At 36.6% G+C, this 57,671-nt stretch carries 51 protein-coding genes and 4 pseudogenes (2 of these 55 only partly in view); 14 read left to right on the forward strand and 41 right to left on the reverse strand.

Annotated features, from left to right (window positions below; all coding sequences use genetic code 11):
* The 4 genes in view from HPB14_RS03900 to rpmE are tightly spaced (at most 24 nt apart) and all read right to left on the reverse strand, a layout consistent with a single transcriptional unit that may run on beyond the window.
* Positions 1 to 178, reverse strand: the 5' portion of a protein-coding gene (locus tag HPB14_RS03900) for a hypothetical protein (RefSeq protein ID WP_000437325.1). The gene continues 797 nt to the left of window position 1, outside the view; 178 of the gene's 975 nt are visible here — the first part of the coding sequence; its start codon is at positions 176 to 178; the stop codon falls past the left edge of the window.
* 12 nt (positions 179 to 190) lie between these two features.
* A complete protein-coding gene (rlmB, locus tag HPB14_RS03905) occupies positions 191 to 874 on the reverse strand; it encodes a 23S rRNA (guanosine(2251)-2'-O)-methyltransferase RlmB (RefSeq protein WP_001149454.1) in 684 nt (227 codons plus the stop codon).
* Between the two features lie 12 nt (positions 875 to 886).
* Complete coding sequence (gene rsmI / locus HPB14_RS03910) at positions 887 to 1,750, reverse strand: 16S rRNA (cytidine(1402)-2'-O)-methyltransferase (RefSeq protein ID WP_000965337.1); 864 nt, start codon at positions 1,748 to 1,750, stop codon at positions 887 to 889.
* Between the two features lie 24 nt (positions 1,751 to 1,774).
* A complete protein-coding gene (gene rpmE, locus HPB14_RS03915; RefSeq protein ID WP_000715278.1) occupies positions 1,775 to 1,978 on the reverse strand; it encodes a 50S ribosomal protein L31 in 204 nt (67 codons plus the stop codon).
* Positions 1,979 to 2,242: 264 nt separating this feature from the next.
* Between rpmE and rho the strand changes: the two genes are divergently transcribed.
* Both rho and murI read left to right on the forward strand, forming a co-directional pair.
* Complete coding sequence (gene rho, locus HPB14_RS03920) at positions 2,243 to 3,559, forward strand: transcription termination factor Rho (protein ID WP_001004709.1); 1,317 nt, start codon at positions 2,243 to 2,245, stop codon at positions 3,557 to 3,559.
* Positions 3,560 to 3,596: 37 nt separating this feature from the next.
* On the forward strand, positions 3,597 to 4,364 hold the full coding sequence (gene murI, locus HPB14_RS03925; protein ID WP_000690345.1) for a glutamate racemase: 768 nt from the start codon (positions 3,597 to 3,599) through the stop codon (positions 4,362 to 4,364).
* Between the two features lie 145 nt (positions 4,365 to 4,509).
* Here the strand turns inward: murI and HPB14_RS07925 are convergent, their stop codons facing one another.
* Entirely contained in the window at positions 4,510 to 4,884 is a 375-nt protein-coding gene (locus HPB14_RS07925; protein ID WP_181372395.1) for a C-terminal helicase domain-containing protein, read from the reverse strand.
* Between the two features lie 270 nt (positions 4,885 to 5,154).
* Positions 5,155 to 8,901, reverse strand: a pseudogene (gene cagA / locus HPB14_RS03935) (type IV secretion system oncogenic effector CagA).
* Between the two features lie 393 nt (positions 8,902 to 9,294).
* Here cagA and HPB14_RS03940 point away from each other — a divergent pair.
* Positions 9,295 to 9,485, forward strand: a pseudogene (locus tag HPB14_RS03940) (urease-enhancing factor).
* Positions 9,486 to 9,756: 271 nt separating this feature from the next.
* Here HPB14_RS03940 and HPB14_RS07740 read toward each other — a convergent pair.
* From HPB14_RS07740 to HPB14_RS03995, 10 genes are all read right to left on the reverse strand, one after another.
* A complete protein-coding gene (locus HPB14_RS07740; protein ID WP_000936547.1) occupies positions 9,757 to 11,562 on the reverse strand; it encodes a C-terminal helicase domain-containing protein in 1,806 nt (601 codons plus the stop codon).
* Positions 11,562 to 12,035, reverse strand: a complete 474-nt coding sequence (locus HPB14_RS03955) for a hypothetical protein (RefSeq protein ID WP_000843950.1) — start codon at positions 12,033 to 12,035, stop codon at positions 11,562 to 11,564. Before HPB14_RS03955 ends, HPB14_RS07740 begins: the two co-directional genes overlap by 1 nt.
* Position 12,036: 1 nt before the next feature.
* On the reverse strand, positions 12,037 to 12,606 hold the full coding sequence (locus HPB14_RS03960; RefSeq protein ID WP_049789603.1) for a hypothetical protein: 570 nt from the start codon (positions 12,604 to 12,606) through the stop codon (positions 12,037 to 12,039).
* A gap of 285 nt (positions 12,607 to 12,891) precedes the next feature.
* A complete protein-coding gene (locus HPB14_RS07930; RefSeq protein ID WP_080011975.1) occupies positions 12,892 to 13,239 on the reverse strand; it encodes a hypothetical protein in 348 nt (115 codons plus the stop codon).
* Between the two features lie 184 nt (positions 13,240 to 13,423).
* The gene (gene csd6, locus HPB14_RS03970; RefSeq protein ID WP_000757127.1) at positions 13,424 to 14,416 is read right to left on the reverse strand and encodes a cell shape-determining L,D-carboxypeptidase Csd6; all 993 of its coding nucleotides are present in this window, start codon (positions 14,414 to 14,416) and stop codon (positions 13,424 to 13,426) included.
* The gene (era, locus tag HPB14_RS03975; protein WP_000849788.1) at positions 14,413 to 15,318 is read right to left on the reverse strand and encodes a GTPase Era; all 906 of its coding nucleotides are present in this window, start codon (positions 15,316 to 15,318) and stop codon (positions 14,413 to 14,415) included. Before era ends, csd6 begins: the two co-directional genes overlap by 4 nt.
* Positions 15,318 to 16,649, reverse strand: a complete 1,332-nt coding sequence (hslU, locus tag HPB14_RS03980; protein WP_000040763.1) for an HslU--HslV peptidase ATPase subunit — start codon at positions 16,647 to 16,649, stop codon at positions 15,318 to 15,320. Before hslU ends, era begins: the two co-directional genes overlap by 1 nt.
* Positions 16,649 to 17,191, reverse strand: a complete 543-nt coding sequence (hslV, locus tag HPB14_RS03985) for an ATP-dependent protease subunit HslV (protein ID WP_000461017.1) — start codon at positions 17,189 to 17,191, stop codon at positions 16,649 to 16,651. Before hslV ends, hslU begins: the two co-directional genes overlap by 1 nt.
* Before the next feature lie 3 nt (positions 17,192 to 17,194).
* Complete coding sequence (rplI, locus tag HPB14_RS03990) at positions 17,195 to 17,644, reverse strand: 50S ribosomal protein L9 (RefSeq protein ID WP_014658479.1); 450 nt, start codon at positions 17,642 to 17,644, stop codon at positions 17,195 to 17,197.
* 62 nt (positions 17,645 to 17,706) lie between these two features.
* A complete protein-coding gene (locus HPB14_RS03995) occupies positions 17,707 to 19,821 on the reverse strand; it encodes a DUF262 and DUF1524 domain-containing protein (protein ID WP_000338931.1) in 2,115 nt (704 codons plus the stop codon).
* Between the two features lie 136 nt (positions 19,822 to 19,957).
* Between HPB14_RS03995 and glnA the strand changes: the two genes are divergently transcribed.
* Positions 19,958 to 21,403, forward strand: a complete 1,446-nt coding sequence (glnA, locus tag HPB14_RS04000; protein ID WP_000637113.1) for a type I glutamate--ammonia ligase — start codon at positions 19,958 to 19,960, stop codon at positions 21,401 to 21,403.
* Between the two features lie 230 nt (positions 21,404 to 21,633).
* Here glnA and HPB14_RS04005 read toward each other — a convergent pair whose 3' ends face one another.
* Positions 21,634 to 22,488 carry an HP0519 family Sel1-like repeat protein gene (locus HPB14_RS04005; protein ID WP_000471697.1) on the reverse strand — a complete coding sequence of 285 codons (855 nt, stop codon included), beginning with the start codon at positions 22,486 to 22,488 and terminating at the stop codon, positions 21,634 to 21,636.
* Positions 22,489 to 22,499: 11 nt separating this feature from the next.
* Positions 22,500 to 22,646, reverse strand: a complete 147-nt coding sequence (locus HPB14_RS08270) for a hypothetical protein (protein WP_195182597.1) — start codon at positions 22,644 to 22,646, stop codon at positions 22,500 to 22,502.
* A gap of 185 nt (positions 22,647 to 22,831) precedes the next feature.
* On the opposite strand from HPB14_RS08270, the gene cag1 reads away from it, so the two are divergent.
* The 5 genes from cag1 to HPB14_RS08545 all read left to right on the forward strand — a co-directional run bounded on the left by cag1 (position 22,832) and on the right by HPB14_RS08545 (position 26,370).
* Positions 22,832 to 23,179, forward strand: a complete 348-nt coding sequence (gene cag1, locus HPB14_RS04015) for a cag pathogenicity island protein Cag1 (RefSeq protein ID WP_000785764.1) — start codon at positions 22,832 to 22,834, stop codon at positions 23,177 to 23,179.
* 30 nt (positions 23,180 to 23,209) lie between these two features.
* A complete protein-coding gene (locus HPB14_RS04020; protein WP_229018034.1) occupies positions 23,210 to 23,941 on the forward strand; it encodes a DNA topoisomerase in 732 nt (243 codons plus the stop codon).
* Positions 23,941 to 25,386: a type IV secretion system outer membrane cap subunit Cag3 gene (cag3, locus tag HPB14_RS04025; protein ID WP_000488764.1), complete on the forward strand. Its 1,446-nt coding sequence runs from the start codon at positions 23,941 to 23,943 to the stop codon at positions 25,384 to 25,386. Before HPB14_RS04020 ends, cag3 begins: the two co-directional genes overlap by 1 nt.
* A 9-nt stretch (positions 25,387 to 25,395) precedes the next feature.
* Positions 25,396 to 25,905, forward strand: a complete 510-nt coding sequence (cag4, locus tag HPB14_RS04030; protein WP_014658482.1) for a VirB1 family T4SS lytic transglycosylase Cag4 — start codon at positions 25,396 to 25,398, stop codon at positions 25,903 to 25,905.
* A 339-nt stretch (positions 25,906 to 26,244) separates the two neighbouring features.
* Positions 26,245 to 26,370 (forward strand): hypothetical protein, encoded by a 126-nt coding sequence (locus tag HPB14_RS08545; RefSeq protein WP_001293461.1) that lies wholly within the window; start codon positions 26,245 to 26,247, stop codon positions 26,368 to 26,370.
* Between the two features lie 9 nt (positions 26,371 to 26,379).
* Here HPB14_RS08545 and cag5 read toward each other — a convergent pair whose 3' ends face one another.
* The 7 genes and pseudogenes from cag5 to cagV form a co-directional block, all read right to left on the reverse strand.
* Positions 26,380 to 28,626, reverse strand: coding sequence for a VirD4 family type IV secretion system ATPase Cag5 (gene cag5, locus HPB14_RS04035; protein ID WP_000389330.1), 2,247 nt, complete (start codon positions 28,624 to 28,626; stop codon positions 26,380 to 26,382).
* A gap of 8 nt (positions 28,627 to 28,634) precedes the next feature.
* Complete coding sequence (gene virB11, locus HPB14_RS04040; RefSeq protein ID WP_000133865.1) at positions 28,635 to 29,627, reverse strand: cag pathogenicity island type IV secretion system ATPase VirB11; 993 nt, start codon at positions 29,625 to 29,627, stop codon at positions 28,635 to 28,637.
* A 4-nt stretch (positions 29,628 to 29,631) separates the two neighbouring features.
* Complete coding sequence (cagZ, locus tag HPB14_RS04045) at positions 29,632 to 30,231, reverse strand: cag pathogenicity island translocation protein CagZ (RefSeq protein WP_000418811.1); 600 nt, start codon at positions 30,229 to 30,231, stop codon at positions 29,632 to 29,634.
* Positions 30,232 to 30,367: 136 nt separating this feature from the next.
* A pseudogene (locus HPB14_RS04050) lies at positions 30,368 to 34,535 on the reverse strand (TraB/TrbI/VirB10 family type IV secretion system protein).
* Positions 34,536 to 34,549: 14 nt separating this feature from the next.
* A complete protein-coding gene (gene cagX, locus HPB14_RS04055; protein ID WP_000433965.1) occupies positions 34,550 to 36,118 on the reverse strand; it encodes a type IV secretion system apparatus protein CagX in 1,569 nt (522 codons plus the stop codon).
* 51 nt (positions 36,119 to 36,169) lie between these two features.
* Positions 36,170 to 37,777, reverse strand: coding sequence for a cag pathogenicity island VirB6 family T4SS protein CagW (gene cagW, locus HPB14_RS04060; RefSeq protein ID WP_014658483.1), 1,608 nt, complete (start codon positions 37,775 to 37,777; stop codon positions 36,170 to 36,172).
* A 4-nt stretch (positions 37,778 to 37,781) separates the two neighbouring features.
* Entirely contained in the window at positions 37,782 to 38,540 is a 759-nt protein-coding gene (gene cagV / locus HPB14_RS04065) for a cag pathogenicity island type IV secretion system protein CagV (RefSeq protein ID WP_000900801.1), read from the reverse strand.
* 379 nt (positions 38,541 to 38,919) lie between these two features.
* Here cagV and cagU point away from each other — a divergent pair, with 379 nt between their 5' ends.
* Both cagU and cagT read left to right on the forward strand, forming a co-directional pair.
* Positions 38,920 to 39,576: a cag pathogenicity island translocation protein CagU gene (gene cagU, locus HPB14_RS04070; protein ID WP_001000474.1), complete on the forward strand. Its 657-nt coding sequence runs from the start codon at positions 38,920 to 38,922 to the stop codon at positions 39,574 to 39,576.
* A 35-nt stretch (positions 39,577 to 39,611) separates the two neighbouring features.
* Positions 39,612 to 40,454 carry a type IV secretion system apparatus protein CagT gene (gene cagT, locus HPB14_RS04075; RefSeq protein WP_000776481.1) on the forward strand — a complete coding sequence of 281 codons (843 nt, stop codon included), beginning with the start codon at positions 39,612 to 39,614 and terminating at the stop codon, positions 40,452 to 40,454.
* 199 nt (positions 40,455 to 40,653) lie between these two features.
* Here cagT and cagS read toward each other — a convergent pair whose 3' ends face one another.
* The 4 genes from cagS to cagP form a co-directional block, all read right to left on the reverse strand.
* Complete coding sequence (gene cagS / locus HPB14_RS04080) at positions 40,654 to 41,253, reverse strand: cag pathogenicity island protein CagS (protein WP_000069539.1); 600 nt, start codon at positions 41,251 to 41,253, stop codon at positions 40,654 to 40,656.
* 439 nt (positions 41,254 to 41,692) lie between these two features.
* Entirely contained in the window at positions 41,693 to 42,073 is a 381-nt protein-coding gene (gene cagQ / locus HPB14_RS04085; RefSeq protein ID WP_080011977.1) for a cag pathogenicity island type IV secretion system protein CagQ, read from the reverse strand.
* The gene (locus HPB14_RS08410; RefSeq protein ID WP_000466851.1) at positions 42,010 to 42,189 is read right to left on the reverse strand and encodes a hypothetical protein; all 180 of its coding nucleotides are present in this window, start codon (positions 42,187 to 42,189) and stop codon (positions 42,010 to 42,012) included. Before HPB14_RS08410 ends, cagQ begins: the two co-directional genes overlap by 64 nt.
* 310 nt (positions 42,190 to 42,499) lie before the next feature.
* Positions 42,500 to 42,844 (reverse strand): cag pathogenicity island protein CagP, encoded by a 345-nt coding sequence (gene cagP, locus HPB14_RS04095; RefSeq protein WP_001958601.1) that lies wholly within the window; start codon positions 42,842 to 42,844, stop codon positions 42,500 to 42,502.
* A 426-nt stretch (positions 42,845 to 43,270) separates the two neighbouring features.
* Here cagP and cagM point away from each other — a divergent pair, with 426 nt between their 5' ends.
* Both cagM and cagN read left to right on the forward strand, forming a co-directional pair.
* A complete protein-coding gene (gene cagM, locus HPB14_RS04100) occupies positions 43,271 to 44,401 on the forward strand; it encodes a type IV secretion system apparatus protein CagM (RefSeq protein WP_000879921.1) in 1,131 nt (376 codons plus the stop codon).
* A 14-nt stretch (positions 44,402 to 44,415) separates the two neighbouring features.
* The gene (cagN, locus tag HPB14_RS04105) at positions 44,416 to 45,336 is read left to right on the forward strand and encodes a cag pathogenicity island type IV secretion system protein CagN (RefSeq protein ID WP_000835532.1); all 921 of its coding nucleotides are present in this window, start codon (positions 44,416 to 44,418) and stop codon (positions 45,334 to 45,336) included.
* 80 nt (positions 45,337 to 45,416) lie between these two features.
* Here the strand turns inward: cagN and cagL are convergent, their stop codons facing one another.
* The 3 genes from cagL to HPB14_RS04120 are packed head-to-tail and all read right to left on the reverse strand — an operon-like array spanning position 45,417 to position 48,227.
* Positions 45,417 to 46,130: a cag pathogenicity island VirB5 family T4SS-associated adhesin CagL gene (gene cagL / locus HPB14_RS04110; RefSeq protein ID WP_000855248.1), complete on the reverse strand. Its 714-nt coding sequence runs from the start codon at positions 46,128 to 46,130 to the stop codon at positions 45,417 to 45,419.
* Positions 46,127 to 47,272 carry a cag pathogenicity island type IV secretion system translocation protein CagI gene (gene cagI / locus HPB14_RS04115; RefSeq protein ID WP_014658484.1) on the reverse strand — a complete coding sequence of 382 codons (1,146 nt, stop codon included), beginning with the start codon at positions 47,270 to 47,272 and terminating at the stop codon, positions 46,127 to 46,129. The genes cagL and cagI overlap by 4 nt, the downstream gene beginning before the upstream one ends.
* A 10-nt stretch (positions 47,273 to 47,282) precedes the next feature.
* On the reverse strand, positions 47,283 to 48,227 hold the full coding sequence (locus HPB14_RS04120; protein WP_001911541.1) for a hypothetical protein: 945 nt from the start codon (positions 48,225 to 48,227) through the stop codon (positions 47,283 to 47,285).
* Here HPB14_RS04120 and HPB14_RS08415 point away from each other — a divergent pair.
* A complete protein-coding gene (locus HPB14_RS08415) occupies positions 48,214 to 48,411 on the forward strand; it encodes a hypothetical protein (protein ID WP_000562356.1) in 198 nt (65 codons plus the stop codon). The two genes, HPB14_RS04120 and HPB14_RS08415, sit on opposite strands and share 14 nt — an antisense overlap.
* Here the strand turns inward: HPB14_RS08415 and cagG are convergent, their stop codons facing one another.
* The 9 genes and pseudogenes from cagG to pgbA form a co-directional block, all read right to left on the reverse strand.
* The gene (gene cagG / locus HPB14_RS04130) at positions 48,412 to 48,840 is read right to left on the reverse strand and encodes a cag pathogenicity island type IV secretion system translocation protein CagG (protein ID WP_000855900.1); all 429 of its coding nucleotides are present in this window, start codon (positions 48,838 to 48,840) and stop codon (positions 48,412 to 48,414) included.
* Positions 48,841 to 48,894: 54 nt separating this feature from the next.
* On the reverse strand, positions 48,895 to 49,701 hold the full coding sequence (gene cagF / locus HPB14_RS04135) for a type IV secretion system chaperone CagF (protein WP_000814257.1): 807 nt from the start codon (positions 49,699 to 49,701) through the stop codon (positions 48,895 to 48,897).
* 1 nt (position 49,702) lies between these two features.
* Positions 49,703 to 52,654 (reverse strand): cag pathogenicity island type IV secretion system ATPase CagE, encoded by a 2,952-nt coding sequence (gene cagE, locus HPB14_RS04140; RefSeq protein WP_000495949.1) that lies wholly within the window; start codon positions 52,652 to 52,654, stop codon positions 49,703 to 49,705.
* Between the two features lie 8 nt (positions 52,655 to 52,662).
* Positions 52,663 to 53,285: pseudogene (gene cagD / locus HPB14_RS04145) on the reverse strand (cag pathogenicity island type IV secretion system protein CagD).
* A gap of 1 nt (position 53,286) precedes the next feature.
* Positions 53,287 to 53,634: a cag pathogenicity island type IV secretion system protein CagC gene (cagC, locus tag HPB14_RS04150; protein WP_000668099.1), complete on the reverse strand. Its 348-nt coding sequence runs from the start codon at positions 53,632 to 53,634 to the stop codon at positions 53,287 to 53,289.
* Positions 53,635 to 53,788: 154 nt separating this feature from the next.
* Positions 53,789 to 54,016 carry a cag pathogenicity island protein B gene (gene cagB / locus HPB14_RS04155; protein ID WP_000428889.1) on the reverse strand — a complete coding sequence of 76 codons (228 nt, stop codon included), beginning with the start codon at positions 54,014 to 54,016 and terminating at the stop codon, positions 53,789 to 53,791.
* Positions 54,017 to 54,495: 479 nt separating this feature from the next.
* Entirely contained in the window at positions 54,496 to 55,260 is a 765-nt protein-coding gene (gene dapB, locus HPB14_RS04160) for a 4-hydroxy-tetrahydrodipicolinate reductase (RefSeq protein ID WP_000690488.1), read from the reverse strand.
* Positions 55,261 to 55,282: 22 nt separating this feature from the next.
* Positions 55,283 to 56,662 carry a glycolate oxidase subunit GlcD gene (glcD, locus tag HPB14_RS04165; RefSeq protein ID WP_014658487.1) on the reverse strand — a complete coding sequence of 460 codons (1,380 nt, stop codon included), beginning with the start codon at positions 56,660 to 56,662 and terminating at the stop codon, positions 55,283 to 55,285.
* 1 nt (position 56,663) lies between these two features.
* Positions 56,664 to 57,671, reverse strand: partial view of a plasminogen-binding protein PgbA gene (gene pgbA, locus HPB14_RS04170; RefSeq protein ID WP_041199487.1) — the 3' portion only. 345 nt of this gene lie beyond the right edge of the window; 1,008 of the gene's 1,353 nt are visible here — the last part of the coding sequence; its start codon lies beyond the right edge, outside the window; it ends in the stop codon at positions 56,664 to 56,666.

A 57,671-nucleotide genomic window follows, 5' to 3' on the forward strand; every position in this document is an offset into this window, starting at 1 on the left:
TAGAAGTGATTTTAGTCGTCTTGCAAATTTCTGCCACTCCAACTTCTTTTAGAATCTGCAAATTTTTATCTAAAGTCTTAAGCGATAATTCTTCTAATGCCGCGCCAGAAATATCTTTAGAAACGTTTTGAACATCAGAAAGATCTAAATTTTCTAAACTTTTTTTATTCTGTTCCATTCAATTGACCACCTAGTTGATTTTATCCATTAAGATCCCTGCTGCCACGCTCACATTGAGCGAATCAAAATCCCTTCGCATTTTTACGCTCAATACCATATCCATTTTAGCAAGGATTTTTTTAGACAACCCCTCATGTTCGCTCCCCAAAAAAAGAGCGCATTTTTTTAAGGACAGATTTTCTGCTTGGCTAGAGCCTTGCATGCTCGCGCCCAAACATAAAAACCCGCTCGTTTTCAATTCATTGATTAAATCCAGCGTGTTAGGCATAACGCTAAAAGGCAAATCATACATAAGTCCCAAGCTGGATCGCACAATCCCCTCATAAGCCAATTCTTTAGCAAAATCTAAAATAACGCCATCCATTCCTAAGCAATACGCGCTCCTAAAAATACCTCCAATATTCCCCACATCCGTAATCCCGCAAAGCACCAAAAGTTTTTGAGCTTTTTTAATTTCTTTTAAAGAAACGGCTAAAGGCAGTTCTACTTTAGCTAAAACTCCTTGATGATTGCCCCCCTTAGCCAAGCTTTGCGCTTTTTTATTATCCACTTTGATGATATTAGGGCATGCTTTTTTGAGCGCGAAAAAAAGCTTTTTGTCTATTTCTTTAGAAAGATAGATTTCTTGCAATTTTTCTTTGTGAGAGTTTAGAAGGTGCGTAATCACCTGCTTGCCATAAACCACTGCTTGCATGCTAAACCCCTTTTATTGATTTTTTTCTTCTAACAAACGCTGGAAATAAAGATCTTTAGCGTTTTTTTGTGTCATAGCGGCTTCCATTTTAGCCTTAATTTTAGGAGGTAAATCCAACTCCAACAACGCCGATAGCCCCATGCAAGGCTCTATTTTTTTCTCGTTCAAAAGCACTAAAACCCACTCCCCTTGGATATTATTTTTTTGCAACCGCTCTATGATTTGAGAAACCTCTCCTAAATAATATTGCTGGTGGAGTTTGGTAAGCTCCTTAGCCGCAAACAAATGCATGCCTTGAGCTAAATCGTTTAAATCCCTTAAAGTCTCCAACAATCGGTGCGGGCTTTCATAAAAAACCACCGGGGTTTTTTCTTCTAAATACGCTAAAGCGTTTAAAATTTTAATAATCCTAAAACGCCTTTCCTTGCTCTTATGAGGTAAAAAGCCGGCGTAAAAAAACCGCCCTTCTAAAAACCCGCTCGCGCAAAACACCGTAGTGAGCGCATTAGCCCCGGGCAAAACATCGTATTGGAGGTTGTGTTTTAAAGCGTAAGCGACTAAACTCATGCCCGGATCACTCAAACTAGGCATGCCCGCATCGCTCATCACAGCGATTTCTTTGTCAAAAAAAGAAAGATCTATTTGGTTTAAAAATTCCTGATCGTTGTGCGAATGGAAGGCGATAAACTCCCTTTTTTTAGTAGCGATATTAGGGAAAGAATGGCTAATAATAGGGTTTTGTGCAAGCAAGTGCAACAACCTCTTACTCACCCTTGTATCCTCGCACAAAAAAACCTCGCAACGCTCTAAAACTTCTAAAGTGCGTAGCGTGATGTCAGCGAGATTACCTATAGGAGTGGGCAAAAAATACAGCACAAAAAGCCACGCTTTTTAAAAGAGTTACTTCAAGTTGTAGCGTTGCTTGAATTTCTCTACTCTCCCTGCAGTGTCAGCGATCTTATCGCTACCGGTATAGAAAGGGTGGCAAAAGCTAGAAATATCAATACGCATTTCAGGTTTGGTGCTTAAAACTTCAATTTCTTTCCCGCTCGTTACGCAAGTAACTTTGCATGGGATATATTCGGGGTGAATGCCTTTTTTCATCAAGTATCCTTTATTCTTAAATTTAAACTTAAAATTATAGCATAAGTAACAATAAATTAAAACCACTCTAAAGTTAAAATAAAATTTGACTTTGTTAAAAAAATTATGATAGCATAACAAAGCATTACGAAATTTAACGCTTGTGGCATGCACCACTTATTAGCATCTTTTGATTACACTAATTCTTTAAGAATGCTTTAGCTTTTTGTACTTTTATCTTAATTGAAACAACTAGAAACCTCTTTTTAATTAAAAGGAAATTTAATGAACGAAAACGCACCTACGCACAAAAGTTCGCACAAGGTCAAAACCCACACGCCAGTGAGCGGTTATCACATTGAAGATTTACGCACCTACCCTACTGAAAAGCTTTTAGAAATCGCTAACAAGCTCAAAGTGGAAAACCCCCAAGAATTCAAACGACAAGACTTGATGTTTGAAATTTTAAAAACCCAAGTCACGCAAGGCGGATACATTCTTTTTACCGGGATTTTAGAAATCATGCCTGATGGCTATGGCTTTTTAAGAGGGTTTGACGGGAGTTTTTCAGACGGGCATAACGACACATATGTTAGCCCTTCTCAAATCAGGCGTTTTGCTTTAAGGAATGGCGATATTGTTACCGGTCAAGTGCGATCCCCCAAAGACCAGGAAAAATACTACGCCCTTTTAAAAATAGAAGCCATCAATTATTTGCCTTCAGATGAGATTAAAAACCGCCCTTTGTTTGACAATCTAACCCCCCTATTCCCTGATGAACAAATCAAATTAGAATACGAACCCACTAAAGTTACCGGCAGGATGCTGGATTTATTCAGCCCTGTGGGGAAAGGTCAAAGGGCTTTGATCGTTGCGCCACCAAGGACTGGGAAAACGGAGCTGATGAAAGAGCTCGCCCAAGGCATCACTTCTAACCACCCTGAAGTGGAGCTGATTATCCTTTTAGTGGATGAGCGCCCTGAAGAAGTTACAGACATGCAACGAAGCGTTAAAGGTCAAGTTTTTAGCTCCACTTTTGATTTGCCAGCCAATAATCACATAAGGATCGCTGAATTGGTTTTAGAAAGGGCTAAAAGGCGAGTGGAAATGGGTAAAGATGTGGTGGTTTTATTGGATTCTATCACCCGTTTAGCAAGGGCGTATAACGCCGTAACGCCCTCAAGCGGTAAGGTTTTAAGTGGGGGTGTGGATGCGAACGCCTTGCACAGGCCCAAGCGCTTTTTTGGGGCCGCAAGGAATATTGAAGAAGGTGGGAGCTTGACGATTATCGCTACGGCGTTGATTGAAACGGGATCTAGAATGGATGAGGTGATTTTTGAAGAATTTAAAGGCACCGGGAATAGCGAAATCGTTTTAGCGAGGAATATTGCGGATAGGCGCATTTACCCGGCCTTTGATATTTTAAAATCCGGCACACGAAAAGACAATATCTTGCTTGGCAAAGACCGCTTGACTAAAGTGTGGGTTTTAAGGAATGTGATGCAACAAATGGACGACATAGAAGCCTTAAGCTTTGTGTATTCTAAAATGCAACAAACTAAGGACAATGAAGAATTTTTAAATTTAATGAATGAAAAATAAAATCCCTAATTAATCCCATTAAATTAAAAATAGTGTCATGAAAATAGGCGTTTTTGATAGCGGTGTGGGAGGGTTTAGCGTTTTAAAAAGCCTCTTAAAAGCGCAACTATTTGATGAAATCATCTATTATGGCGATAGCGCTAGAGTGCCTTATGGCACTAAAGACCCCACCACGATCAAGCAATTTGGCTTAGAGGCTTTGGATTTTTTCAAACCGCACCAGATTAAATTATTGATTGTAGCATGCAACACAGCAAGCGCTCTAGCTTTAGAAGAGATGCAAAAGCATTCCAAAATCCCTATTGTGGGCGTGATTGAGCCAAGCATTTTAGCGATCAAGCGGCAAGTGGAGAATAAAAACGCCCCTATTTTGGTGCTAGGGACAAAAGCGACGATTCAATCCAACGCCTATGACAACGCCCTGAAACAACAAGGCTATTTGAACGTTTCGCATTTAGCCACTTCTCTTTTTGTGCCTTTGATTGAAGAAAGTATTTTAGAGGGTGAATTGTTAGAAACTTGCATGCGTTATTATTTCACTCCCTTAAAGATTTTACCTGAAGTGATTATTTTAGGTTGCACGCATTTTCCCTTAATCGCTCAAAAAATTGAGGGCTATTTTATGGGGCATTTTGCCCTTCCAACGCCCCCTCTACTCATCCATTCTGGCGATGCTATTGTTGAATATTTGCAGCAAAAATACGCCCTTAAAAAAAATACACACGCATTCCCTAAAGTGGAATTTCATGCGAGCGGCGATGTGATCTGGCTAGAAAAACAAGCTAAAGAATGGCTCAAATTGTAACGCTAATAAAATAACTCAATTCCAAAAAAGGGCTATAGCTCACATTATAAAGGGTATTGTGTTGATTATAAAAAGCGCTTTAGAGAGATTTACGAAAGTGTTTTGAAGCGGATAATATCTAATGGCTATCTTTGGAAAAGATTACCTATCTGCAGACTTGCAAAATAGCGCTAAAGATATTCTTCTCATCGCTTCGCAAATTCTCAAAGAAAGACTTTTTACCCACAAAAATGAGATTTTCTTTTGCCCTAGAAATAGCTACATTCAAGCGTTTAGAATCTAGCAAGAAAGAAAGATTACCATAAGTTTTCACGGTGGAATAAATGATAATATCTGCCTCCTCGCCTTGAAAGGCATCCACAGTGTCTATTTTGATCTCATCAAAATTCTTGAAGCCGCATTTTTCCACTTCTGATCGCAAGCGTCTTTTTTGGGCATTATAAGGTGTGATAATTCCTATGGTTTTTCTGATTTTTCTTTGGTTAAGAGCGCGATTGATTTGCTCTAAAAGCTCTATGATTTTTTGAACTTGAGCTTTGTTATAGCTACTTGTTTTTTCTAGTTGATGCTCTCTTTATAACCCTTAATTAATTCCGCACTATAGCACGAACCCACTAGCACAATCAAATTTAATTTTAAGCAAAGGGTTAAGTTTTTTTGGGTTAGGAAACATCTTTGCAGGCTTTAAAGAACAAAACCTTTCGTTAGTGTCTGTTGGGATATTTTAAGTTAAAAAACCCCTCGCTTTTAGCAAGGGGTGGTTTTTGCGTTTTTGGTGTTCCTTAATCCTTTAAGATTTTTGGAAACCACCTTTTGTATTAACATTTTTGATTCCATGCTCCGCATTTTCCCTCTCCAAGCAGTAATATCCTGTAGAAAATGCATTGGCTAAAAATTGCGTAAAGCCAGACTTAACGTCTTTTACAGCATTGTTCAACTTGGTGGAAAACTTGAACGAATCAGAATAATCTTTCATATTCTTCTGGTTGAAGCCAATTTTATCATACTCTGACAAAGGAACGCTTCCCACATTATGTGCAACTATCTTATCATTCACGAGCTTGAGCCACTCAGGGTTTTTTTGCGTTAGCATACCGGTCGCTTTTTCATTGATTGCTCCATTTTGGATATTGCTATTAATGCGTGTGTGGCTATTAGTAGCGTAATTGTCTAGTTTCGCTGACAAACTAGCAGGTACTTTTTTTGCACTTTCAACCCATAGATTCACAGTATTGTGTTTTGCAGAATCTTTGAGCTTGTCTATCGTTTGCTCTAGATTGCCAAAAAAACCTGCTTTAGCTTCTGATACCGCTTGATTGAGATTGTCAATTTTCTGAGCCAATTTTTGCTCCCTTGAAATCCCTACCTTACTGAGATCATCAACTTTATCATGCCTTTTCAAAGGGAAAGGTCCGCCAAGATCATCAATCGTAGCATAAATGGGTTCAGGGCTAACTGATCGCCCTACCTTACTGAGATCATCAACTTTATCATGCCTTTTCAAAGGGAAAGGTCCGCCAAGATCATCAATCGTAGCATAAATGGGTTCAGGGCTAACTGATCGCCCTACCTTACTGAGATCATCAACTTTATCATGCCTTTTCAAAGGGAAAGGTCCGCCGAGATCATCAATCGTAGCATAAATGGGTTCAGGGCTAACTGATCGCCCTACCTTACTGAGATCATCAACTTTATCATGCCTTTTCAAAGGGAAGCCCGCTGCTTGCCCTACACCACCCAAACCACTTGCTATTCGATTGAGTCGGTCAATTTTTGCATTTACCTTTTTAGCAACTTGAGCGTAAATGGATTCTTCAGGGCTAGCTACTTGTCCTGCTTTCTTTTTATTAACTTTAGCATAAATGGGTTCGTTTTTGAGTCCATTATTGTTATTGTTATTGAAATTTCCAAGTTTTGCATTCAACTCTTTCTTGATGTCCGAAAAGTTTTTAGAAAGAGTTGTGGCTTCTGCTTTAGATAACCCATTACCGACTAGGGTTCCATTCACACCATCCTTAACGGATTGGTATAGTGCAGAATTTTTTCCAGTATTGAAATCTTCATTTTTTTGAGCTTGTTGAGCCAATTGCTCCTTTGAGAAGTTTTTGAGATCGGCTAACGCTTGCTCTACCCCACTGAAATCACCCGTTGCTTTAGCCACTGATACCGCTTGATTGAGATCATCAACTTTATCCGTTATCTTTTGATTGATGATCACATCTTTAACGGAATTTTCAAGGTCGCTTTTTGCTTGCGTTACCTTGCTGAGATCCTTATTTTTGCCATTTTTGAAGTCATTCAAAGCTGCATTAAGGTTTTCAACTTTTGAAATCCATTCTGGATTGATACCTAAATCTTTCACCGAGCCTTTAAGGGCTTTTAGCGTTTCTTCTGCCTTGTTGAAATCCTTATTTTTGCCATTTTTGAATTCATCAAAAGATTTACTAAAGTCTTTCAAATCCTTGTTGATATTTTCAAGTTTATCAGACAATTCCCTTTTGATGCCTTTAAGATTCTGAGCGTAAGCGATTGCTCTTGCATCCCTACTAGCCTCTTTATTGATCAACGCAAAAATCTCATCTTTTTGGCTGTTAGCTTGAGCTTTTGCTTCCATTTTATTTTTGTTGCCGCTTTTGCTCTCCAATTTTTTCTCTACTTCTTTCTCTAAATGCTCTCGTTTCCTTAGAGATTTTTCAAGATCTTTCTGAGCTTTTTTCACTTCATCATAGTTGCCTGTGTTTTTAGCGTCAGCTACAGCTTTATTGAAGTTTAAAGCTTTTCCAACCAATTCTTTGTTGCTGCTCAAAAAGTCTTTGATGAGCTTATTAACATCTTGTAGGGACAATCCTTTAGCGACTAGTTTATCCTCTAAATTCCGCCTTACGAAACTAGTGATAGCGAGATTATTTAAATCAGGCAAATTAAAGACAGCTACCTTGCTAAAGCCTGCGTCTAAATGGGAAACGCCATTCGTAGCGCCTACACCCTTATTGGGATTCTTGGAGGCGTTGGTGTATTTGAAATTAGAATAATCAACAAACATCACGCCATCATGTTTTAGGTTACCTTGGAGAGTGACATTTTTCTCCCTATCTAAAGCTTTATCTGCTTTTTTCCCATAATCTTTGAGAGTGTAGCTCAAATCCCCCTTATTAAACTCAGTAATTAAAGCTGAATGTTTTGGGTCTTTTTTAGAAACAAAAGCAATACGATCATTCCCTAGGGCGTCTAAATAAGGCTTAGAGTCTTTTTGAAAATCCTTAATCTCATTTCGGAATTTTTCTTTCTCTTTCTCGCTCAAGTTGTCTAATTTAGCATTGTTTTGTGCAAGAAATTCCATGAAATCTATTTTGTTTTGGATCTCTTCTTGACTCAATGCTCGTTGTGAGCCTGTGAGTTGGTCTTCTTTGTAGAGATAAAAACTAGGGTTGTTAATCCCTTTCTCACCACCTGCTATGACTAAGCCACTGCCGTTTTTCATATGCACATTAATTATTGTAGCCACATTGTTACCTTGTTGGTCTTTATAACCAACGGTGGCGTTCTAATCGTGCTTGGCTCCAAAACCACCATTGCCCGCATACAATAATGAAACTTTTTCAGGTTCTATGCCATTATGACTCCCCATTAACACAGAAGACAGAGCGTTATTGTGAATCAATAATTGGTTGAACTTGTAATTGGGATCAATGTCAGCGACTCCCTCAACATCTAACATTTCCATATCGCCAAGAGTGAATTTAGAAAAATTACCCCTTTCATCAAGCAAATCCCTAGATTCAGGCGGTAAGCCTTGTATGTCGGTGGTGGTAGTGGCTATATCTGGTTGGACATGGGGAACTGGTTCTTGATTGATTGCTTCTTTGACATCAGAAGATTGTTTTTTGTCAAATATGAATGATAAAAAAATATCCAACCAATCCCCACCAGTAGGCCCTCCATTTTTTTCTGCTTCTTGCCTTTCTTTCAAAGATTCATCAAACACGCCCATGAACTTTTGATCCGTTCGGATTTGATTCCCTATGATAATTCCTGCAAAAGATTGTTTGGCAGATTTCAAAAACTCTGCTTTTTCTTTGTCATCAGGGATAGGGGGTTGTATGGTATGTTCCATAAAATTTCGGATCGATCGGGTGTTGATTTTAGACGGATCGTTTTGATGGGACACCCAACTTGTGAAAATTTGGTAACGCTGATCCCCAAATTTCTGAAAGCTCTTTGTGGAAGATTCCACATCAATGAGATTGTCTTTGTTGATTAAATCATTGATCTTATTGATAAAGTCTGAAAAATACTGATTCTTTTTGGTAGGATTTTTGATCGCTTTATTGGAGTATTCTTCCCTTAATTGCGAGATTCCATCAAAAGCTTGCCTGTTATCCCTATCATTCTTATCAACGATTGGTTTTTGATCAGGATCAAATGAAGCGACAGCGTTATCAAGCTTAAGAAAAGCTACCTGAAGATTATTAATAAATTGCTGCGGGTTAAAAGCCGCTTCGGTTTGTGGTTGTTGGTCAATAGTTTCGTTAGTCATTGTTTCTCCTTACTATACCTAGTTTCATACCTATCGGTATCTTATTGGTATCAAAGACTGCTAAAAACCGCTACACACTTTGAGTAGTCAGTTCATGTCTTTGAACATTGTCATTATACCACAATATTTAGAACAAGGTGTAACAAGTCTACTATAATTTTAATTCAAGAAGTCTAACTAAAATAAAAGGAGAAATTTTAGTTAGGGCTTTATTATAGCAAAAATTATCAAGGATTACAAAGGGTAGCGTTTATGGTTTGGATTTAGGGCGTTATTTTAGTTGTTTTGAGTTTCATTTATTTTTTGTTTAATAATAAGTCCTACAATTGCAAGCATATAATTTAAAGTGTTTAGGTTATTCAATCAAAAAATTTTAAAACAAAAGGACATAAAATGAAAACCATTAGAAATGGCGTGGTAGTTGGCGTGTCTTTGCTCGGCAGGTTGTGCGAGCGTTGAGACTCGCTTTGACGCTCTGCGTGTCGCTTGCATTAAAGGTGCTCTTATAGAAAAAGAATTATGCTACACGCCTTAAGGACTTTGGAAACCCTTATTTTACTAATCAAACCGATACCAGGCTCTAAGGGTTTCTTCTTAAAAAATATTTTGGCTCTTTTGGCTCATGTTGGTTGAGCCAAGCATTTCAAGATATTTCAAAATAAAGAAAAATTAAAATAAAGTCAATCCAACTCAAGCTCTCATCTAGGATCTTTGAGTATTTTAAAAGTCATGCGATGGATTGGTAGATTATAAAGTTATGGCTCACCATAAAGTAAAGCATTCAAAAAATAAGTTTGCAATTTAGGAGCGTTTTGAAGCGGATAATATCTAATGGCTATCTTTGGAAAAGATTACCTATCTACAGACTTGCAAAATAGCGCTAAAGATATTCTTCTCATCGCTTCGCAAATTCTCAAAGAAAGACTTTTTACCCACAAAAATGAGATTTTCTTTTGCCCTAGAAATAGCTACATTCAAGCGTTTAGAATCTAGCAAGAAAGAAAGATTACCATAAGTTTTCACGGTGGAATAAATGATAATATCTGCCTCCTCGCCTTGAAAGGCATCCACAGTGTCTATTTTGATCTCATCAAAATTCTTGAAGCCGCATTTTTCCACTTCTGATCGCAAGCGTCTTTTTTGGGCATTATAAGGTGTGATAATTCCTATGGTTTTTCTGATTTTTCTTTGGTTAAGAGCGCGATTGATTTGCTCTAAAAGCTCTATGATTTTTTGAACTTGAGCTTTGTTATAGCTACTTGTTTTTTCTAGTTGATGCTCTCTTTCAACATTAATCCAACGGATAATATTCTTAGGATCGTAAAATTGCGAGGTATTTTTGATTGCTCCATTCTTTTGATAATCTAACACGGAATAATTAAGATTGAAGTCATTAAAAATATAAGCATATTTTAAAATTTGAGATCCCAGTCGGTCATTAAAGAGCATAATCACATCCATGTGTTTGGGTTCTGGCTCTTTTTCAGCAATGAATACATTTTTTTCATAATTTGTTACCCACACCTTGAGAGTATCCCTTGGTGTGTACTTTTTATGTTTAAATTCCTTGTATTCAATGGGTAGTGAAAGTTGTATCCCATGAAACAAACACTTGGTCATTTTCCAATCAATTGCATCTTCATACCTAGGCGACACTTCAAAAACGCTCTCTTCTAAAATGTGTTTATAGAGCAAACCTTTACACAAGCTAGCTTTGAAAAATCTGTTGTCTTCTTTATTTTGCCGTGTGATTAAAATATAAAATTCCTCTTGAGAGTTATAAGAATCCCATAACTTTTTTTCATGTTCTCCAGATTCCAAACTTAGGCGTTGCCCATAAATATTGCTTTTTTCATCTTTATCATGCGCATAGATTTCACTTTTATTGACACAAGCAAGTTTTCCAACATAAAGAAAGTCTTGAGGCAAGAGATAGTTTGGCTCCATAGTTTGGATATGCTTTAAAATTTCATCTATGTCACATTCTTTTTTCTTTATCCAATTTTGGGTTTTAGCGATAAAATCTTTGGCTTTTCTGATATTGTCCTTATTGCGATCCATTCGTTCTTGCATCTTATCTGCATTGTCTGGATTGTTGGATTGAGATTCATCACGCCATTCTTCAAATTGTTCTAATGCCTCTTGATGTTTCTTAATATCCTTTTCATTCTCTTTGACCTTTTGCTTTAATTTTTTAATCTCACCCAAATCACTTTTAAGGCGCTTTTCTTTCTCTTGTAATTGAGTTTTTAAGCGAGACAAATAATCTAAATAAGCTAAAGTGCGGCGTTGCACGTCTTCAAAGCGGTTGTAATATATTTGCAGTGCATGTTTTTGCTGTATGGGTAGAGATTTCATTTCTTGTTGGATTTGCTCTAGAACAGCCTCTAATTGCGTAGGTGTCTCTTTATTTTCTTGTTGTAATCTTTCAATTTCTTGCAAATAGCGTTGGATAATATTGAGACAATGGTCTGCAATCTTTAGGGTTTGTTGGTGTTTGTGGCGTTTTTTAGCCTGTTGCACTTTGTACGTGTAGTCCTTAATATCTTTTTTGAGCGTGTTTTGGCGTTCTTTTTCTTTTTCGGTTTCAACATCAAAAAAAAACGCTAACGCTCCAAAACCAACTGCTAGGATAGCCCCACCCACAATAAAGGGTAGCATTAATTCACCTTAGATGTTAATGCAAGCAAAGCTTGTTGGTAATGAATCAGTTGAGCATGCAATTCATCCACCTTTTGGTGTTCCCCATGTTTGCAGATTAAAAATTGATTCAGCGAATCAATCTTATTGATGATGCCTTGCATTATTTCTAAAAGCTTCATGTCTTTTTCATGCCCATTGGAGAGTCTGAGCATTTCTTGTTCATGCATCTTATTGAGTGCTGTTATATCTCTTTGGAATTCAGCGAGCTTTTTTCTCAATCTGTTGATTGAAGCTATCATCTCTTGATTTGATTGTATTTCTACTTGTTTAGTCTTTTCTTGCTCTTTGCTAATTTCTTTCTGGGCATTGATCGCTGATGAAATCAAGTCTTTAGAAGCAGTTACCAACTTTAACATATCTGATAAAGAGAGATTGTCAAGAAAACCCCCTTTAGAGTTTCCTTTTGGTGTGGGTAAATTAACGCTTTTCATATTAACTTCCTATAAAGTTTAAAGACGCTTGGCAATGTGTTGTGAGCGCTTCATGGTATTGTTGGCGCAAGGCTACAATTCTTTGGGCATTGTCATAAGGGAATTTTTTCTCGTATTCATCTAAATGCTCCTTGATGCATTTTAAAACCATAAAGCTGTTTTCATAAGCTAATTTAAGCAGATGCATTTTATCCGCATTCTTGCGTATTCTAGCATCTATCTTTTCTAAGTCTTGGGCAAGCTGTAATCTGAGCTTCTGTTTGTCTAATCTTAATTCTATCAAAAGATTTTCATATTGTTTTCTTAAAGTATTGCATATTATTTCTAATTGTTTGGTCTGCTCTTTAGCGGCACGATATTGGCCATAAGAATGGATCATATCAGCCAAACTAATCACCACATCCACACAGACTAAGACCGGACTCACTTTAGCAATTCCTTTTGCTCCATAGCGTATGGCACTATAGATGATTTTTGTGTTGCGCACACCATGTGCAAAATGCCCATTGTTTTTAAAGAGATCGATACTTATCGTAGTTGCTTGCAGAGTGTTTCTATCTCTATAAAACACTCTTGCTCCCCATGGATTGCACGGATATATGTTTTCCCTTCGATCTTTGCATGCGTTAGTGCCTTTGGATTGATTTTAAAAACTAAAAACCGCTCTACTTCCTTTGGTTCTAAACGCATCCTAATCTCATCTGAAACATCTTTGAAATCTTTCGTATTATCATAAGCACAATACCTGATCAATATCCTTGCGCACATTATAAAGCTCCTCAAATTCTTGTAGGCTTAAATCTTCTCCTGCGATGAGCCACCCACGAGAACAATCTGTTAGATCTTGGCGTTCACGCTATCTTTTTATTTTTTCTCTCACTGCATTTTCTAAAAATACCACCCGATTTGCGCGATTAAATTTGTTGATTTCATCGTGTAATTTTAAAATATTGCGCCCATAAGCGCTGATCTTGTGTTTTTCATTGACAAAACCCCGCTTTACTAAAAAATCTAGGTGTTTTTGAATGGTCATAGAATCAATCTCTGTAACTTGCGATAATTTATTAAGATTTAATCCATCTCCAAAAGCATGCAAGCAAAATAGAGTGAATTCCCCTATATATTCAATTCTTTCCAAACAAAGACTTAACTTATATCCATAATATGGAATACTCACATCTACAAAACTAATACCATGCTTCACTCTCACAACTCCTAAAATCCTCTCTTCATAATTCTTAATTAATATTTCTTAATCATTTGTTATTTTTAAAGCTTCATTCTCTTTTTCACTTTGTAAAGTTGCACGATTATTTCTAATGCCAATGACTTTGGCTTCCATTACTTTGTCTTTTATCGTGGCCTTGACTTTAGTGTCTATCTCTAGCTTATTTTTCCATTATAATAGACGCTTGATTGTTTTCAATCTCTATATAAAGTTCTTTTTGAGAATTAGAGCTATAAGAGAGTTTGTTATGCTGGTAGGCTTTGTAATCTTGGTCAAACGCCACATAAAACAAGCGTTTGTTTTGAGAGTTGGGGTAGGGGATCACATTGATAGAAGAAAAAGCGATATTCTTTTTTTCGTTTTTTGCAAACACCCTTTTTTTATACTCTTTAAAAGCGTTGAATTTCATGCCGTCATAGCGAGTGAAATTGGGGTTATAAAAACGCATGTAGCGTTCAAAATCGCCCCTAGCCCAGGCTTCTTTCCATTGGAAAAGGGAACTTAAAATCATGCTCAATTCCTCTTTAGTGCTAGGGAAAAACTTGTCTTCATAGGTGATAAGGAACGCTTTTTCGCCTTTTAACACTTTGTCATAAGAGCTTAAAATAGGATTTTCAATCGCAATACAGCCCTTGGTGTTCAATTCATTCCGATCGCCATTTAAAGGCATTCCATGCACCCAAATGCCATGCCCAGTGCGTTTTTTCAAAGTGTCATACAAATTAGGGTAATTCGTTACAAAAGCCAAAACGCCATAATATTGATCCAAACGCTCTAATTTCTGCGTGATACGATACACTCCAATAGGCGTGGCCAAATCACCCTCTAAAGTTTTATCGCCCTTTTTAGAGCCTACAAGGGCTTTAGAGCTGTTGATTTTTTTAAGCATGTTATTTTCTATCTCATAAAACTCCAAACTGGGCTTGGATTTATCCGCTACAAATAAAAACTGCTTGTTTTGATAATAGCCAAAATCCGTGTCCTTGTTTTGAAGCTCTTCTGCCCAAAAAGATTTATCCGCTAAATAAGAATCCAATTTTTGACCCACCACTTCCAAGCCTTGTTTTTGATAAAGGTGCATAATTTCTAACAAACGATCACTAGCATTCAATCCCACAAACCCCATTAACAGAGCCGGTAATACCTTTTTCAATCCATACCCCTTTTATGGATATAGCCCAGTTTTTGCAAGCTCTTTTCTTCCTTACTCCATGATTTTTGAGCGATCACTTGCAAGTTTAAAAAAACCTTTTTTTCGCCCACTTCTTGCATTTTCAATCTAGCGCTAGTCCCGATGCGTTTGATATTCACCCCGTTTTTGCCTATTACGATTTTTTTTTGGCTTTCTTTTTCTACGATAATATGTGCATACACCTTGTCTATGCGTTCTTCTTCTATAAATTTATCAATCATCACATCGCTTTCATAAGGGATTTCATCGCTCAAAAAATCAAACAAACTCTCCCTAATAATTTCCTTATAAATATCGCGCATTTTTTCATCGCTCATCAAATCCTTTTCAAAAAGCCATGCACTAGGGCTTAAATGCTTGCTGATGCATTCTAAAAGCGCGTTTAAATTTTGAGATTTTTTTGCGCTCAAAGGCACTAGATCTACAAATTGCGAAGCGTATTTTTGATACTCTTGTAATTTTTGCAAAACTTGCTTATGCGTGGCCATATCAATCTTACTCAAAGCCAAGATATGGGGTTTTTGGCACAAATTTAAAAACTCTTCATACCCTTTTAAATCATCATGCACAGAAGCTAAAAAAACGCACAATTCGGCATCGCCCATCGCTTTTAAAGCCTGTGAGAGCATGCACTGGTTGAGTAATTTTTCTTGATGATGGAGCCCTGGTGTGTCTAAAAAAATGATTTGGCTCTCATACCCTTCTTTATCTTTAAAAGGCACGATGCATTTCATCAATTTTCTGGTCGCATTAGCCTTATGCGAAACGAGAGCTAAATGAGCGTTTAATAAAGTGTTTAAAAGAGTGCTTTTTCCAGCGTTTGGTTTGCCTATAAGAGCTACAAAGCCCGCCTTAGTTTTCATTATAAAATATACTTCACTAAATTTTCATCAGCCACTAAATCCTCTAGCTTGGATTGAACCAACTCTTTAGTGATAGTAACCTTTTGCCCAGAATAATCTTCCGCTTCAAAACTAATGTCTTCTAGCACTTTTTCAATGGTGGTGTGCAACCTTCTAGCGCCTATATCTTCGCTTTTTTGATTGGCGTTATAAGAAAGTTTGGCTAACTCTTTGATCGCATCGTCTTCAAACGCAATTCCTACGCCTTCAACTTGTAAAAGGGCTTGGTATTGCTTGATGATAGAGTTTTTAGTTTGGGTTAAAATCATATACATGATTTCTTCGGTTAAATTCTCTAACTCCACCCTTAAAGGGAAACGCCCCTGCAATTCAGGGATCAAATCGCTCGGTTTAGAAAGATGAAAAGCCCCTGCTGCAATGAATAAAATATGCTCTGTTTTAATAGAACCATACTTCGTATTCACCACACTCCCCTCTACAATCGGCAACAAATCCCTTTGAACCCCCTCTTTACTGGGATCTTGACGGCTTCCTTCTTTAGAGCTTACAGCGATCTTATCAATTTCATCAATAAAAATCACCCCTGAACTTTCCGCGCGCTTCAAACCCTCCATTTTAATGGCTTCGCTGTCTAAAAGCGTGTCGCTAATTTCTGCTTTTAGGGCTTCTTTAGCCTCTTTAACGCTTAAAGTTTTTTTGACTTTATCCTGTTCTTTATGGAAAACCTTAATCAAGTTTTCTTGAACCCTTAAAATTTCAGGCGGCACATTAGAATCAATCTCTATACTTTTTTTACGCACTTCAATTTCAATTTCTCTACTATCCAACTCGCCTTGTGCGATTCTTTGTTGCATTTTTAAAAGGCTGTTAGCGTATTCTTGTTTTTTTTCTTCGCTCACGCCATTAGGCAAGGGGGGTAGGAGTTTTTTAGCGATTTTTTCTATAACCGCTTCTTCAATCTTGTCTTTTAATTTTTCTTTATGCTCATTTTCCACTAAAAGCACGCTGTTATTGACCAAATCCCTTACCATAGACTCCACATCACGCCCCACAAAACCCACTTCTGTGTATTTGCTCGCTTCCACTTTCACAAAGGGGAGTTCCATGATTTTTGCTATTCTTCTTGCGATTTCAGTTTTACCTACACCAGTAGAACCAATCATTAAAATGTTTTTAGGCGTGATTTCTTCTTGTAAGGATTTTTCCAGTTGCAAACGCCTGTAACGATTCCTAAAAGCGATAGCGATAGACTTTTTAGCTTCCTTTTGCCCAATGATGTATTCATCTAAATAAGCGACAATTTCTCTTGGGGTCATATTCAATTTAGACATTAAAGCTCCAAAATTTTAATATTCGTGTTGGTGTAAATGCAAAGATCCCCTGCGATTTTTAAGGACTCTTCTACAAGTTTTCTAGGCTCTAAATGAGCGAAATGATCTAAAGCCCTAGCCGCGCTTAAGGCGTAATTCCCCCCACTCCCAATAGCAGCGATCTTATTGTCTTCAGCCTCTAAAACATCGCCCGTGCCGCTCAAAATGAAAATGTGATCTAAATTTAAAACGATCATCATCGCTTCTAGTCGGCGTAAATACTTGTCCTTGCGCCATTCTTTGCTGAAATCCACCACGCTTTTAAACAAATCCCCTTTTTTGCTCTCTAAAATGCGTTCAAACATATCAAACAAACTAAAAGCGTCCGCGGTGCTACCGGCAAACCCGCTTAAAACCTGGTTGTGATACAAGCTTCTGATTTTTGTCGCATTGGCTTTGACTACGCAATTACCCAAAGTTACCTGCCCATCGCCTCCAATGAGCGCGAACTTTTTATTATCAAATTCCCCTCTATAGCCTAGAATCGTCGTCGCTTCAAACATTTTTTACTCAGCCACCACATCAATTTTAAACGCACCCGCAATCCCCGATCCAAGCTTGACTTCAATCTCATAAATCCCTGTGCTTTTAATCGGGTGTTTGAGCTCAATGTCTTTTTTATCTAAATCCAAACTCGCATGCTGTTCTTTCAAACGCTCCGTGATTTCTTCCTTAGTGATCGCTCCAAATAAAGAGCCGTTCGCGCCGACTTTTTTATGGATAGTCAGCGTGATGGTTTGTAAGGTTTCTACCATTTGCAATTTTTGTGCCTTTTCTAGGGCTTCTTTTTCCGCTTTCTTTTTAACTTCGGCTTTGTATTTATTGATCACTTCGTTAGTGGCGAGTTTGGCTTTTTGGTTAGCGATTAAAAAGTTATTCCCATAGCCATCTTTAACCTCGCACACTTCACCCGCTTTGCCTAAATTTTTCACATCTTCTAGTAATAGAACTTTCATTATATCCCCTTTAAGTTTCAAGTAATTTGTAATTATACTCTTTATTTTAATAAGTTGGGTTTTTATTGCCTGTTCTTACCATCCATCTGTTTTTCTAAAACTTGTTTGATCAACCCCAAACAATAAGGGATATTCTCTTTTGTTTCTAACTTCACTTCCATGTCTCCAAAGCATGGACAACCGATATTAGAAACATTTCTGATCTTTAGTTTTTCCTCTATTTCATCTTGTAACTCAGAAAAATCCATATTTAAAATCAGATTTAATTCATATTTTAAGGGAACAATACTCACAAAAATGGTGCCATGCTTATAGGTTATGTAATGTTTCATAAAATTTTCAGTTATCCTTTCATCAAGAGCTTTAATCTCTTTGCTTAAAATATCAAATAATTCCCTTGAATCAGGGCCAAAGTTATAAGAGCTTAAATCATAAACCTTTTTTTCTTTCTTGGGTTTATACTTCTCTAATGTTTCTGCATCTAGCTTGGGGTAAGTCCAAATCTTTAAAGCCCAATCCACTAAATCATTAGCTCTTTTTTTAATCTGTTCTTCGCCAAAAGATTCCAAATCTTTTAAACTTTGATTGAGTCTCAACGGGCTTTGTTTGAAGCCCTTCTCCATATCTCTTTTTTCTTGGAAAGATTTGTTACTATACTCTTGGTTATAACCGGTTAGAGTGAGATTCCCTATTGTGTGGAGGTATTTATCGTGTATCGCTTGAAAATTTTCACCCAAATCCCTTTCCCATTCTTCCTCGAGTGTTTGAGGCATGATGTGCTCAATAGTGCATTCTTGAGTATTGACCGGCTCTTCTGTGCCAAAATTTTCTAACCTTTCAAGAAAGTATCTAGTTTTCTTTTTCTTTGTTTTATCTCGACCATAAAGTTCTTTCGTAATAAAAGAATCTTTAAATTCAAAATCGTTTGGAAATTTTTGATTCCCTGTTAGCGACCCAAAATGCTCCTCCACGCTTTTAAGGTATTGCTTTTTATCAATCTTTTTTGTAAAAGAGGGAAAGAATTTATTGAGTCCGTTGGAAGGAATACCGCACACCGCCCTTCTGCAAATATAGCTCTCTATTAAATAGATAATAGGGATAAAATCCTGCTTGGATAAAACGCCATCCTTATAATCGCTATAAAGCTCTAATAATAGCGGATATACCACATCCATTTCCAAATCTACAAGAAAACTTAAAGCCTTGTTTAAATCTTTATTGTCTTCTTTTTTGAATGCAATCTGGCAAAAATACCCGCAATATTTTTGCAAATCTTTCAATAAATCCTCTATTTCTATCCCCTCTTTTTGCTGATAATCCTTGAAAGCTTCATAAACTCTTTTCTCAATGGGAATCTTTCCTGTTTTGATCGTGAGGTAATGCCGGACAAATTTATTAAACAAATCCTCTCTCTTACTCTGTTTCTCACTCTGTTTAAAATTCTCCTCCATAGCCCTCCAATATTGATTATAAAAGTCTTCCTGTTTTTTAACCTCCGTTTCCATTATGATATAGTTTCTGATCAGATCCGTTTGCGTGAGTTCGATACCTTTTGAGTTCATGCTCTCAAAAATAAGTTGAGGATCATCTTTTTCTTTCTTTAAAGCAATCCAAACTATCATGAGTTTTTCTAATCCTTTAAAAATCGTTTCTAGTTTGTCGGTGTTTTTACGGATCCATTTTTCAAATAATTTAAAATTTTCCACTATTTTTAACGAAGGCTCGCTCGGTTTTCTTCTGTCTTTATCAATCAAAGACAGCAAGGTGTCTTTATCAGACTCTGATAAGATGAGTCTGAATTTCTTATCGCCGTCCTTATCGCTGTTGATAAGATAGCTCTCTACTTTTTTACGCGAAAATTTTTCCAAAATTTCAACTTCTTCGCTTGAGCGATTCCTCAAAGCGATGAGTAAAAGCGTGATAGTGGTGAGCCTTTGTTGGCCGTCAATGATGAGTAATGGGCTAGAGTGCGTATTATCATCTCGCACATACAAAATAGAACCGATAAAATGCCCGTTCATCTTATCATTATTTCCGCCAATTTTTATAATATCATCCCATAATTGTTCGCATTGTTCCTTTTTCCAACTATACAACCTCTGATAGATAGGAATGACAAATTGATTGTTTTGATTTTCTTCAAAAAATTTTAATAGTGTGGTGGCTTTTGCGTCCATAATACACTCCTTGATTTAGCGGATTTTACCGCATGTGTCTTAATCAAACTTGATGCAGATTCTACTTTTTTTACCCTATAAATGCTATAATCACCCCTATCAATCAAACTCAATTCATAACAATTAAAGGTGGTTAATGATAGTAAGAACTCAAAATAGTGAAAGCAAGATCAAAGAATTTTTTGAATTTTGCAAAGAAAATGAAGTGGAATTTGTGGATTTTAGATTCAGCGATATTAAAGGCACTTGGAACCATATCGCTTATTCTTTTGGGGCTTTAACGCATGACATGTTTAAAGAAGGGATCCCTTTTGATGCGAGCTCTTTTAAAGGCTGGCAAGGCATTGAACACTCGGATATGATTTTAACCCCCGATTTGGTGCGTTATTTCATTGACCCTTTTAGCGCAGATGTGAGCGCGGTCGTGTTTTGCGATGTGTATGATGTGTATAAAAACCAGCCTTATGAAAAATGCCCTAGAAGTATCGCTAAAAAAGCCTTAAAACATTTAAGAGATTTGGGCTTAGGCGATGTGGCTTATTTCGGTGCGGAGAATGAATTTTTTATCTTTGATTCCATTAAGATTAAAGACGCTTCCAATTCCCAATACTACGAAGTGGATAGCGAAGAAGGCGAATGGAATAGGGATAAAAGCTTTGAAAACGGCGTCAATTTTGGGCATAGACCGGGCAAGCAAGGAGGCTATATGCCTGTGCCGCCAACGGATACGATGATGGATATTCGCACTGAAATTGTGAAAGTCTTAAACCAAGTGGGGCTAGAAACTTTTGTCGTCCATCATGAAGTCGCGCAAGCGCAAGGCGAAGTGGGCGTGAAATTTGGGGATTTAGTGGAAGCCGCTGATAATGTCCAAAAACTCAAATATGTGGTTAAAATGGTCGCTCATTTAAACGGGAAAACCGCCACTTTCATGCCAAAACCCCTATATGGGGATAACGGGAGCGGGATGCACACCCATGTGAGCGTTTGGAAAAACAACGAAAACCTTTTTAGCGGCGAAACTTACAAGGGCTTGAGTGAGTTAGCGTTGCATTTTTTAGGGGGCGTGTTGCGCCACGCTAGAGGGTTAGCCGCTTTCACTAACGCTTCCACTAACTCTTACAAACGCTTGATTCCGGGATATGAAGCCCCATCTATTTTAACCTATTCGGCTAATAACAGGAGTGCGAGCGTGCGCATCCCTTATGGGATTTCTAAAAATAGTGCTAGGTTTGAATTCAGATTCCCGGACAGCTCATCAAACCCCTACTTGGCTTTTGCAGCGATTTTAATGGCAGGCATGGATGGCGTTAAAAACAAAATGGATCCCGGCGAAGCGATGGATATTAACCTTTTCAAATTGACTTTAGATGAAATCAGAGAAAAGGGTATCAAACAAATGCCCCACACTTTAAGGAGATCGTTAGAAGAAATGCTAGCCGATAAGCAGTATTTGAAAGAAAGTCAGGTCTTTAGCGAAGAATTTATTCAAGCCTATCAGTCTCTTAAATTCAACGCTGAAGTGTTCCCATGGGAGAGCAAACCCCATCCTTTTGAATTTATCACCACTTATTCATGCTAAAACAATGAGTGGGTTAATAATCCCACTCTAAAAGTTTAGAATAAGGAAAAAATACCTTATTTTTAAAAAGAGTGGTTGGAAAAATTGATTTTCTTTGCTTTTTAGTTTTGTTCTAATAGAGTGTCGACAATAAGATTTAAAAAATGCTCAAAGGTATTTTTTAAGATTAAAGCAAAGAACTCGATTTTAGCCAAGTGATAGTAAAGATTAGGTAGGTGTATTTTCTAAAACTACAGAGCTTCCATAGCTTTTTCATAGCCAAATTCTGCGGATTTCTGCAAGAATTTTTTAGCCTTGTCCTTTTTCTTTCTAGTGCCAAGCCCTTCTTTATAAGCGATCCCAATTCTGTAAAGGATCTCCCCCATTTGTTGTTTGAGTAAAGTAATATTGCTTGAAATTTCAGCAATATCTTCCCAAAGAAGTGTCTTATCTTTGATTTGAGTGGATTTCTTAACAAGTATTCCAAATTTCTTTCCAAATTTTATAGGATTCGCACTCAAACCTGAAAGATCAATGAATCGCGATCCAATAAGCATACTAGTGAACGCAAGGTTTGGTAATCTAAAATTGTTAGCAAAATAATTTGTGCTTTTATTAGAAAATATGCGAACCACATGCCTGTAAGTCTTGAGCGCTTGTTTCAAATCCTTTTTCATCCCTAAGCCTTCTGCTTGCATGCGTCCTAAAATAAGAGCGCCCCCTAACAACCCGCTCCCATACCCTTTGATAGCGTTTTGTGCATAGAATTGCGCTTTTTTGTAATCCACTTTCACACCCTTTCCCTCCAAATACATTTTGGCTAAATAAACGCTGCCAAGCCCGATGCTGTATTCTTGCGCCAATTTAAAATCTTTAAAGGCTTGTTTGTATTGGCCTTGATTAAAATGGTCTAAACCATTTTCAAAATAATATGTCTTATGATTTCGTGCAATTTCATCCCACTGATTTCGCGCCCTTTCATCCCAATCATCACTGATGCTAATATATTCATCAGCTATACAAAGTGAAAACGGCAATAATAAAACTAGTAAAAGCAATAAAGGCTTTAAAAAAGAGAGGGTAGTGCGATAAAAATCTTTAAACATGTCAGATCCTTTTACAATTTGAGCCATTCTTTAGCCTGTTTTTCTAGCCAGATCACAAGCGAACTTTCAAAGCAATTTGAATGGATAGCAGTTGAAGACTTGCAAACAAAGAACATGATTAAAAGAGCTAAACTCAAAGCTAAACTTAAAAATGTCAAACAAAAGAGCAAGCTTAATCGATCTAACTTAAACGCTTCATTCTATCAAATCATCTCTTTTTTAGATTGCAAACAACAACATAATAGCAACAAGCAATAGGGAGATGGTTTCATATTTTTTGCTATAATAGCATGAATTTGTTTCATAGTAACAAATTGAGAATATACCTTATGGAGGTAACACTATGGCTGACACAATCAATACAACTGAAACAACCCATGAAACAAAGAAGCCAAACGCTTTTGTAAATTTTTTCAAAAACAATTTGACTGATAAGCGTTATGATGCATTAGGTCTCATTGGAGCGGGGGTTTTATGTTGTGTTTTGAGCGGTGCTATGGGGATTGTTGGGATAATCTTTGTCGCAATAGGAATCTTTTTGTCTTTTTCTAATATCAACTTAGTGAAATTAGTTGAAAAATTGTCCAAAAAACAACCTAAAGCGGCAACAACTGTCAATAACGAAACCCAAAAATCTCAAGCAACAAGCGTTACTAACGGACCAACTGAAGCTAAAGAGACTAAAGATTGAGGCAAAACAACGATTTTGACTGAAGAAAGAATGAGAGAAAATTTCAAAAATTTAGGTGTTCTAGTGGTTTATTACTCACTGCATGACCCACACAAGCGACCTATAAATTCTTTTTCTCTAAAGACTTCTAATATCATAGGATTCTCTATTTTTATCTGCGAACACGCACAAAAAGAAATCATGCAAAAAGTGGCTTCAAGACACACTGACGATTCAAATAAGTTCAACATCAAACCCAAAGAAAAGATTGATGAGAATGTCATTAACGCATTAGAGACAAGTTTGAAATCTAAAGGGGTCGTTTCAGAAACGCTAGAAAGTATCAAAGAAGCTAAAAACAATAAAGAGTATGAGAATTTGTCCAATAGGGGGTTTTTAAGGGCTAAATTGGATCAAGGGGTATGGATCAACTTTCAGGAGTCTCTAGGCTACAACTTGAGTACCCTACAAAAAAAGGCAATCTCTCTGTTAAAAATCAGCCCCAATCAGATATTAGAATTAGTCCAAAAACTATACATGAAAGGGCATATAAGCTATCCTACTGAATATTTGTTTGAAGAGACTTTCAAAAAAAACTTATATAAGATTTACAAAGACTCAGAAAATGATTGCTTCAACAAGAATGTGGCTGATGAAGAAAAAGTTCTTTTAGAGTTTCCTAGCAGAAAATTCACTCCCAATGAGCTTTTTACAGCTGCATTACTTACCTTAAATGCAATGGAATTTTGTCTCTATATCAATTCTGAAAAAAAAGGAAACTAATGTTTAGAAAACTAGCAACCGCTGTATCGCTCATAGGCTTACTAACCTCTAACACTCTTTATGCTAAAGAAATAAGTGAAGCCGATAAGGTCATTAAGGCCACTAAAGAAACTAAAGAGACCAAGAAAGAAGCTAAACGCCTCAAAAAAGAAGCTAAACAGCGCCAACAGATCCCTGATCATAAGAAACCTCAATATGCCTCTGTTGATGACACAAAAACTCAAGCGCTGTTTGATATATACGACACCTTGAATGTGAATGACAAAAGCTTTGGGGATTGGTTTGGTAATAGCACTTTGAAAGACAAAACCTATCTCTACGCTATGGATCTATTGGATTACAACAACTATTTATCCATAGAAAACCCCATTATCAAAACAAGAGCGATGGGGACTTATGCGGATCTCATTATCATCACAGGTTCGTTAGAACAGGTCAATGGGTATTACAACATTCTAAAAGCGCTCAACAAACGAAACGCTAAGTTTGTGTTAAAAATCAATGAGAACATGCCTTATGCCCAAGCGACTTTTTTACGAGTGCCAAAAAGAAGCGATCCTAATGCCCACACGCTTGATAAGGGAGCGGCAATTGATGAGAATAAGCTTTTTGAACAACAAAAACGCGCGTATTTCAACTACGCCAACGATGTGATCTGCAGACCCAATGATGAAGTGTGTTCGCCCCTAAGAGATGAAATGGTAGCTATGCCCACTAACGATAGCGTTACTCAAAAACCCAATATCATTGCTCCTTATAGCCTGTATAGACTAAAAGAGACAAATAACGCCAATGAAGCCCAACCATCACCTTATGCCACTCAAACCGCTCCTGAAAACAGCAAAGAGAAGCTCATAGAAGAGCTAATCGCCAACTCCCAACTCATAGCCAATGAAGAAGAGAGGGAAAAGAAACTCTTAGCAGAAAAAGAAAAACAAGAGGCTGAATTGGCTAAATACAAGCTCAAAGACTTAGAAAATCAAAAGAAACTAAAAGCTTTAGAAGCAGAGTTAAAAAAGAAAAACGCTAAGAAACCTAGAGTAGTGGAAGTGCCTGTTTCTCCTCAAACAAGTAATTCTGATGAAACAATGAGAGTTGTCAAAGAAAAAGAGAACTATAATGGGTTATTAGTGGATAAGGAGACCACGATCAAAAGAAGCTATGAGGGGACTTTGATCAGTGAAAATTCTTACAGCAAAAAAACGCCTCTCAACCCTAATGACTTGAGGAACTTAGAAGAAGAAATCAAAAGCTACTACATCAAGTCTAACGGCTTGTGTTACGCTAATGGCATTAGCCTCTATGCAAAAATCAAAAACGACCCCTATAAAGAGGGAATGCTGTGTGGTTATGAGAGTGTTCAAAATCTGCTCTCACCTCTAAAGGACAAGCTCAAATACGACAAGCAGAAGTTACAAAAAGCGTTACTGAAAGATTCAAAGTAAGTTAAAGTTTTGTTTGAGAAATGGATTGGTCTGACTTTGCTTCTTAATTCCTTAGCCTATCCATGCCAAAAGGTAACCATTAGTTTCAAGCAGTATGAAAATCTTATCCATATCCATCAAAAAGGTTGCGACAATGAAGTGGTGTGCAGAACGCTCATTTCTATCGCTTTGTTAGAAAGCTCTCTAGGGTTGAACAACAAGCGCGAAATTTCCACAAAAGACACTTCTTATTCCATGTTTCATATCACTTTAAACACCGCTAAAAAATTCTATCCTACCTACTCTAAAACGCTCCTCAAAACCAAATTGTTAAACGATGTGGATTTTGCGATTCAATTAGCCAAACAAATTTTAAAAGAGAATTTTGATTATTACAAACAAAAACACCCCAACAAAAGCGTGTATCAATTAGTGGAAATGGCAATAGGCGCTTATAATGGGGGAATGAAACACAACCCTAATGGCACTTATGTGAAGAAGTTTCGCTGCATTTATTCTCAAGTGCGTTACAACGAGTAGAGCATACTAACTATTTTTGAATCTTTGTAATTTTTACAAGCAATCTTGGTGATACACTTCTCCTATCTTATGAATTTATAATAATATCATTTACATCATTATCTTTTAATTTTTCTAAAATATATTTTGCTTCTTTTTATTAAGATATTTTGTCTTTTTATTTTTTGGAATAGGCTTTTTGCCTTCCTTATAAGAACATATAGCGTAAGAATTCTTCCAATTCATGCCATTTTCTCTGGGCATAGGTGCTGTAAAAATGGATTGATGAATTTTAATCTAGCGCATGCAGCAATCCAATAAAAGCGATGGCTAGCAAATCAAAGAACACACAAGCTTTTGATGAGTGAAAATTTCACTAAAGATATAGGAAAACTCAAACGCTTCATGCAAGACAAAGATTATTTTTTTAGCAAAGAAGCGTTTGATCTGATTTTGAAAGATTTCCAGAACGAAATCAATGATTAGAAATTAAAATCACAGTTCGCTTGAACCCACAGGCACTAAAGATTTATCATAACTCAATTCGCCTTTGGTTTTGGCGGCTTGCAAGTCATCGTAAAAAGTTGCTTGATTAGGCACTTTCCCCAATTTGTATTTCTTGCTCAAGCTTGGACTCACCTTAATGAGCTCATCGGTGAAGAAAGGATCATCATAGTAAAGCGCCTTGTGGCATTTGATGGGTTTGAGCGTATTTTCTAAAATGATAAGCTCATCACCCATAGTCATCAATTCATCAGGGGTCATCAAAAACCGCTCCTTGTTGCTGATAGAAGTGTTGGTCTTACCCGTATTATCATCAATGCTCCTACTCACATCTTGCCTTGTGTATTTCCCTAACACTTTAGAAAGCTTTTCAAAATGTTCATAGTAGTTATCGTTGTTGATTCCATAATACATATTCAAAGAAAGGTTGTCTAAAATAGTCTTAGCGCCATTCCTACCATAACCAAGTGGGGGATCATTTTCTAATTGCGCCTTACTTTGAAACACAAAAGCGGGGCGCATGTTGTATTCTGCCATGATCCCTACCGCTTTAACAAAGGTCTCTAAATAGCCACAGAGCGTGAATTCATCCATAAGCATTAAGCAACTTCTTTTGCATTGTGGATCATGGATTGGCAGAATAAGGTTGCTATAAATCATCACGTTAAAAAACAGCTCTAGTATCGGCCCAACAATAGTGCTTTCTTTAGGATTAGCGATCACGCCAATACTCACTTCATCAATCCTTAAACGCCTGAAATCAAAATCATTAGCGCTCGTGAAATTTCTGATCATAGCGTTATTATAAGGAGCAAAGGCTGAAGTATATACCCCTTGAACAGAGCTATAAGTTTCTCTAGCGCCACCCATTGTCTTAAAGTTATTCCACATGTTTCTAGTGGCAGGACTAAGCGCTCTTAGATTATCGCCACTCTTATCTTCTTCACCTCCAAAAAATTCCATTAAAGACACGACTTTTTCCATGTTTGTGTCTTCATCAATCAGGTTGATCCCACTTGCCATAGAGCCTATGAAAAACATCGTAGGGGTTTCAGGCATGATGATTTTTTTTCTTTTGACAAACTCAAGCCCCTTTTTAGTCCACATGAGATCCCTGTAAATATTGCAATTGATGACAAAGAGGTTTCGCGCTTGATTGCTAAAAAAAGGATCTTTTTCATTAGGTCTTTCAGGGAACACTAACTTAGCCAATCCAAAGATTTGAGTGGAAAAATCCCCTCCACTAGCCACCATGCCATGCCCTTTTAAGCGTGTGTCAATTTGAGAGAGTATGTCTTCAGTCAAAACCACATCATTACCAAAATCCACATAAGCGAAAGGATTAAATCGGTGTGTTTTTAAGGAGAAAGGTTCATAGATGAACACTTTTTGGTTGAAGCGTTTTTCTCTGATTTTCCCGCAAGTTTCCATAGTGTCAGCCTTAGGGTCAAACACAACGATATTTTGAGGATAATTGATCATATTGGGCATGATGAAACCCACACCTTTACCGCTTCTAGTAGGAGCAATCAAGCCAATGAACGCCTGTCCTGCGTAAGCGATAAAATCCCCCAAGCCACGCCTGCCTACAATAACCTCTCGTTTGTCAAAGGCGCGTTTTTTATTGTTGGGTGTGATAAGCTTGGCTTTGATCATTTTTTCTTCAGTTTCCCAACTCGCGCTACCAAAGAGATCATCAACTTTTTTATTCGCTCCTATGTCTCTAGTCCGAGTTAAGTATTTTAAGAACCACACAAAAAAGGTAATGAATATATAAGAGCATAAAATAGAACTATATACGACTAAGGATATATTGAACCCATAAATCTTGAGCGAGCTAAAAGTGAGTGCCTTAAAATAGTATGCAGGAAAATCTTGTATCGCATAGACCCATATATCAAAAAGATCATCATCACTTTCAGGCGATCGATTATCATCATAAAAATTACCTAAGAGAATCAAGAAAAATAACCCTGATGTGATAAAAGAATAGGATAGTAAGAGTATAGCTTGCAACCAAAAGCCAAAGGTTTTAACCCTTTCTTTCAGCCCATCTATAATGATTTCTTTAAAGCTTTTTTTCTTTTGAGGCTGATTAGCTTTATCTTTAAAAGCCTTTTTTTGAGCTTTTATGAATTTGTAAAGAAAAAATAACGCTATTAACCCTATGAAACTAAAAATAACAACCAACTTATAATCCTCTATGAAATATAAGGTGTTATACAAAAAGTCTTCCATTGTGCCTACTACCTGTGTTTGATATAAAATTCATCACACTGTTTGTGGTGGTTGATATGGACAATCATATCAATCAAATCTTTAAAGCCCTCAATGAGACTTTCAAACTTGATATTCCTTGCTGCACTATTAGATGAACTCATGTTGGCTAAACGAATAAACGCTTCTTCACTGCTCCCTGCATGCAGAGTGGTTAGCGTGCCTTTATGACCGCTACAAAGCACATTATAAAAATCGTATGCCTCACTGCTTCTGAGTTCCCCTAAAATGATTCTATCAGGCCGCATTCTCAAACATGACTTTAAGCAATCAGCAGAGGTGATATTCCCACCAAAAAAGAGCTGCGTGTAGTTCTTGTGGTGTTTGAATACGATCTCTTCGGTGTCTTCAATGGATATGATCCTTTCTTCTTTGGGGATAAACTCCATGATGCTTTTGATATAAGTCGTTTTACCGCTTCCTGTGCCACCACAAACAATCACATTTTTACCAATAGCAATACCATCTTTAATCGCACTGATCGCTTGTTCTTTGTTATCTAGTAGATTATAAAAACCCTGCTCTTCAAAGAAGCTATGAGGATAGGTTGTTTTGCTAGGTATCCTTATGGATATGGAAATGGTTTCATCATTAACTGTAACAGGGGAAAGGACAATCTGCACCCTTTCACCATTCGCTAAATTGCTGCTCAAAATAGGATTTTCATAGTTGTCTATTGTTTTTTTCTTGAAGCTTGCACAACACCGAGCAAAATGCATTAAACGAGATAAGCTAAAGGCTTTCTTGTTTCTCACATCAAACGGTTGCCATTCGCCATTATTTTTTAAAACCCATACAACCTTGTCCCCATTGTAACAAATCTCAGTGATATTTTCCATTTTTAAAAAATCACCAAAAAGTTCTTCAGTAGCATGCCTTAGAGGATTTAATGCCGCTTCTTTTAAAGCTCTTTCTACTTCTAGAAATTTTTTATCTTCTGCACTCAATCTGTCTTCAGTCATGTTCTTATTCCAAATTTAATTTTAATTGGGTTATCAATTTAGCCCTTTCTAAAGAAGTGAGATAAGTCTTATTTTTGCTCAAAATAATATATTTAGTCCCTATATCTTGGACAATCTCATTGAGCTTTTTCCCAAAATCATCTATCCCTAGAATCTGAAACGCCACGCCCATCATATTGCCATCTATGAATGGCGGTAAATACTCTCTTGGCAGATAAGAAGCCACTAGGTCTGAAATTCTTGCCACTTCATCACACATGAAATTATTGAAGTTGTCAGAAATTTCTGCAACAAACTCTCCAAGCGTTAGTTCATTTTTGATCGTGCTTTCTGCAAAAGTCTTTTCTTGTTTGCAACGATTGTAACTGGCTAACACAAGGTTGTTCAAATAGTTGTAATAAGCATCAAAACTAATAAAATTCTTTTGCATATTGATTCTTAATTCTTGAACTCTTCTCAAAAAATCTTGCGGATCGTTGCTATCTTTTAAAGAAGTGGCGTAATTTTGAATAAACTTATCCCTTACTTCATTTGCATTTCCCATAAGAGAGCTGTTGCTGTCTAAGATCTTTTGTCTTTCTGCTTCATTGAAACCGAGTTCCATTGCTGTTTCCTTTCATTGTTTTTGCTTGGTTTTTTCCGCCACTACATCCTTTAGAAGAGCCTGTTGTTGGTCTTGTCTTTTATTTTGTAAAGAACCGAGTTTAGTAACATGAATATATTTTATCCTTTCTCTTGAATTAATTGCCACCTTTGGGGCTTGTGGTGATTTCTTCATGTTCTCTAGACAAAGTTTTGGTGCTTTGTTTGATGATTTCATCTACCACAGATTTGTTGGTAATTTTAACATCATACACGCCACTAAAATCAATATCGTCCATTGTGAGAATCTTAATACTATCGCCCTCGTTTTTGTAAAAACTTGGGGGGATATTCATCAGTTGCCCTAGAATTTGATTAGACATCTGAGCTGAACTTTGCATACTGCCATTGATAGCTTGACCCAAAGCGTAATTAAACTCAGGTGTCCTTTCACTTCTGCCTTTGCCAAGGCCTATGAGTTTATCTAGGGCTATGATAGGCGCGGTTTGCAAGAAACTATTAACCACGCTTGCTATCACAGCAAAGCCTATGCGCTTCATGAAGTGATTATTCACATAGCCATCTACCCCTGCTTCACCCAACATGCCTGCTGCTTGAGCGTTTGCTAGAGGTATTATCACCCCATCAGGCGTAATGGCTTTAGTAAAGACTATCATTAAGCGTGTCATAATAGGCGTGCCACCTTTCACGCTTTGATAATTCCCATACACCTTAGTGCCTTTGTCTAATAAGATCATAGTGCCGTTCATGTTCCATACATCTTTGGCTACAACCCCACTCACTATACCCGTGAGAGTAGCATCTACTTTAGAAGTCAGAGTGATTTCAATGGGAGTGTATTGTGCTAAAACAAATGTGGGATCACTCTTGCCTATAAAGGCTTGTTTGACAGGGCTTGTTTCATCTTGTTTTTCTGCTTTATTTTTGTCATCAATGGGATTACCATTTTCATCTACAAATTCCCCACTCTTTTCTTTTTTGTTCTTAAGAGCGATTTCACTGATATTCTTGGCAGTTTCTGCGACATCTTTGTCTATCTTATTGCTTTCTGCTTTAGCTTTTGCTGTGGATTTTTCACTTTTTTCTTTATCGTCATCTTTTTTATTACCACCTAAAGCCTTAGCCAATTTAGCTTCTAAATTCTTATCCTTAATGGTTTTTTCTGTTTCGTATTGCTTGGTAATATCAGGCTCTATGGAAGCATAAATAGGATTATCGCTAGCTATTTTGTCCGCATCAACATTAGTGGCGTTAATAGTGGCAATATCGCCGCCATTTTTGAAATCCATTGGTAACAATGGATAACCTTTAGCCGCCATGTTATCAAAGGTTTTGCGGCTTCTTAGATCGCTATAAATCCGATCCACTTCATCAGCTTGTCGTTTGATTCCTAGAATTAGTGCCCTTTCACTATCGCTCAAGCCTTCTAAACATTGCTCTATGGCCTCTTGATCAGTAGGGTCATCTAAGTTATCCAAGCACTCGCTTGCTTGATGCAACCTTTCTGTTTTACTCAATTGATTTTGTTTGTTTTGTGTCCTTTTATTTTGGATTTCTTGGATCAAATCGCTATAAAGGTTTTGGCATTTCCTTTTTTCTTCATCGGTTTTAGCCATAGCCAAACAATCCGCAACAGCCTTTTCTCTAGCTTCTTGCAGGTATTTGAGCTTCTCTTCATCGCTCAAACCATCCAAACACTTCATGATAGCCGTTCTGTCGTTAGGATCGGCGTTTTTCAAGCAATCTTTGATCGCTTTATCTTTTTGTTGGAGTTCTTTCGCTAAGAACTTTCTCGCTTCAGGGGTGAGTAATTTTTCGCATTCCTGTTTCTCTTTTTCATTCCTAGCTCTTGAAACGCAGTCCAAATAAGCCTTAACGCTCTCTTTGGCTAAAACCTTTTTCTGCAAGTCTTTAGGGAGATCTTTGACACACCTTTTTTTATCAGCTTCGGTTTTAGCGTTTTTCAAACAATCTAGCGCTTGTTGCTCTAAAAGTTTTTTCGCTTCAGGCGTGAGTAATTTTTCGCATTCTTTTTTCTCAGCTTCGGTTTTGGCTTGAGATACGCAATCCAAATAAGCCTTAACGCTTTTTTTAGCTTCTTCTAAAAGTTTTCTCGCTTCAGGCGTGAGTAATTTCTCACACTCTTTTCTTTCAGCTTCGTTTTTGGCCTTTGATACGCAATCCAAATAAACCCTAACGCTCTCTTTGGCTAAAACCTTTTTCTGTAAGTCTTTAGGGAGATCTTTCAAACATTCTTTCCGTTCTTCATCGGTTTTAGCGTTTTTCAAACAATCTAGCGCTTGATTCTCTAATAGTTTTTTCGCTTCAGGGGTGAGTAATTTCTCACATTCTTGTTTTTCAGCTTCAGTTTTGGCTTGAGATACGCAATCCAAATAAGCCTTAACGCTTTTTTTAGCTTCTTCTAACTTTTTTTTCGCTTCAGGGGTGAGCAATTTCTCACATTCTTTTTTCTCAGCTTCGTTTTTGGCTTGAGATACGCAATCCAAATAAGCCTTAACGCTCTTTTTGGCTTCTTCTTCTAAAAGTTTTTTCGCTTCAGGTGTGAGCAATTTTTCGCATTCTTGTTTCTCTTTTTCATTCCTGGCTCTTGATACGCAGTCTTTATAAGCTTTCAGGCTCTCTTTAGCTAAAATATCGCTTTGTAAGTCTTTAGGGAGATCTTTCAAAACACTTTTTTCGTTCTTCATCGGTTTTAGCGTTTTTCAGACAATCTAGAACCTGTTGTTCTAACTTTTTTTTCGCTTCAGGAGTGAGTAATTTCTCGCATTCTTGTTTCTCTTTTTCATTCCTAGCTCTTGAAACGCAGTCTTTGTAAGCCTTGACGCTCATATCAGCTAGTAGTTCTTTTTGCAAGTCTTGGGGAATATTTTTCAAGCACTCGTTTCGTTCTTCATCGGTTTTAGCGTTTTTCAGACAATCTAGCGCTTGTTGTTTCAATCTTTCTATAGCTTCTTTAGACAAGCCTTTCAAGCATTCGTTTTTCTCAGCTTCTGTTTTGGCGTTTTTGATACAATCCTTATACTCTTGAAGCTCTTTTTGAAGCTCTAATTCCTTACGGAATTTCTCTCTAATCTCAGGGTCATTTATGAGTTTTAGGCACTCTTTCCGTTCTTCATCGGTTTTAGCGTTTTTCAAACAATCTAGAGCCACTTGAACTTTTTGTTGGTTCAGTAAGCTTTTTTTCAGGTTTTCATCTTTGATTAAATCTAAACACTTGATCCTTTCTTCTTCAGTTTTGGCATTTTTGATGCAGTCATTATAAGCCTCTAGAGTTTTTTTCATTTGATCTTGAAGTTTTTTGTCTTTGATAAGCTTCAAACATTCTTCATAGTTGCCACCATTACTAATACACTCATAAAAGGCTCTCAATGGGTTTTTGTCCTCAATTTCTGCAATATTCAAATAGTTGTATAAGGTTCTATTGGGATCGTCATTGAAGAAAAGATTCTTATCGATCATATTGCCTTTTTCATTCCGTTCTTTCAGCAATCGGTTATACTCTTGCCTTATTTGGATTTCATCATTGACATAAAGATTCCTGTCTTTGCTAAAACGAGAGCTTTTATCTTCCAAAGGTATAAAGTAGTGAAAAATGCTTCTAGAAAATAAAATAATCACGATAAGAACAGCGACTACAATGCCACCAATAATATATTTCTTTTTGCTTCCTTTGATAATCTCTTGATCGTTAGAGTCGTTAGTTATTTCTTCTGACTTGTATCCATCAAAATTGGTTTGAGTTTCTGTGGGGTTGTCAAGATAATGATCTGAGCTTTCTTTGGATTCTTTTAAAAGATCTTCAAAATGATTGAACTCTGTTGCTTCTTCATTGGATAAATCTTGGGGTGAATCTTGTTGGGCTTTTTTAGAAGTTTCATCATCAATCAAGCCCGTTTGAGTTTCTTCTTGATACTCATTATTTTCTTGATCGTCTTCTTCGTTCAGTTCTTGGGTTTCTTCATCTAAATTCTTTTGCTGAGTGAAAGGTCTTTTATTATCAACTAATTTTCTGGCTTTCTTGAATAACTTGTCTGCCAGACTGCCATTGCTAGATTCTGAAGTTTCATTACCTCCAGAATCCATTTGAGTTTGGGTTTCTTCTAGCTTGTCTTCATCAAAATGGGTTTTAGTTTCTGTGGGGTTGTCAAGATGATTGTCTGAGCCTTCTTCTTTTAAAAGATCTTCAAAATGATTGACTTCTGTCGCTTCTTCATTAGATAGATCTTGGGGTGAATGTTGTTGGGTTTTTTTAGAAGTTTCAAGTTTATCGTTTTCTTCATTCATGTCTTAACGCCTTTTTATTTATCTCTGACAAGAGGGAGCTTTTTAATCACACGCTCCAATTCACCATAATTTTTGATATTGTAATTTTTTGTCAATGGATTTTTCCCATAGCCTTTATTGATTACTGTTACAAGGGCTTTGTCTTTAATGAGCTTAAACTTTTCTGCAATTTCATTAACTCTATACCATCTCAATCCTGAATTGGTCATGTTAGGATCAATGGCAGCATCAGTCATGCTCAATTTCCCATCAGGTTGAACCACAAAAATAGCAGGTTGGAGAGTGATGTTTTTGAAACCAAAATAAGTGAATGTGCCATCATCAAAAATTTCAGAGGGCATAATATGTTTAGAGCGTTTTTCAGGCGCTTGGTAGTAATTGTAGTTTCTAGGCACAGGGTTTCTTTTTAATGCATTATGCACATATTGAGTCTCTAGCGCCTTTGCTTGATCTAAGATAATTTTTTGTTTTTCTTCTCTTATTTTTTCTTTGTTGATAATCTGTTCATTGCTCGCCATCATTACTCTATTGATGTAGGCTGTGGTGTTGAGATTTTCTTGCTTGATCAATTCTCTCTGCCTCTTTGCTTCTTCTCTCTTTTTTAATTCCTCTTCAATAACGCTAGAAACTTCGTGTCTTTGTGGGTATTCCAATTTGACCGTTAGATACGCTGAAGCAAAATTGTCTTTTTGAGCTATCCTCAAAATAAATTGATACAAGGCTTTATTAGTCCGCACAACAAGATTAGTCCTCCAAGCGCTATCGCTAGGAGATAATTCTATGGAATTATCCTCGGGGCTTTTTTGAGATTTATCTGTCTTAATACTAATTTTATCCTTGGCTCTTTGCTTGATTGTCTCTTCAGCTTGTTTCTTGTTGAGTTCTTCAATTTGTTTGAGCGCGTTAGCTTGAGCCTGCTCTTGCATGTCCTCTAGTCGTTCCATTTGGTCTAATTCATTTTCTCGTTGTTGCTTGATCAATTCGCTAAGATTTTTGTTATTGCTCAAATTTTGTGGGTTACTCATAGCGTTAGTGAGATTTTCTAAATTGGCTCTATTTTTTGCACGCTCTTCTTTTCTTTTTTCTCTTTTATCTTTTTGTGCCTTTTGCGCCTGTTCTTTAGCTTCTTTTTCTTTTTCTAGAGCTTTTTTTTGTTCTTCTAATTCTTTAGGGTCAGGCGCATCTACGATAAGTTTTTTTGTTTTTAAAAATTCTTGGTAATCTCTTGTCATTAGGGCAAAATTCACTGCTTCTTTTTCAAACATGAGATTACTTTTTACCGATTTAGGTTGAATGAATATATGATTAGAATTAGGCACAATACTCCAACCTTTATTGAAACCTGTTGTGATGTAAGAAATAGTTTCATCTTTTTCAAGTTGAATCACAGTAACATTGTCTAATGAAGTCCAAATCGTGATAGGTTTTTCATCTCCCAAATAAGCAATCTTCTTATTCACCACTTTCACCCTGCCACGATTAAAATTTTTAATGTCAAGTGCTGCTGCTTCTATTACGCTAGATAAAAATAAATAACCAAGACAGAAACAGCCAACAATTTTTTTAAAAAATGCCTGCTCCATCAACAATTCCCCTTAAAAAATATTTGTAATTTTAACACAAGAATATAGCGGCTAGCCTTTAAACATAGATCCACCAACTCTTCCTATCATTAAGGCATCTCTTTCTCTATCCATCCTGCTACCATCCATAGAAACAGAGCTGAAAATGGTATTAACGATCGCATTGACACTCTCAATAATCGTCTCTATGAAACCCTTTAAAATAAATAAAGTGATAAGACTCGCAATAGTTGAATCGATACCTAGTCCCCCTTGATTGATGTTCTGTATAGCAACAGAGGGCGTTATGGTCAAATTGAAAGCCAATAATGCCAAAACACCAAAGAGCAAAATAGGAATAGCTAGAACTAGGATAAACAAATTATTAATAAACCATATCAATATGTTTTTCATAGAATCTTTGAACCAATCTAGCACGATCAAACATACCGCAATAGGGAACACAATACCGCTAAAAGCCCCAGCTATCAAAGGTTTCACAACCACAGTGCTTATTCTCATAATGATAGTTACTTGCATGAAAATGGCGAATAAAGAAATACCTGCCACTTGCAAGCCTTGTAACAAACTAGGAGCGTTGTTGCCAACATTAGAAAAAACAGCTCTTACCGCAGGTAAAATTGAATTAACAGTGTAATTCAGCACTAAATCTAAAGCCCAAAAAAGAACTTGATTCAGCCCAAAAGCGCCTGCTAAACCAAAATAAATAGAATAAGAGATTTTATAAAGATAACCAAAACCTGCATAGGCGATAAAAGAGACCATCGCCATTTTGAATAATGTCCCCCCAACAAATCGCATGTATTCAAAACCTATGTTAATCTGAATGTTACTTGAAATATCTCTCAATTTCATAAAAGAAATAAAAACAAAAATCCCAAAAACAATATAAATCAGGTAAGAAACAAAATCAAGATATGACCCTTGCCCTATGATAATATCAGGCAGATTGACTACACCATATGCAGGAAGAACAGCAGCGTCCGCTCCTTTGACAACAGATTCTAATGCGGCAAAAGCAAGCATGGCTGTAGTGTTGTTTTGCAGTTTATTTGCAGTGAATTCTTTACCAATCAGCCAAATTAAACCATCAGCTGTAATATTCGTAGAAGCTTGAGCGGTTATTGAGCCAATTATTTGTAAAAGAATATTGCCTTTCACATTGTCTTCAACACCGCCTTTGGTAAAATTCTGAATCTTGTTGCTCAAATTGTCTAGCACGCTATCCATGGATACGTCTATGTTTTTATTTATCAATGCGTTCCAACCAAAATTACAGCCACTTGATGGCGTTAGAGCAAAACCTTGTATAGCTGTAGCAACACTTGCCCACGCCGATCCCCATAAAGGACCTAAAGTGTTCAAATATTTCACCAGATTGCTAGCGGCTAAACTTGTGGCTAATGGTGTGCTAAGCGCTTCGATCACACCCTGCCCTGAACTCTTTCCACTCCCTGATGCACCAATAGATGTATAGCCTGTCAAAATATCTGCAAAACTTTTGTTGGTTAAAACATAACTCGGTATCAGCATGCAATAAACTGTTTGGTAAATTTTGAGATTTGAAACAATGGGCAAATCAATAGCTTTCAACCAATTAGGAACAATGAGGAAAAAACTCATGATCGTTGTTAAAAAAGTCCTTTTGATATTGAACATGCTCTTATTTCTCTAATGTCTTATTTTTCGCTTCCACTTCTTTAATCTTTCTCAAAATTTCGCTTACTGTCTGTTCGTTTTGTAAATCCGTGATTTGAATGTCAAACACTTTGAAGCCAAAAGGATTGATGATAAGATTTTCTTGAGAAGAGTTACCTCTAGCAAAATCATAATAAATAGTTACTTGTTTTTTAGTAATATATTCATAATTTTCCATCGTATCAGGTGTGATTTTGATGGTAATGAAAAATGTTAATCTCGTTAAGGGACTATTTTTGACTTTTTCTCTTTGTATGTTAGAGCTAATGATAGCTTCTGCTCGGACTTTATCCACGAATTGTCTGATATTTTCATTGAACATTCTCATTGCTTGGGTTTGAAAACTCACATCGCAATATTGCATTAGTTGATCCTTGCGATCCCTCAAAGAATTTTTACTATAACCAAACAGCAATGAGACAAATTTTGAAGTTGCGCTATCCACAACAGCTTCAGAATTGACAATTTGCCTAGCATCGGAGCGTTTGACAATTTTAAATTCTCCTGTGTATCGATCAATGCCATAAACAAATATATCCGTTTTCTTCAAAGGCATCATCATCACAATACTCGTTACAGCGGCGACATTGAGTGCCATAGAGAGATAAAAAGCCCTTTTGAAAGTCCTATTGGCCTTATTGAGTTTTGCCAATCTATCAAGGGCTATCACACCCCCAACCAAATTTTCATCAACCAAGACTTCCTCGTTTTTTTTCCCTAACATGCGACAGCTTTATTGTTTAGTTATTGGTTTGTTGGTTGTAAAATTTGAGAGATTGTTTCATTAAAAACTCCTTAAAATAATCCTAATTATAGCAAAATTTCTGTAAAAATATATATTTGAAAAACCTTTAACAAAAACCTTTTTGGATAAGGCATTGAACAAAGATTCCTTGATAATCAATGTAAGCAGCGAATTGCTTCAAACAAAAAGCAAGATAAAACACGATGCAACTCAAAAAGTAAGAGCGATGAGTAAGCAGTCGTAATCAGTAATGAAATTTTAGAAGCGCCTAATTCAAAGAGATAAGACAATCGCAACTCATAGAGAGAATGGTATAATATCAAAATAAGTTCTCAATTTAATTCTTGAAAGGAGCTTCATGAACGATACAACAGAACATCATGGAACCAATCCGCTGAACGCCCCACCACCTAGCAACTCACAGAGCAATGATCTCTTAAATTTGCTAGACTCATTATATCCTAAAGGGAGTCTAGGGGAGCAAAGATTTCACGAAGCTTTAAAGAATCAAGAAGAGTTGAAAAATATCCTAATAGAAATAGAAAAGCTACCGCAAGAAAAAAGGTATGAACTTCTGATGCAGATAGGACAAGCCAAACAAAGAATAATGGAAGCATATGCTCATTCATTCTTAGGATATATAGGGGGACTAGAGCATCTGTTAGGATTATGTATGGGTGGGATATTTGTTTTGTTTGCAATCTATTTTGTATTTTTAAGAACTAGCAAAAACATGGAGCTAGTGGAAAGTCTAAAAACAAAACTAAAACTTCAGTATTTTTACTATGCCTTTGGTGTGGGTGCGGTTTTGTTTTTTGGATTAGAAACAATTAGATCTATTTATGAACTATATATCTTAGGAATTGGTAGCATTAACGACAAGGTGCTCTTTGTTTTGAAAAACATTTGCTTCATAGGTATGGGCTATTTGATTTATAAAGTTATTAAGGTTATTGGTATAAAAAATTTTATCAATGGTCTTTTCACTTCAAAGAAACAAGGCGGTACAGAATGAAACTAATGAAACGAGAGCAATAAGGAGAAACAATAATGAAACTGAGAGCAAGTGTTTTAATCGGTACGACAATTCTGTGCTTAACTTTAAGTGCATGCAGTAACTATGCGAAAAAAGTGGTGAAACAAAAGAACCATGTTTATACGCCTGTGTATAATGAACTGATAGAAAAGTATAGTGAGATCCCCTTAAATGACAAGCTCAAAGACACACCATTCATGGTGCAAGTGAAGTTGCCAAATTACAAGGACTATTTGTTGGATAATAAACAAGTTGTACTAACTTTCAAACTTGTTCATCATTCTAAAAAGATTACGCTCATAGGCGATGCTAATAAGATCCTTCAATACAAGAATTACTTCCAAGCTAACGGAGCAAGATCTGACATTGATTTTTATTTGCAGCCTACTTTGAATCAAAAGGGTGTGGTGATGATAGCGAGTAACTACAATGATAATCCTAACAGCAAAGAAAAACCACAGACCTTTGATGTGTTGCAAGGGAGTCAGCCAATGCTAGGAGCTAACACAAAAAACTTGCATGGCTATGATGTGAGTGGAGCAAACAACAAGCAAGTGATCAATGAAGTGGCAAGAGAAAAAGCTCAGCTGGAAAAAATCAATCAGTATTACAAAACTCTCTTGCAAGACAAGGAACAAGAATATACCACTAGGAAAAATAACCAACGAGAAATTTTAGAAACCTTGAGTAATCGTGCAGGTTATCAAATGAGGCAGAATGTGATTAGTTCTGAGATTTTTAAGAATGGCAACTTGAACATGCAAGCCAAAGAGGAAGAAGTTAGGGAGAAGCTACAAGAAGAAAGAGAGAATGAATACTTACGCAATCAAATCAGAAGTTTGCTCAGTGGTAAGTGATTGAAAGAAAAGGAGAGTAGATTTTTCTAAGGGTAGAGAGAAACGCCAACGGGCGTTAGCTTTACTTGATAAGTAAGGCGATCAATTAGGTAATCTTTTTAAAGCACTCATCATTTTTTAATTCTGTCTCTGCCCAAGACAAATATTTTTCAAACTGAATTTTGTTAGTTACACCGAGATTTTTTGTTCGTTTTCCATATCAAGCGTTTTGCACTCCTTTTTCTTCCATGTATTTTTCAAGATCAAATTTCATCAGCAAATCCCTAACATAGTCGTTATATTGTTCAATGGTTTTTAGATTAGCATAGAAATTCACTTCTTCATCTGTCATCACAAACAATTTCAATAGTGGGAGCTTAGTATCATACAATTCTATTTGCGAGTCCATTTCTCTAATACTCATCTTGAACATGATGGGCTTACTGAAGAAAGGCAGAAATATTCCAAGAATTGATCGATCAAATTTAGAGAATAAGAAATTAGGATTCTCTGCAATCGCATGCAACAGCTCCATAGTCTCACTCTCAAGCAATCGATAAACCTTTTTAAACTTATCAACACCAATGCTTTTGATAACAGCGCGATAATCTTTCATGTAATTTCTTAGAACCTTATCTAACGCTCCCTTGTTTGTATGCATCTGTTTGAAAAAATCATGCATGGTTTTTATTTGATCTATGATTTTCTTTTTTTCATCAGTGTTTAAAAGTTCGTTCTCCTGCAAACTCTCAATAAGTTTTTCTTTCTTATCTTTTGAGTTGGCAATCATTAAGAAGAGTTTTCGCATGTTATTACTCATATCGCTCTTGATCCCTTCAATGGATTTGGTTTCTCTTTAGATTGTTCAGATCGTAAAAGTTTATATTGAAATTATACAATATCTGTTGCGTGAAAATTTCAGAGCGGTCATAATTCAAAGAGCAAAAAACTATTTTTTTAACCATAAAATATTGTTTCAATCACTCTTATATCTATTTTTCAAAACCTACAAAAAACGCTTTCATAAATAGCCCTAAAAACCGATTTAAAAAGTTTTAATATTATAATTATTTTTAAAAAGCAAGATCAGTTGTAAAAATGCGTTACAACTAAAATAAAGAGTTAAGATAACTCATTTTCAAAAAGGAGTCTTAAGTAATAAAATCATAATGTTCAGCTAGTAATCTATTGCCTTGTTGATCAAACAAAGCTTTGCGTGAAAGATGAAAAAATTTCACCTTTAGATAGTTAATACACCACTAGAGTCTTACTTGAGAGACACTCATTTTATTAGTGGTTTTGTTTGATTTGCTGCTACCAAAACCATTACCAACCAAAGCAGATCCCATGTTTTTGATACTATCGAATCCATTCTTCAGCACTTCTGCCATAAAATTCTTGATATTGTCCACAGGCAAGTTAAATTTTTTCCCTAATGCTTCATTAAGTCCCATCATTAACATCAGAAAGAACAAAAAATTTAATATCATAGAAAACAAATCACTGGATAAACCTGTAAAAAGATTTGTTCCGCCACCCAACAAAGAAGCTAAAATTTTTCCCATGATCAGTCCTTTTATTTTTGGTTGTGTAAGTTCTTGCTTGTTCGGATCTCTAATGCGTGTTTTAGTAGGAAGCATTTCACAATAGCATACCTAAAGCTACTAAGAAAATTCTTGAATCTAAGATTACTCATGAGATCAAGCGATAAGTAGCCACCAATCGCAAACAAATCAAATATTTTGCCACCAAACAAGCCATATCCTTTTTGTTTTTATCTCCTAATTATAGCAAATTTTTATCAATATTAATTTGGAAAACCACCACCATATCAAAAACAAATTACTAACACACTAGATGCAGAATTATTTTTAAAAAACGCTCACTTAAATTTAAAATCATGGGGTTTTAGGATTTGAATACCAAAAATAGATTGGTTTTTTCAAATAAGCTAGCTTTGTGTATGCGCTTAAAAAGATTTTAGTTTTTAGTCAGTAAGGTTTTATGCTAATGTTTGGAAATAAAGAAATTTCTCTAAATCAAGTCTTGAGAAATTTTTGAACGAATCATAAGAACCAATTTTGCCATTGAGTCATAAGTATGATTAGCTTCATTGTGAAATTTGCGTGGCTTAAGAGATAGTATTTGCTTATTATGCTGAGAGAAACGAGTAACAAAAGATAAGTAGTGTAATAAAAAAAGCTAGGTTTTATTATAAGAGCAAACAAGAATAATATTGGATAAACTAAAATCACCCCTGCCCCATAAGAAAAAAGCGCTATTAAAAAACCTATAACGATAGAGCTGATATTGAACAGCCTATAATAAAGGCTGTACTTATCTAAATGTTTGTTGAAAGAATGTTTGAATTGTAAAAAGTTTTGTTTTAATTTGCTAATCGGTCGTTTCATTTTGGTTTTGAAAGAACTAGTTCAAGGCGGTGAACCTATAAAGGAGCATAGGAAATAATAAGTATTTTACAAAACCACCTTAATCTAGCTCAAAATCCCAAAGAATACTCTACTATGCTGATACTAACATGTGATATAACACAAACCAACGATTTGTTTATTTAATGTCAAACAAAGAATAGAAAACACCTATCAAGGAATAAAGGAGTTTCTATCCAAAAAACACAAGTCCATTGTATAAAAATAACCTTAAGAGAAACTTAAAAAATACCAACAAGTCGCATATGAGCAAGCAAAACATAACACTATAAGACCTAGATTTTACTTACCTTTTGGACATGGAAAAATTTTAATCTATAGTTTTGTGGAAATTGTGGTAGAATATATTGATATTTTTTGAAAATTTAAGGTTACAAAAACTATAAGATGCTTGCAAAAATCGTTTTTAGCTCGTTGGTTGCGTTTGGAGTTTTGTCGGCTAATGTGGAGCAGTTTGGTTCATTTTTCAACGAGATAAAAAAAGAACAAGAAGAAGTGGCTGCAAAAGAAGACGCTCTTAAGGCTCGCAAGAAGCTCTTAAACAATACGCATGATTTCTTAGAAGACTTGGTTTTTAGAAAACAAAAAATCAAAGAGCTTGTGGATTACAGAGCTAAAGTCCTTTTAGATTTAGAAAACAAATACAAAAAAGAAAAAGAGGCTCTAGAGAAAGAGACAAGAGGTAAAATCCTTACTGCTAAGTCAAAGGCTTATGGTGATCTAGAGCAAGCCTTAAAAGATAACCCTCTTTATAAGAAACTTCTTCCTAACCCTTATGCCTATGTTTTAAACCAAGAAACATTCACCAAAGAAGATAAGGAGCGTTTGAGTTATTACTACCCCCAGGTGAAAACGAGCAGTATTTTTAAAAAAACTACCGCTACCACTAAAGATAAGGCTCAGGCTTTGCTTCAAATGGGTGTGTTTTCTTTAGATGAAGAGCAAAACAAAAAAGCGAGCCGATTAGCTCTATCTTACAAGCAAGCGATTGAAGAATATTCCAATAATATTTCTAATTTATTGAGCAGAAAAGAATTGGATAATATAGATTATTACTTGCAGCTTGAAAGAAACAAGTTTGACTCCAAAGCAAAAGATATTGCCCAAAAAGCTACCAACACGCTTATTTTTAACTCGGAACGCTTGGCGTTTAGCATGGCGATTGATAAGATTAATGAGAAATACTTAAAGGGCTATGAGGCTTTTTCTAACTTGTTGAAAAATGTCAAAGATGATGTGGAATTGAATACTCTGACTAAAAACTTCACCAACCAAAAATTGAGTTTCGCTCAAAAACAAAAATTGTGTTTGTTGGTTTTAGACAGCTTCAATTTTGATACCCAATCCAAAAAATCTATATTAAAAAAGACTAATGAATACAATATCTTCGTAGATAGCGATCCTATGATGAGCGACAAAACAACTATGCAAAAAGAACACTACAAGATATTTAATTTCTTCAAAACAGTGGTTTCTGCATACCGAAACAATGTTGCCAAGAATAACCCCTTTGAATAGGAAAGGAGACACTCTTGAAAAGCATCTTCAAAAAACTAGGTTCTGTCGCTCTTTATTCTTTAGTTGTTTATGGGGGCTTAAACGCTATCAATACAGCATTATTGCCGAGTGAATACAAAGAATTAGTGGCTTTAGGCTTTAAAAAAATCAAAACATTCCATCAAAGACATGACGATGAAGAAGTTACAGAAGAGGAAAAAAAATTCGCCACTAACGCTTTGAGAGAAAAATTACGAAATGATAGGGCAAGAGCAGAGCAAATTCAAAAGAATATTGAAGCGTTTGAAAAAAAGAACAACTCTTCTGTTCAAAAAAAAGCGGCTAAGCACAGAGGATTGCAAGAATTAAACGAAACTAACGCTAACCCTTTGAATGACAACCCTAATGGCAATTCTTCCACTGAAACCAAATCTAATAAAGATGATAACTTTGATGAGATGATCAATAAGGTGAATGAAGCTTTTGTAAAACCTACTGCTCCGCTTGTGCCTAATGAGTGGAGAACGCCTGAAATTGAAATCATTATCAATGAGTGTATTATTTCAAGCAACGATTACGATGGGTTAAGAAAGTGTTTGATCAAAGACATCAAGGATCAAAAAATTCTTGCCCCCTTATTAGAAAAAATTCAAGAAATAGAGACAGAAAATAACAAGTTTTCTAGACAACACTTGAGTGGTTTAAAACTCGCTCTTAATAACAGCAACAATAGAACCTTTCTTATAGCTTCGTGCGCTATTTGTGAGAAGAGAAGAAAAGAAATGGAGCAAGAAAATAACTACCAAGATACTACAAATGCAAGTGAGTTTGGAGCTACTGATACAAAAGAAAACGAAGCAAAAGATGCAACATTCTCAAACAATCGCTCTAAATCTGAACTGCCCAATAGCGTCATTAATCAAATAGAACAAAGTATCGCTCATGGAAAAAAATAGCGATCCAAATTATTAGCTCAAAAAACAACTAGAGAAACAAATCCCAAAAATTAGAAATCATAGCTTGTCATCTCAGAAAATCATTTGACAATGATCTTACTTGATTGCCTTTCTTGTAGGTATTGTCGCTTGCTTTGTTCTAGGGATCTTTCTAATGCGTCCAACTCCTCTAAATAATTTAAAAAGACCTTGTTGTGAGCTAACATAAGCTTTCTGATTCCTTTGATGAAATTTTTATTCTTTAGGCTTTCTACAAGCGTCTGTGAAGCAGTGATTAAAGAAGCTGTACCTCCAATGTTGCTCTGATACGCCTTTAGGGAAGTTTCTAAACGCTCTCTTATATTTTGTTTTTCTTGCTCGATTTTCAGCTTCCCCTCACAATAAAGAACTAAAATTTTATCGGATATTCCGCATTGCTGTTCAGCAGTATTTTGGTCTAAGGGATTGATTTTCATATAGGTTAATAAAAGTTCAGGGCTAGACATATAAGTCTTGAAAATCACATCTTCTGAGATGAAAAATAACTCATTCGCTTCAAAATTGGCTTTCAATAACACTAAATCTCCCCTCAAAGCCATGGCCACTTTTTTGATGTTTAGAGCATCTTCTTGACCTATTTTATTATTAGCGCTAGGGCTAGTGGTTGAAAAAATCTCATCTAAGTTTTTGAGCACTTGTTGGTTGGTCTCTTGGTAGGTGCTATCCAGTTGCTTTAAGCCGCTTGTTATATCTTCTGCAATCAAAACAGACAATAGCAAAAAAGAAAATATGGTATTTTTCACGAGTGTTTTCATTTGACAATAACTTTAGAGCTAGCAATGTTTCTTGCTGTCGTTTCTCTTTCTAATTTCAGTTGTTCTTCCCAAAGGTCGGCTTTTTTTTCAAGATTCTCTATATAGTTTAAATGATTTTCTGCGTTTAAGATCGCAACTTCTATGAGCGCGTTCAAATCTACTGATCCTTTTAAGGTTTTGATTTCTCCATTGATCCCATTCAAATAAGCGATATTTTGAAAATCTGCATCACTCAGTTTATTTTGAATAAGGGCTACAATCATTCTGTAATTCTGAATAACCTGTTCCATAAGGCATGCTGAAATTTTTAGCCCATCAAGATAGGGGCATTTTGTAGGTACTAGAGTAAATGTTTCAATGATTCCAAATGGTGCACCCATGCTTGAAAAAAAACTAAGAGCAGGCGCATAGATGGCGCTTTGAAACAAAGCCTGACCTGTTAGGGAATTATAGTCAATAAGGGTCGCTTTTTGCATAGCTGTTTTCAACCATGTTTCAAAACCTTCTAAGGTTTCTTCAAACGCCTTGATACCAATCGTATTGTAAGCGATGTATTTAGCGTTATTAGAAGAATTTCCTAGAGCTTGAGAAAGCATTTCCATTTGTGTTTTTAGGGTAACGCTCGGTTCAAAGCTGTTTTTTAACGCTTCTAAGAGAGCGTTTTGCTGGTTCATTTTGAGCTTGATTATTTCGTTATTTTTTTGGAGCGCGATTTGCATGTTTTGGATTTCTGTTTGGGTGTTAATTTTTTGTTTTTCCACGATCATTTTGACATTCCCCCCCAATGCGCTAAGCGCGCTTGAATACCCTTCCATGACGCCAAGCAAGATGTCTGAACCTGCAAAAAAACCCCCTGTCATGCCATTGACACCATTAATAACGCCATTAGCCCCTTTTAACATAGCACTCATGGTTGCAAGCTGAGTCCTCAATTCTCCCTCTATTTGCGCTTGAATGGCTTTTTCTTTGGCACTAGATTGAGCTTCTATGGCTTTCAATTCGGCTTGAGCGGTTTTTTGTTTGGCTTGTGCATCCGCCTGAATAGCTTTTAAGGCAGGTTCAAGCGTCATTACTACCTCTGCACCATTCAAGGACAAGCCACAAAAAGTCAAGAAAGAAAATACGTTTAAAAAACATTTCACATCTCTTTCCTCACTTCACGATTATTTTAGTTTGCACCCTTTCTGTTAAGTAGCTATCTTTTTGCCCCTTAAGCTTGTCTTTGATGTAATCAAGGTAAGTCAAATGCGATTTCAAAAAAGATTTATTCGCTACTATATTGTAATTATATAGCGAGCTTATGTTAGAAATCGCTTGAGTGTCATAGGTGCTAGTAGCTAATCCTGATTGATTAAGTATCATTTGAGAAGCGTTCTGCAACAAATTGGTATTATTCTTCACAAATTCTATATAGTATTCTCTCAAAATTTCTGCTACTTTTTCAGCATAGCAATAAACAGCAAGAACTTTGTCCCCAATAGGGCATGCAGGAGTGGTCATAGGATTAGTGCCTGAAGTTAGGGCATTAGTGGCTAACGCTTGGTATTTGGCATAAACAGTGGGCATAGAAACGCTCATGGGCGTCATAGAAATTTGCATGCAACTGAAAAACACTTTTGATGAGCCAACAAGTGCGCCTAAAGCGGTACAGCTATCAAGGGAATCGGCTGTATCATTCATTGAGCTGTTGCTTGCTTGAGAACGCAGTTGCTCTTGTAGAGCTAGGGCGTATTTTGGTGCTGCGCTTGTAATATTGCCTAATATACCGCTCATCATTTCAACCGTTGTTGGCACGCTAGGAACAGCGATTTGATTCGTCGCATAAGCTTCAATAGCGCTAGGATTTTTAGGGGTAGTGTTACTCGCTAAAATGCTTGCAATCTGACTATTAACAGCACCAATTTGCGCGCCTTGCGTGTTGCCTTGCGCGTTAAATTCCCCTGTTAATTTGCTGATATTTAAGATATTGTTCCCCACAGCCATGCTTTGATCGTTAAAACCCTGATACAATTGGTTGTATTGTTGGTTAGCGGCTTTCATAGGCATGCTTACGGCTTCAGCGATGCTTTGATTGTATTGGGTCATGATAGCGGTCATTTGCGGATTAGTAAATCCCACAACAATAGGAATAATCGCTGCTGACATAGCACCCGCTACTATTCCTGCAAATGGCCCTGCAACACCACTTGTGCTTGAGATGATTGAGGAAATTTCCGATAAGAACCCTGCAGAAGATGATTCATATATAGCTTGTGTACCTGCCATGTTAATACCCTCCTAGTTAATACCCTAAGATCGGTGGTAAAAACGATGAATCTGAGTATGTTGGCGCATAGCCATACATGAAAGGATTGTTTGGACCGTAATCGCCCATCATTTGGCTCATGAGAAGATTTTGAATGCCCCACATCGCATTGATACCTAGATTATCATTAGGTTGAAAACTCCCTAAACTTATGTTGTCAAACTTGATATTAACATTCTTATCATTATAGTCATTGAGTACGGCCACTTTTTGCTCTAGGGTTTCTTTAGGGATCTCTATTTTTAGTTGATCTCTAGAAACAAGCCCCACGCTATTTAGCGCCATATCTTCAGGACTAATATCTTTTATATCCGTGTTTTGGTCAGCGTTAAGCGGAGCGTTAAACATGCCAATGATAAGACACCAAGCAAATAGTAATTTAATTTTATAAAAGTTCGTTTTCATACTTTTGACTCCTTTATTCTTATTTTCAGCATTATTCTAGCGCATTAACACCACTCAATCGCTGTTTTTGTTTTGATTTTCTTGATCGAGCATTTTGTTTGTTACTTCATCAATGTTTTGAAAATATTTTTCAAAAAGCTCTTTCTTTTTAGCTTCAACGCTCATATCAGTTTGAATCCAATTAGGAATAATGGAGTCCATGATCAAATGCGTGAAGTCATAGGCATGATTGGTTGGGTATATTTTGTTCTGAACATAGTATTCTAAAAAATTCGCTTGAACAAAAAAATTCTCTATATCGCTCTGCATGTCCTCGCTTATGTTGTTATTGATAGGTTTTTCTAGTAATCTGAGAATCCTATACGACTGCCTGATAGTTTCTAGCATGAAGTAAGCATAAACATAAACTAATGAAACAAAAGAATTATTGGCTTTAAACGAGCTTGCATCATTTTTCCCACTTTGAAGAGGAATCAATCTTGATAATGTTTTTTGGGGATCTTGCCCATCGTTTATTTCTTTAAAAAAGCGGAAGTCTAAATCCTGATTACTGAGAAATGACTTGACAAAGTGAAGATTAGCGTTAAGACTATCTATGAGACCTGAATAAAGGTGTTCTGTTTTGACATCATCTATATTCAAAACATTCTCATAAAATACATTGACATGGTCTTCTAAGAAATTAGAAAAATCATAAAGAGCGGTAAGGTTTTGTTCAGTGATTTCACCTTCCATTTCTTCTTCTATGAAATCCAATTCTTCTCTCAGTTCAAAAAGGTAATTAGAAAAACTATCCAAAATCGTCAAGACATCATTTTCCAAAATTTTCAATAATTTTTGTTCGCGCAAACTTTGTTTCATTTTAATACTCCTTTATTTGTTGATACATTTGCCTCAAGGCCTGATATTTATCTATGATACTATGGTTTTGGATAATCTTGTCAATTTCTTTGACAAATACAGTATCTGTGGATAAAATTTTCAAATATTCTTTAGGAATGCCTCTCAAATTAAAACTAGCGATAACGCTAGGGCTTCCATCCTGTTTGTAGAGGATTTTCCTATCCAGCCCCTTAGTGATGATTTCAAATTCTTTTTCTGTAACATTAGCCAATCTTTGGTAATCAGAAAGATTGCCCCCATCGTTTCTCAAAAAAATCTTTGTAGGGCATTGTTCTCTAATCGTATCAGCAATAGGGCAAGCCAAAAGATCAGTGATGCTTTGAGTCGCAAGCCTGACAATAGCGTTTCTTTTCCTTGCAGTTTTTAGCATGTCTCTCACAAAATAAGCCACCTTTGGATCGCCTAAATATTTCCACGCTTCATCAATATCTAAGACAAATCTACGCCCATCCATTGCCTCTTGGATACGAGCGAAAAGGTAAAAACAAATAAAGGGTGAAACATCATTATTGTCTAAGAAACTTGACCCATCAACGCCAATAATCGTTTTTGAAAAATCTAAGCGATCTGTTGCTTTATTATCAAAAAGCCATTGAAATTCACCATTGGTTGATTTGCAAAAAGGCGCTAATCGTGCGACAAGCCCATTAGGATCATTGTGGTCTTTCCCGAAAGCATTAATAAGTTGAGTGATGGGATAATCTAGGTTCATATCTCCTGTGATAAGGTTGGTTACTGCCGCTGCAAGCGTGTTAGAATCTGCTAGGCTAAAAGAGACGCTGTTGCCATTTTCATCTTTTTCATCGCTTTTGGTCGCTAGGTTTTTCACAAGCTCTTTGACAACAGAAATAGCTGTTTGTTTTTGCTCCATTGTTGCATTTGTTTTTTGCACACAAGCCGCCCAAGCAAAAGGATTTAATCCTGTATCTGTCCCCAATTCAATCTTGACATACTCCCCACCCATTGCGACAATATTCCCATAAGCGCCATAATCTTTATCCATATAGACCATAGTGAGCTTTTGCTTGTCTTTGCTGACATTAGCAGGAAAATTGTGAGCAAATTGCCCCATAGCGTTTAGAGTCATGGACATAAACACTGTCTTACCTGAACCGGTTGAACCAAGTATCAAAGTGTGTCCCGCTGAAGCTGAACCAAAATCGGTAGGCATGTGGAAGTTCAGATAAAAAGGCGAATTGATCTCGCTTTTTAGCGTCATCACACTATTGCCCCAAGCGTTATTGTCTTGATTGCCATCAAAACTCATAGCTCTCATAGCGATGAAATCAGCAAAATTATTAGAAGTTACATCAAAAATAAAAGGAAGCGTGATAAAAGAGCAATGTTTGGCAAAAAAGTAATTTTCCATAGAGAAAGTCGCTGCGTTGGCTAAAAAACCTTTAGCGTTAAGACTAGAGACGCATTCCTTAACGCTTTGTTTCATTTTTTCAAAGCTATCAGCAAACAGCACTAAAGAATTACCATAACTGCCTAGCGTAATATCACCATTACCCACTAATTCGCTCAAGCAACCTAAAGTCATGCCCTGCTCTTTAGAGCCTCCACTAATAATAATTCTTCTAGAGGTGAAAGCCAGTTTGTCCTTTAAAACCTGTGAGTTTTTAGGCGAATAAGCATGCATAAAGATAAATTCGCTGTCTAGAGCGTTGATTTTATCAAACAAATCGCTCTGTGATTTAGGGGCGTATTCACTAATTTCAATAGCGCTAAAATATTTTTCACTCAAGTCATCATTTAAGATTTTTCCATGCTTATTAGCAAAATAAACTTCTTTCACCCCTCCATGCATTTTTTCTTTGAGATACAAGTCTTTTCGGTTGCAAATAAAAGGGGCTTCATTCATTCCCACAAGAAAATTGTAAAATTCGCATTGTTTGGAGTAAATAATGCCATCTTTGGTGTATTCTTTTAATCTAATGGGGTGGTATTTACTCAGTAGCTCTTCTATGAGCTCTATCCTATCCTTGAAGTTTTCAAGCTTGGCTCTAATAATCCTTTGAAACTCTTCAAAATTATTGTCTGCAAAATGCTTTTTATTCATAACGGGTTCATTGAGAGTGTCTAATAAATCTTGCTCTATGGTGAGATAAAAACTAATATCATAAAAACTTTCTCTCTTTTGCTTCTCATTATAGGCTCGCATGAAATCATTAGAAAAAATAAGACTATAATCCCTATTGGTTTCATCAATAACGATTTTCTTTTTAATAGTGTGAAAATAAAATTTGAATTCAGGGGTAACAAAATTCCTAAAAACGCTATAAATAGAAGCGTGTAACTCTATGAGATCTTTTTTGGAAGTGGTTAAAAAATCAATGCCCCCCAATTTGATTGTGCCTAAAAGAGAATAGTTGTTAGTAAGGATCACCCCATCATCTAAAAAACATTCATAGTTATTCGCTAGATAGGAATTTGCAGCGCTCACAAGTCTGTCTTCTCTGTTTGGATTTAAGTGGATGTCATTAGCCATTTCTTTACTAGGCTTCATGGAAAAAATGCTCATGAACGCTTTGTTTTTCACGCCCTTAAACAAAAAAGGTTTTTTAAATTTCATCGCTCGCTCCATTCTTTGATAAAGCCTATAATCTTTTTTGAATCCAAGAGCTACAAGCACAATAACAATCGCTACAATCAAAACAGGTTCATAGGCTTGAAAAAGAATAACAGATAATACAATTGTTACAAACAATATAAATATGGAGGAATAAATAAAAGTTTCAGGGAAACCAAACAACCTATTCCCCCCATCAAACAAGACTTTAAAAAAGGGATTGACACCCTTTTGCATGTCTGCTTTAAGCTCTTCTATTTTTTGAAACTGCCGCTTTTGAACCTCTTGCTCTATGATTAGCTTTTTTTGTTCATCAGCCTGCTTGCTTGCCACAAACACCCCTCTCTTTATAGATATACCGCTTCACATGTAATCGTATAAAAGATTTTTTGAGAGACTCTATAGTGCTAATGTGTTTCAAAAGATCATTAGGGTCATAAGAATTGAATACGGCCAATAAAACATTATATAGCTTATCATCGCATAGAATTTCTCTTGTTTCTCCGCGCAATGACAGAAAGCAGCGTTGTTTGTTGGTCGTGCTGATGCTTTTGAAAGTAAAAAAGTCTTTCACTTCAGGATTGATCTGTAATTCTACATTCAGTCCCATTTCTTTACCCTTTTCATCAAAGATTTTTTCAATAATGGGATCGTAATGCTTCAAATCCTTTATTTTTTTAAGGACTCTATTGACAATCACGAAATCAAAAACTTCATCTTTGATAATATCGGGATTGACTTCTTTGAAAGTTACTTTCTTGTCTTTCAAATTTTTGATAGTCGCTTTAAAACTATCAAAATCTAAATTCGTATAAACAAGCCCATTGGGAGTGTTTTTTTCTTTTTCTAGCGCTTCCTTTTTGGCTTGATTATCGTCATTTGCTAACCCATACGAACTGAAAACAACGAGACTTAAGAGAACTTTCAAAAAAAAGCCTCTCAGTTTTTTATTACTATTATTATTGATCAATTTAGCTAGCTCCTCCACTTTCGCCAATATTGAAGCCAAACTTAGTGCTCAAATAGATAATACCGCCTGCCACCGCTAACATAGCTATGGGTTGCGCGTAAGCAAAAACGGTCGCCTGACCTCTTTTGATGTCATCAGAGATTTTCCAAATATCCGCTATGCCTTTGACCCCTAAAGCGCAACCACCTACGATCGCTAGAACAGAAATGATCTGAATAACCAAAGTTTTAGTTTCAGTGACGCCTGTTGCAGGACTGGTAACCGCCATTAGAGGATTGGTTGTTACCATTAGCCCTAAAGTTACTACAACTTTCTTGTAGCTGTCAGCGATTCTTGTAAAAAATTTCATGCGTTTCCTTTCAAATTGAAATCAATCGCTTGAGTATACCAAAAAAAAAGTATTTTTATACTATCTAGTTACTATTCATACAAGTGCTACTTCATAATTTAAATCAAAAGCGACGCTTTTGTTTGACAACTGACATAATTCAGGGACAATAAACCTACTTGTCCCAACCATTTTTCTTTCTCAAGTCGTTGTAGAATTGCAGATCTTTAGGATCTTTGATGTATTTTTTAATCGTCTCAGGTTGAAACCTAAAAACAAGCAAAAACAAACCCAAGCTGATCAGAGTGAGAATAAAGCTCCATTTTAAGCAACTCCATAGACCACTAAAGAAACTTTTTTTGAGGCTATCTTTGAAAATCTGTCCTATTGATTTGTTTTCCATTTTATTTCCCAATGTGGATCACAAACGCTTAATTGCAAATAATACTTAATGGTAAGTATGACACACACAAACCAAACTATTTTTAGAACGCTTCATGCACTCACCTTGTCTAACCATTTCTCCAACCATCTTTAGCGTTGCATTTGATTTCTTCAAAAAGGCTCATTTCTTAATTTCTTTTCTTTGTTAAAATTTGTCCATTTTAGCAAATTTTTGTTAATTGTGGGTAAAAATGTGAATCGTTCCTAGCCTTTAGACGCCTGCAACGATCGGACTTTTTCAATATTAATGAAAAAATGCCAAATATTATATATGTTACTAACCCAAGGCAAGATCAATCCTTACAAAACAAACCCTTTTAATACAGCTTGATTGTCAGCAATATCCCTTATAGCAGTAAAAGCCCTTTAATAAGGCTAACAAAGAGCGGTATTTCATTATAGAAGCGTGAATCATCTATACAAAAAAGGTTCAAGCGTTCAACCAAACATTTCGCTGATTTCATATTTTTTAGCGGCTTTATCCTTAAGCCACAGGGCCACTTCTAAAGCCCCTTTAGCAAAAATAGATCGGTTAGTCGCCGTATGGCTAAGCTCTATGCATTCGCCCTCTAAATAAAACCCTATCGTGTGCTTCCCGGCAACATCGCCCCCCCTTAAAGCGGCTATGCCAATGCTTTCTTTAGAGCGCAAACCTTCTCTGTGAGTGGTGAGAGCGTTTTTTTCATCATACCCCCTAGCCTTGGCGCAAGTTTCATACAAACTCAACGCAGTGCCGCTCGGCGCGTCTTTTTTGAGATTGTGGTGCGTTTCTACAATTTCAATATCCGCATCTTTTAATTTCAAAGAAGCTAAAAAGGCTAATTGGTTGAGCATCATAATCCCTATAGACATGTTGTGCGCATGCAAAAGTGGTGCTTTTAAGGCTAATTTTTGCATTTTTTCTAGCGTTTCTTTTTCTAAACCGGTTGTGCCAGAAACTAAAATTTTAGGGCATTCTAAAAGAGCCTCTAGCAAATTATCCAGGCCTTTAGGCAAAGAAAAATCAATCACGCATTCGCATGCCCTCACAAACGCTTTTAAATCATTGGTTACTAAAGGGGCGTGCGAAAAATGGCTAAAATCCGTTTCGCATTTTTGCCTGACAAACACACTAGATAGCGCTAATCCCTTATACCCCCCTTTTAATTCTTCTAAAAGCAGTTTCCCTATACGACCGCTCGCTCCATAAACACCGATTTTCATGCACTTTCCTTGCTTTTAAATCTTACAGCCCCATTTTAAAAGGGTTTAAAATATTGTTAGGATCAAGGGCTTTTTTAATATTCCTAAAAAGCTCCATTTCACTGTGATTAAACGCTAAAGGCATGAATTTGGCTTTAGACAAGCCTATGCCATGCTCCCCGCTTAAAGTCCCCTCCAAACTAATAGCGGCCTGAAAAATCTCTTCCATAGCTTGATGCCCTTTTTCTAAATCTTTTTTAGGATCTTCTAGCATGATATTCACATGCACATTGCCATCGCCCGTATGCCCAAAACAAGGGATTTTAAAGCCGTATTTTTGGCTGATTTTGGCGACTTCTTGCAACAAACTCGGCAAACTCGCTCTAGGAACGGTTACGTCTTCATTCAATTTCTTTTTACCATAAACGCTAATACTTTGAGAAGCGTTACGCCTTGAAAACCATAAATCCTGCTCTTCTTGTTCGTTTTGAGCGATCTTAAAATCCACGCACCCATTGGCTTTGAAGTGCTTTTCTATCTCATTGAGTTGCCATGCAATCTGCTCTTTAACCACGCCATCCACTTGAGTGATGAGTATCGCTCCAGCGTCTTTGGGTAAGCCTTTAGAAAATCTCTCTTCAACCGCTTTGATGCTCAAATTATCCAAAAATTCCATCGCTACAGGCGTAACCCCACCGCTCATTGTCTTATAAACGGCGTTCATGGCGTCTTCAATATGGTTAAAAACCCCCATCGCGCTCTGTTTTAGGGGCGGTTTGGCTAAAAGCTTTAAAGTGATTTCAGAAATCACGCCCAAACACCCCTCACTAGCGATCATCAGCCCTGCGATATTAAAGCCGGCGACATCTTTGATCGTTTTTTTGCCCGCCCTTATGATTTCACCATTCGCTAAAACCACCCTTAAAGCCATGACATAATCTTTAGTGATGCCGTATTTAGCCGCGCGCATGCCACCGGCATTTTCAGCGACATTCCCCCCTAAAGTGCTTTGACTCTCACTCGCTGGATCTGGGGGGTAGAATAAATCCAATTTTTCCACTTCGTTTTGAAAATGCTTGTTAATCACGCCCGGTTCTACTCTAGCGATCAAATTTTTAGTGTCAATCTCTAAAATCTTATCCAAATGCTTTTCTACGCTTAAAACTAGCCCCCCACTCACGCTCAACGCTCCCCCTGTAAAACCGCTCCCAGCCCCCCTAGGCACAACGATGATGCGGTGCTCGTTGCAGTATTTTAAAATCTGGCTGATTTCTCGCTCGTTTTTAGGGAAAATCACGCCGCTAGGCAAATGCCTTTCTTTGGTAGCGTCATAGCAATAAGCGTTCAAATGTGCTAAATCGGTGAAAAAATCCTCTCCCCCTACCAGGTTTTTAAAATATTTAATGTGTTGTTGGTCTAACATGTTATTTTTTACCCGCTTCCAGCGCCTTTCTTCGCTCTTCAAGCTCTTTTTCATCTCTTTCTTGATGCTCTCTCGCTCTTTGTTCAAATTCTCTCGCTCTTTGTTCGGCTTTGGCTTTTTTCTTTTCTTCTTTCAAGCGGCGTTTTTCTTCTTTAGAGCTTGGTTTTGGCGCTTCTTTTTTAGTGGCACTCTCTTTTAAGACAGAAGTATTTTCTGTGTCTTTTGGAGTGGCGTTGTTTTCACTACTTGGCTCATTAGCGGATTCTTGCTTGATTTCTCGCTCGTTTTCTTTGGCATTGACTTTTTCATTGCCTTTATCCATTCCTAAAGCTTTTCTTCTTTCTTCAGTCTCTTTTTCGTCCCTTTCATCATGCTCTTTTTCTCTTTCTTCAAATTCCATAGCCTTTTTGGTGGCTTTAGTTTTTTTCCTTTCATCTCTTGAACGACGCCTTTCTTCTTTGGCGTCAAGTTTTCGCTCTGCTTTTTGGTAGTTTTTCTCTTCTAAAGTGGGAGCGTTTTCTGCGCCTTGATTGGCTTTTTTAGGCTCTTTAATGGCTTCTTGCTTGATTTCTCGTTTATTTTCTCTAGCATCAATCCTTTCTTCTTTCTTTTCAATCCTTACTTCTTTTCGTTTTTCTTTTTTGACTAAAGCGTCATAGTAAGCGAAGTAATTTTTAGATTGACTGCCTGAAAAAAGTTTCCCTAGCGTGCCTGCATCAATGCCCTCAACCCTAGAAAAAAACGGCGTAGAAGTTTTAGTAACGCCGCTTGTATCCAACTCTCTTTTTTCTAAAATTTCAAAACTCTCACAGCTTAAAATATTGAGCGTGTTCGTGGTTACAATATAAATCACCCCCACGCTATAAACGTTGCACGCTTTCCTTAAATTAGCGATTTTTGGGTCAAACCCATTCAAAAAAGTAACCAACAAATCAGAACTAATAAAATTAATATCGGTGTTAGTCGCTCTGATTTGCTCATAGAGTTCATCATTAGGAGCGATTAAAAA

The sequence above is a fragment of the Helicobacter pylori HUP-B14 genome (genome assembly GCF_000259235.1).
GTDB lineage: Bacteria > Campylobacterota > Campylobacteria > Campylobacterales > Helicobacteraceae > Helicobacter > Helicobacter pylori_CU.

Coding starts and splice junctions, on each gene's coding strand:
- rlmB (WP_001149454.1), bottom strand. CDS start 874: ATGCAAGCAGTGGTTTATGGCAAGCAGGTGATTACGCACCTTCTAAAC.
- rpmE (WP_000715278.1), bottom strand. CDS start 1,978: ATGAAAAAAGGCATTCACCCCGAATATATCCCATGCAAAGTTACTTGC.
- rho (WP_001004709.1), top strand. CDS start 2,243: ATGAACGAAAACGCACCTACGCACAAAAGTTCGCACAAGGTCAAAACC.
- murI (WP_000690345.1), top strand. CDS start 3,597: ATGAAAATAGGCGTTTTTGATAGCGGTGTGGGAGGGTTTAGCGTTTTA.
- HPB14_RS07740 (WP_000936547.1), bottom strand. CDS start 11,562: ATGCTACCCTTTATTGTGGGTGGGGCTATCCTAGCAGTTGGTTTTGGA.
- HPB14_RS03955 (WP_000843950.1), bottom strand. CDS start 12,035: ATGAAAAGCGTTAATTTACCCACACCAAAAGGAAACTCTAAAGGGGGT.
- era (WP_000849788.1), bottom strand. CDS start 15,318: ATGAAAACTAAGGCGGGCTTTGTAGCTCTTATAGGCAAACCAAACGCT.
- hslU (WP_000040763.1), bottom strand. CDS start 16,649: ATGTCTAAATTGAATATGACCCCAAGAGAAATTGTCGCTTATTTAGAT.
- hslV (WP_000461017.1), bottom strand. CDS start 17,191: ATGTTTGAAGCGACGACGATTCTAGGCTATAGAGGGGAATTTGATAAT.
- rplI (WP_014658479.1), bottom strand. CDS start 17,644: ATGAAAGTTCTATTACTAGAAGATGTGAAAAATTTAGGCAAAGCGGGT.
- HPB14_RS03995 (WP_000338931.1), bottom strand. CDS start 19,821: ATGGACGCAAAAGCCACCACACTATTAAAATTTTTTGAAGAAAATCAA.
- glnA (WP_000637113.1), top strand. CDS start 19,958: ATGATAGTAAGAACTCAAAATAGTGAAAGCAAGATCAAAGAATTTTTT.
- HPB14_RS04005 (WP_000471697.1), bottom strand. CDS start 22,488: ATGTTTAAAGATTTTTATCGCACTACCCTCTCTTTTTTAAAGCCTTTA.
- cag1 (WP_000785764.1), top strand. CDS start 22,832: ATGGCTGACACAATCAATACAACTGAAACAACCCATGAAACAAAGAAG.
- HPB14_RS04020 (WP_229018034.1), top strand. CDS start 23,210: ATGAGAGAAAATTTCAAAAATTTAGGTGTTCTAGTGGTTTATTACTCA.
- cag3 (WP_000488764.1), top strand. CDS start 23,941: ATGTTTAGAAAACTAGCAACCGCTGTATCGCTCATAGGCTTACTAACC.
- HPB14_RS08545 (WP_001293461.1), top strand. CDS start 26,245: ATGAGTGAAAATTTCACTAAAGATATAGGAAAACTCAAACGCTTCATG.
- cag5 (WP_000389330.1), bottom strand. CDS start 28,626: ATGGAAGACTTTTTGTATAACACCTTATATTTCATAGAGGATTATAAG.
- virB11 (WP_000133865.1), bottom strand. CDS start 29,627: ATGACTGAAGACAGATTGAGTGCAGAAGATAAAAAATTTCTAGAAGTA.
- cagZ (WP_000418811.1), bottom strand. CDS start 30,231: ATGGAACTCGGTTTCAATGAAGCAGAAAGACAAAAGATCTTAGACAGC.
- cagX (WP_000433965.1), bottom strand. CDS start 36,118: ATGGAGCAGGCATTTTTTAAAAAAATTGTTGGCTGTTTCTGTCTTGGT.
- cagW (WP_014658483.1), bottom strand. CDS start 37,777: ATGTTCAATATCAAAAGGACTTTTTTAACAACGATCATGAGTTTTTTC.
- cagV (WP_000900801.1), bottom strand. CDS start 38,540: ATGTTAGGGAAAAAAAACGAGGAAGTCTTGGTTGATGAAAATTTGGTT.
- cagU (WP_001000474.1), top strand. CDS start 38,920: ATGAACGATACAACAGAACATCATGGAACCAATCCGCTGAACGCCCCA.
- cagT (WP_000776481.1), top strand. CDS start 39,612: ATGAAACTGAGAGCAAGTGTTTTAATCGGTACGACAATTCTGTGCTTA.
- cagS (WP_000069539.1), bottom strand. CDS start 41,253: ATGAGTAATAACATGCGAAAACTCTTCTTAATGATTGCCAACTCAAAA.
- cagQ (WP_080011977.1), bottom strand. CDS start 42,073: ATGCTTCCTACTAAAACACGCATTAGAGATCCGAACAAGCAAGAACTT.
- cagP (WP_001958601.1), bottom strand. CDS start 42,844: ATGAAACGACCGATTAGCAAATTAAAACAAAACTTTTTACAATTCAAA.
- cagM (WP_000879921.1), top strand. CDS start 43,271: ATGCTTGCAAAAATCGTTTTTAGCTCGTTGGTTGCGTTTGGAGTTTTG.
- cagL (WP_000855248.1), bottom strand. CDS start 46,130: ATGAAAACACTCGTGAAAAATACCATATTTTCTTTTTTGCTATTGTCT.
- HPB14_RS08415 (WP_000562356.1), top strand. CDS start 48,214: ATGATAGCGGTCATTTGCGGATTAGTAAATCCCACAACAATAGGAATA.
- HPB14_RS04120 (WP_001911541.1), bottom strand. CDS start 48,227: ATGACCGCTATCATGACCCAATACAATCAAAGCATCGCTGAAGCCGTA.
- cagG (WP_000855900.1), bottom strand. CDS start 48,840: ATGAAAACGAACTTTTATAAAATTAAATTACTATTTGCTTGGTGTCTT.
- cagF (WP_000814257.1), bottom strand. CDS start 49,701: ATGAAACAAAGTTTGCGCGAACAAAAATTATTGAAAATTTTGGAAAAT.
- cagC (WP_000668099.1), bottom strand. CDS start 53,634: ATGAAATTTTTTACAAGAATCGCTGACAGCTACAAGAAAGTTGTAGTA.
- cagB (WP_000428889.1), bottom strand. CDS start 54,016: ATGGAAAACAAATCAATAGGACAGATTTTCAAAGATAGCCTCAAAAAA.
- dapB (WP_000690488.1), bottom strand. CDS start 55,260: ATGAAAATCGGTGTTTATGGAGCGAGCGGTCGTATAGGGAAACTGCTT.
- glcD (WP_014658487.1), bottom strand. CDS start 56,662: ATGTTAGACCAACAACACATTAAATATTTTAAAAACCTGGTAGGGGGA.